Genomic DNA, 55604 nt, shown 5'->3' with positions numbered 1-55604 from the left:
GATGGTAGTGTGGGGTCTCCCCATGTGAGAGTAGGTCATCGCCAGACGCCACTTTGGTTTTCACTTTTTAGAAAAGTGAAGACAAGACAGTAACGATGGATCCCCAGCACTTTGTGTTGGGGATTTTTCGTTTTAATTGCATTTTGAAATGTCCACTCTCACATGGGGAAGATAAAGAGTCCGAACGCAGTGAGGCACAATCCCATGTGGAGTAGGGTGAGGTTGTCGCGTTTATCAAACTCAGTTTGATGCGACAGACGAACGCGGAGAGCTTGCTCGAAGCTGGCCATCGCCAGACGCCCCATTTTATTTTCACTTTTTAAAAAAGTGGAGACAAAACAGTAACAAAAGAGCCCTAGCTGAATGCTAGGGCTTTTTTGTTTGTCTCGCTTCCAGCGAGCACGACTTAACATGCAGCCCAAAGCTGCTGGCGCAGTGTGTGCCCCTCAGCTCGCAGCCAAGCTGCTTCGCGCTACAGCCATCTATCAAGCTGTGCTTGATGAGCAGATGTCTTTCGCCCCCATGTGAGATGGTGCTGTGGAGATATTGAGAATAGATTGACCCGCTTGTCTGGGCAGATTTATCCAGTCTCTGGAGCACAGAGATTTCACCCGACCAGTATCATCTATAAAGGTATTCGAGGCTTAAGTCGAGAAGGGTTTATCTCGCTTCCAGCGAGCATGACTTTCATGGCAGTCATATACTTCAGCTCGCCGTGGTGCAGTTTCATGTCACAAGCACTCATCAAAACCTGTTGTCATATGCTATCAATCCAAAGGCTTTAAGATGTTACTGGTGGCTTTATGATACAGCTAACTGTCATGGACAGGCTTTTCCTTTATAATTAACAATTTGATGCTTTCATATATTCTTGGTTAAGAATGAGGAGTCGAGCTTGCTGACCAAAATTCTGCTGACGGCCTTGGTATTGGTACTGGCGTGGACCATGCTCAAGCGAAGGGCAAGCCCTGAAGTGAGGCAGAAGGAGATTGCCGAGCCTTTGCCCCTGTTCAAACGCTTTCTGGTCCCTGGAGCCGTGGGCGTTACCTTGATACTGGCCTGCGGCTTTTTTGCCTGGCAATGGTTTGATGGTTATCAGGTGGTTTCCGTGACCTTGGTTTCACCCAAGGAGGAGCGGCGGGAAGTTTATCAGGTGCGCAAGAAAGATATCTCAACTAATGAATTGGTTACCGTGGATGGACTTAGGATCCGCCTTTCCAGTGAGGAGCGTTTGATGATAGCCGAGAAAAGTGTTCCCTGACGCCATTGAGCACTTTCCATTAATGGCTTATCAGGTAAACTAGGCACATTTTTTTGCCGGGCATTTCTTTCTACGGCACGGCTATCTTCAGGAGGACCCATGATTACTGCATACACCTATCAGGATCAGCAGCTTAAAATTATTGAGCTGACAATAGAAGAGGGTCTTCCGGAGCAAACCCTGTGGTTGGATCTCTACAAGCCGGATGATGATGAACGGGATTGGTTGAGTCGTTACTCGGTGGAAGAGGTACCCGACGAGGAAGATATCAATGAGATTGAAGCCTCGGCACGTTTCTATCAAAACAAAGACGGCTTGCATATCAACTCTCTGTTTCCGCAGCGGGTTGGCCAAGATGTTCGTGGTGTCAACGTCTCATTCAACCTGCGCAGCCGGTTTTTGGTCACCATACGTGAAGAGGATGTCGGTCTTATTCGTTTGCTGCGTAACTATTTGCGCCTCGGACGCATCATGGTGGCCACGCCTCAAGCGCTGTTTATCGAGCTCTTTAACCTCAAGGTAGAGTACCTATCTGACTTGATTGAAGATGTTTACACTGTGCTGGAAAACGTTGGTGAGCAGGTGTTTGAGAGTAATGAACTCGATGATGTGTTTAAGCTGATCACCTTGCAGGAAGACTCCAACGGCAAGATACGTTTGAGTCTACTCGATACCCAAAGGTCTCTGCGTTACATACAGAAGTATTACCGTAAAGAATTGGCCGAAGATGAGCTCAAGGAGATCCGCGAGATGTTGTCGGACATCGAATCTCTTATGCCTCACAGTCAGTTTATCTTCGACAAACTCAACTTCTTATTGGATGCTGCCATGGGTTTCAGTGGCTTGCAGCAAAACAAGATCATTAAAATCTTCTCGGTTGCGGCCGTGGTCTTTCTGCCGCCAACCCTGATTGCCAGTAGCTACGGGATGAACTTCAGAGAGATGCCTGAGCTTGAGTGGTACTTCGGTTACCCCATGGCGCTGGTGATGATGTTGGCCAGTGCGGCAGGCACTTACCTGTTCTTCCGCCGCAAAGGCTGGTTGTAACGTTGGCAACTCTGGTTAAGTGCTTTAGCACCTTGGTTACAGGGGCTTACGCCTTAGTGGTATCACCTGAGCCTTGTGATCTCTGTACTGGTCCGGTGCTTCCAACACGCTCGCCAACGCGGCGAACTTGTGGCGCATAATGCGGATGCTGACCAGGCATCTGTGATAGGGGTTATTGCAGCGTGCCAGACTCTGCTGCAGGTGGTGTTTAATGGTTCTGAGCTGGTCCTGGTTGGAGTCGGAACCATTGATCAACTCATCACTCAAACGCTCCTGTAGCTTGTCCAATTCTTCCGGCTGGTTTTGAGCCAGCCACATCAAGGTGTCAAAATCCGGTAGTTCTGTCATTGCCGGCCTCCGCCTGTGAGGGGTGAGCCTGGTTTCAGGCTACCCAAATCCAGGTTGCAACAACAAGATTAGTTCAGTCTAACTATGATGGCGATAATGACTTTGGTTATATAGGCCGAAGGGCTCAGCCTTTGCTTTCGCTGCCGAAGTAATAGCTGACCCGTTCTCTGGGATTGAGATACTTGAAGATTTTCTCCGGCAGGGCCGCCGGTGGCAGGCAGCGCACAATAGAAAGGCCTTCTGCTTCCAAGTCGATAATCGGTGCCTGATCTTTGGGCACCAGAGCGTCATATACCAGAATTCGTGGCAGCAGTAGCTTATCCAGGTTGACCGACATTACCAGCCCATATTGACCGGAAGAGAGTTCGACCACGCTGCCGGGAGGATAGACCCCGAGCATCTTGATCATCTTGCCGACATATTCCTGATTCAGCTTTCCCTTGGAGTATTTATACAGATAGCCCAGAGCAGCATAAGGCGTCTTGGCCTTGGATTGCACTCCAGGGTGACAAAGAGAGTCATATTGGTTCACCACGGCCACCAACTGGGCGGTCTGGCTCAGCTCATCGGCTTTCAGGCCTCTTGGGAAACCACTGCCATCGAGCAGCTCATGGTGATTGGTGATAACGTCCCTGGCATTTTCCGGAAAATCGGCTGCCAGCTTGATGAACTCTGCGCCCATCAACGGGTGCTGATTCAGCAGGTTTTGTTCGGGTTTGTTCAGTGGCTCCTGCTTACGCAGTATCTGGCTTGGCAGTTTGAGCTTGCCTACGTCATGGAACAGTGAACCCAGGCCCACGGCCTCGATATCTTCTCTGGGCCACTGCAACTCTTTGGCTACCAACATGGCGAGAATGGCTACGTTGAGAGAGTGAAAATAGATGCCTTCGTCTTTATCCGAATCGGCCATCAAATGGAGGATAAGGTTGTCGGAGGATAACAGTTGCTCGGCTATGTCACGCACCAAGTCCTGCGCCTCGGTAACGGCATTCAGAGGCCGGCTGCGTAGTTTGTTGACCAGATTGCGCATTCTTGCCAGTGAACGGTCAAAATGTTCCTCTGTCTTATGCAATTCGCGGCGCATTTTCTTGAGGATCTCGATTCGCCTTTGCTTGTCGCTTTCCATCTGTTGTTGCAGAGAGTCGACTTCCTGTGGATTTTCCACCGGGGCAGGCTGCTGATCGGCCGGTAGCGGCGGGGTATCACTGCGATCCGGCACCACGAACACGCTGTCTATGCCCAGCTTGCGGATAAGCTCAATTTGAGCCTGTTGTTTGATACGGAAGCTACTGAAAAGAAAAGGGTGATCTTTCCACGCCAGTGGAAGGCGGACGAAGTTGCCTACCTGCAGTTGTTGGACACTGACTCTACAGCTCTTGTTCATTCAAATCATCTTTTTTAAGCAATCGAATCATTTTAGCGCAAAGAGTACGCTTTACAATTAGTTAGCTCACATGTAAGCATGTTTGGATAAAAAAATAAGCAAATTGAGATTTTTATGGACTTTATCGAAGTATATCCCAATGCCATTCCTGATGAGTTATGCGATCGTCTTATTGCCGCCTTTGATGCTCATCCGGGTGTTACTGAGGGCCGCACAGGCCATGGTGTCGACAAGGAAAAGAAAATCAGCCGCGATCTGACATTGGATCAGTATCCCGAGTTGCAGCCTCTGCGCAATGAGTTGCTGGGCCACACACTAAAGCATGCCGGGCGATACTTTGATAAGTATGCCATGGCACTGATGGGAGCCGTTGCCGTGCAGGTGGCTGATGAGTCCGGCAATGCAGTAACCCTGACACCGGATAACTATGCTCGTCTGGGAGCCCCCAGAGCCGAGGCGCTGGTACAATACCTTTATCGTAGTGGTACCATCAATCTGCAAAGATATCAGCGCGATGTCGGTGGTTATCCTCATTGGCATTCTGAGCAGTTTCCCCAGGCCGGTCACAACGACGCCCTTCACAGAGTGGTGCTTTACATGTTCTATCTCAATGATGTGGCCGAAGGCGGGGAGACTGAATTCTTTTATCAGCAGCGCAAAATTGCGCCAAAGAAGGGCACTATGGTGATAGCCCCGGCGGGATTTACCCATAGCCACAGAGGGAATCGTCCCAAGAGTGATGACAAGTATATTGCCACCTCCTGGATCATGTTTAACCGCGCCGAGCAACTTTATGGGCCAACCCGGCGCTGAGACTCACTGCATGGGAATTTGAATACGGAAGCGGGCACCTTCCAGATCTGAATCCTCAATGCTGAGGGTGCCGCCGTAACTGCTGACGATTTCATTACATACCGCCAGACCAATTCCCTGTCCCGGTGACTGGGTATCGGCGCGCACGCCGCGCTGGATGATCTTCTGTTTAAGGCTCTCATCAACACCTGGGCCGTCATCTTCTACCAGTATCTGCAGTATGTTGCCTTGATAACCGGCACTGACGCGAACGGTTGAGATACACAGGCGGAACGCATTTTCCATCAGGTTGCCGAACAGCTCCATCAAGTCGCCCTGATTGCCGGGAAACTGCAGCTCTTCCTCTATTTCTGCGCTGAACTTCACCTGTTTGTCACGGTATACCTTAAACAGCATCTGTGCCAGTTGCTCCACCAGAGGGGCAATCGGAGTCTGTTCCTGCTTGAGGCCTTTGCGTCCCAGCATGGCGCGCTTGAGCTGATATTTCACCAGCTGATCCATCTGGCTCACCTGTTCCATGATTTTTTCGCTGCTGGCCTGTTTGTCCAGGCTGGCATCATCTGTGATGGCATGCACGGCGGCGAGACGGGTCTTGAGGCTGTGGGCCAGATCATTCATGGCATTTTGATAGCGCTGTTGTTGGGCGCTGGATTGCTGCAGCAGTTGGTTGAGCGCTTGGGTAACGCCTTCAAGCTCCACCGGATAACCGCCCGAGAGTGACTTGGACTTACCGTTGATGATGGATCTCAACTCATTTCGCATCTGTACCAGTGGCCGCATGCCCCAGTAAGCGGCGCTGATAAGCAGTACCAGTGCCAGTGCCAACACCAGCGCCAGGCGAATATAGGTGCGTTTGGCAAATTGGCTGTATTCCTGCTCCAGTTTGGCCGCATCCTTGAGCACCAACAGGTTGTAGTGAATACCGGCGATATCGACCGACAGCAGATAGGCAAAATAGGCGCGATTATCGGCCATGTTGAGGTAGTAGGGGGGCGCTTCGTTGCGGATTTCATTGAAACGTTCACAGGTATCGAACAGGCCTCTGTCCACCGCCAGCGACGAGGTCCATACCTGCTTGAACTTCTCATCACAGGAGGCGATGACATAGCGCTCCTGTTTGTTGTTCTCCTCAAGCCAGGAGCTGGTGTCCGGTATCAGGTCGTGCTCCCTGAGCTCGGCAGCCACCTGAGGGATTTCGGCTATCAGCTGCGCCGTCTCTTCGTTATAGCTGTTTTGCGCATGCAATATGTTGACCATCCAGGCCAAGCCAAAACCGACCACGGCAATGATCGACAGCGAAGTGAGAAACATCCGCGTCAGCAGGCGTTTCTTGGGTTTTATTCTCAATTGCATGGCAGGTTGAATTTGTACCCCTGGCCTCTGATGGTCACTATTGGATTTTCGATACCGTCACGGGTCAACTTCTTGCGCAGTCGGCTCACCATCACCTCAATGGTGTTGGGATCGCCTTCCTTGTCGCCGTAAATAACGTCCAGCAGGCGCTGTTTGGCGACCACTTCATGGTTGTGACGCATCAGGTACTCAAGAATTTGATATTCGAAGGCGGTAATTTCCATTGGTTCACCGTTCATGGTGACTTGCTTGGCGGCGAGGTCCAACGACAGGTCGCCGCTGTTGATCACCGGCTTGACGAAACCGGCACTGCGGCGGACCAAGGCATCAAGACGGGCCACCAGTTCCTCTTTTTGAAAAGGTTTGACCAGGTAGTCATCGGCGCCGGCGTTGAGTCCCTCAACTTTGTCTTGCCAGTTGACCCGGGCAGTAAGGATCAGGATAGGGGCTTTGACATCTTCATCCCGCAGGCGTTGGATAAGCGCAATGCCGTCCTGATCCGGCAATCCCAAATCCACAATGGCGACATCAATGGGGTAGTTGGTCGCCTGAAAAAATCCCTCTTTGGCTGTTCCCGCCACCTGGACCTGATTTCCCAATTCTCCCAGTTGTACCTTGAGGTGATGGGAGAGTAAGGGATCGTCTTCAACAACCAAAATTCTCATATTCTTTACGCCTTTAACTGAAATCCAAACAGTGTACGCAGTTCCCTGGAACAGCTCAAGCCGAGGGGCTAAATCAAGGGCTTAGGCCAAAGACCCGGCTGGCTTAAACAGGGCTATACACTGGCTCGAGTGTATAGCCCTTTTACTTAACCTGTGCTGACCTCTGATGCGGATTGTTGAGTAATTGGTCTAAGAATTGGAAAGGTTGTGGTGAGTTGCCGTTATGGCAGGCGGCTACGGTTTCTCGCCAGCCCATTACCACTCCAGGCGCACAGCAGAGTAAACAGGGTGACCCCGCCCATAATGAATGCCAGCCTGACCCAGGGGGCATCCATGGCCTGGCGCATGGCAACATATTCAAAGCCACTCTTGGCCCATACCAGCAAGGCGCCGGCCAATAGGCCGACTTGCAGGATGCGAACGACAACGGCGCTTTTCACAAACAGCACGGCCGGCGCCAACAGGCAGATAGCGGCGGCGATTGTGTGTGAGTATCTGAGAAAATGGGCACCCAGCAGCCAATAAGCAAGACAGAGTAAAACAACACGCCACCACATAGAAACCTCGAATCGATTGAGTTGGGGCTATTCTAGTCTGGATTTAAAATGCATTCTATTTACTGCTTCACAGTTTACCCCCGGAGCTCCAAGGGTTAAGTCCTTCAGGCTTTATACCAAGTTTGTGGCTCAATTGTTCTGCGTCAAGCCGTCAGCAACCTCAGCAGTATGGCAACCGAGACGACTAGGAAGATAGCGCCGCAAAGGTAATCTATGTAATGGCCAAAGCGCAGCAGGCGTTGCTGCACCCGGGCGTGAGACAGCAGCATGGCCAGCATGGCAAACCATATAACCGAGAGCAGCGGCAGTAATATGGCGGCCAATAGCTTGGTCTGGCTGTTGACCTCCGGGGTGATAAGGGTGGAAAACAGCGTTAAAAAGAACACCAACGCCTTGGGGTTGAACAGGTTGGTCGATAACCCAAGCAGCAACCCGGCGGCGGCAGACATGGTGTTATCGCTCGCACTTTTACCTGGCTCATTGTCTACCCTGTTGTTTAACTCCTCGGACTGCATGACTTGTGTATCATTGATTGCTGCCCGGCTGGTTGGCAAATCATTGGTTTGAGCTTCAGCGAGTGGCCTTGCCGCCAAGGCGCGTTTAAGCCAGGCCTGAACACCAAAGGCTCCCAGTCCCATCCAGCCCAGATAAAGGGCGCCAAAGAGCTGCACCAGCACAAACAGGGTATGCGAGCCTTGAATGGCCAGGCTGACACCTGTGAGGCTCAGGACAGTGTGCACCAATATCGCCAGAGAGATGCCAACGGCGGCCGCCAGTGCGGTGCTGCGCTGCTCTCGGCTGGCAATTTTCAGGATCAATGCAAAATCCGGCCCCGGGCTCGCCAATGCCAGCAGGTGAATGGTGCCCAGGGTCAGCAAAAGATGCAGATCTGTCATAGTCAACTCTATCCTGTAGTGCCTCATTAAGCCGAGGCTGAAAGTGTTTGGGTATAGGGGTAAAAATGCTCAGCCACCAGGGAGGGGGATGTGGATCACAGCATGCGCCGCTGAAACGCCTGTGGAGAAAGCAGGAAGGCACGCTTGAAGGCTTTGTTCAGATGGCTCTGATCGAAGAAGCCGACTTGCTGCGCCACCGAAATCACACTGTCTCCCCTGAGCAGGGCTTTCTTGGCATATTCCAGGCGGATCCGCTTTAAATAGGCATGTGGCGTCATGCCGGTTCTCTGGCGAAACTGCCTAAGCAGTTGGTATTGGCTGAGATCCAGCTCCTTGGCAAGCTGCGGCAACCTAAATGGCGCACCGGGATCGGCATGAAAGGCTTCTCTTAACCTATCGAGCTGACTCTGACTCAAGGCGTGGGGCAGTCTCTCTGTATTGAGCTTGCGGCCATGCAGGCGCATCAGCTTTTCCAAAAAGGCGATAACCGCGGCTTCGGGAACCAGGAGGTCATTGGCTGCTATGGGTTGGGTCAGCAAATGGTGCAGCTGGCAAAATTCCTGATACAGCGCTGGATGATGCAACATAGGCGCGGCAAAACTGAAATATCCCAGGCCGAGATCCCGCGCCAGTTGTTGCAGCCAGTCATGGGGCAGGGACATTACCAGGGCACAATAACCCTGTTGTTCGCTGCTCTGGCCATCATGGCTGCTGTCGGGATCCAGGGTCGACAGCCAATTGGGTCTCAGGTGCCAGGTTTGGCCACGGTAATGAAAGTCCTGGCCGCCGTGACTGACCACACCGATATGAAAGTCCAGATGAACATGGGGCTCGAAGTGAAAATGTTGAAAACTGGCCCGACTGATCTCCAGTTCGGGATGGGATGGGGCGCGCCAATAATGGATTTTCTCCTCGTGCATCTTGCTATCCTGGGTAAGAATTTATGTTATCTTAGCGGTCGGTGATCCAGGCCGCCTAGTAAATTATTGCACGGCCGGTATCAAAGTCAGACCTATAAATACCGATAACAGATTGGAGCCCACTGTGAAAGGACAGATCTTAAGAGAAATGAAAGTACTGAGTGCTATTGAACCTGAATATGAGGTGGAAAGGCGGGTAGCATTTCTCAAGGCCAAACTGCAGGAGGCTCACTGCAAGACTCTGGTACTGGGGATCAGTGGCGGGGTCGATTCTTCCCTGGCCGGGCGCTTATGTCAGTTGGCGGTAGATTCGTTAAATGAAGGCAAAGCCGAGGCTGAGTACCTTTTTGTGGCCATGCGTTTACCTTACCTTGAACAGCGCGATGAACATGAGGCGCAGCAGGCGCTGGCATTTATCCGCCCCAGCAAACTGGTGACTGTGAATATTCATGACGGGGTTAGCGGCATTCATCAGCATGTACTCAGTGGCTTTGACCGCGCTGAACTGGCGCTACCGGATGCCAACAAGGTTGATTTTGTGAAGGGTAATGTCAAGGCCAGAATGCGGATGGCGGCCCAATACGAGGTAGCTGGCTTACTCGGGGGCCTGGTGGTCGGTACAGATCACAGCGCCGAAAATGTCACAGGTTTCTATACCAAGTGGGGCGATGGTGCTTGCGACTTGGCGCCGCTTTTTGGCCTGAATAAGCGTCAGGTCAGGCAGTTGGCCGCCTTCCTCGGCGCCTCGGAAACCTTGGTACGCAAGGCGCCAACGGCGGATCTTGAGTGTGACAACCCTGGGCTTGAGGACGAAGTCGCCCTGGGGTTGAGTTACGATCAGATTGACGACTTCCTTGAGGGCAAGCCGGTTTCCGCCGAGGTGGAAAGCAGGATCATAGCCATCTACAAAGCCACGCAGCATAAGCGCAAGCCTATCCCGACCATTTACGATTAACCGCTCAAATTGAATCGTAAAACGCCGCGTTAATCGCGGCGTTTTCTTTATGGGTTGCAGTGCAGCGCTTGGCGCAGCAGCAAAATACTGGCGTTGGGAAACTGGCGGTAATCCAGGTAGGGGACTTTCCAGCGCCACTGATCCAGCCGCTGTATCCCGGGGGCACCGGTGAGCTTCTGTCCGGCATCGTCGGCGATATTGAGTTTGCCGGCGGCTTCATTGCCGGCAATAAGAGCTATGCCGCTATCGGTTGCCAACCGGGTCGCTGCTATCTCAAGTGCGACCTGGGAAAAGAGCCGCTGCTGCAGAAAGCTACGCCAGTCGTCATCCGGGGCAAATATCTTGGCGCAGATCACCAGGATTTTGCGCCAGTGGTTGGAGTTGGCGGCTATCAAGGCCGCAGCGGCATCGCTCTGCTGCCAATGCCAGTCAAGCGGCAGTGTTGGCGGGTTGGGCAGATAAACCCGCGCTTTGGCCAGGTCGTTACCAATACGCAAAGGAAATGAAGGCGTTGAGTGTGCGTGCACGTTTGCTCTCTGTTAGACTTTTATGCCAATGAATCTCAGTGTAATGCCATTCCAGCGTCGCCACTTTGGGGCAGTTCAAGGTAAAGGTCAATGAAAACTCTGCTTATCAGTTCGGGGAAACAGCTCTCTATCGCGCTTTTTTATGCTTGCTTCGGTATAGGGCTGGCGTTGACTGTAACCGGGATCTGGCTACTCAATGGCCGCGCCGATTTAAGTCCATGGCATACCCATTTTCTGAGCCATGAGTTTGATCGCCACAAGGGAGTCGAGGACTTCGGTGATTATCTCAAGTTGGAGCAGCAACTGTTTACCGAGCTTGATCAGGAACTTGGCAAGCTTTCCGGTGGCATCAGTTCCCCCATCAATCGTTATCACAGTGGCAGCATAGCGGATCCCAAGCGCTGGGCTTTGCCTTGGAATCAAAGTTTTGAGTGGGCCAATGCGGACGCGCAGTTCGGGCTCTTGTTGCTTCATGGTATGTCAGATTCACCCTACGCCATGCATCAGTTTGCCGAGCAGTTCAAGGGGCGCGCTCATGTGTTGGCGCTGAGGCTACCGGGACATGGCACTCTGCCATCAGGACTGGTGCGCCTGGAATGGCAGGATCTCGCCGCTGCCGTCAGGCTGGCCAGTCGCCATATGAGCCAGGTGCTAAACGGCAAACCTCTCTACGTGATAGGTTATTCCACCGGCGCCAGTTTGGCACTCAACCATGAGTTGGAAAACCTTCACAGCGGCCGGCCAGCGGACTATGAAAAGGTGGTGATGCTGTCACCGGCCATAGGTTTGGCCCCCATGGCCGTGGGAGCGCAGTGGCAGTCGCAGCTGGGCTATATTCTGGGGCTGGAGAAACTCAGCTGGAATACTATCTCACCCGAGTATGACCCCTTCAAATACAGCTCTTTTGCCGTTAATGCCGGTGATGTGGTTTATCGCCTGGCGCAGCACAACAGTCAGCGTTTGTTGGCTTTGCCTGAGGATAAAAAACGCCAGTTGCCGCCGATTTTGGCGTTTCAGTCGTTGGTGGATGATTCGGTATCGACGAAAGCTGTGCTGGAGAACCTGTTTCTGCAACTGCCCAAGGGAGCCAATGAACTGGTGATCTATGATATGAACCGCAGTCAAGTGAACCTCAGCATGACACCTGTGGATCCGCTGGCGGAAATCAGCGGCATACTGGCACGAACCAACCTGACTTTCCGGGGAACTTTGATTGAGAACCAGGTGGGCTTTAGCCATCTGGTGCAGGCCAGAGAGTTTGGTACTCATACCGGAGTGGAAAAACTCGACTTCAAATGGCCCGTGTCTGTCTATTCCCTGTCTCATGTGGCCTTGCCGTTTTCTGCCAACGACAGCCTGTATGGCAATCAGATGCCGAACAGTATGGAGCGCATTCAAATTGGCGCCGCAGCGTCCCGAGGGGAGCGCGGTGTCATCAGCATTCCGGCTGCGGATATGCTACGCCAACGTTGGAACCCTTTCTTCGATTATCAGATGCAGCGGATTGAAGCCTTTTTCAACCAAAATCCTGAGCCGACAGAGTACAGATGACCCGGTTGCGCCCCTCGCTTTTGGCCTGGTACAGGTTGGCATCGGCTTCTTTCAACCATACCTCGAGAGATGAGCTGTAGGAGGCGTTGGCAATCAGGGCGCCGATACTGACAGTGACACTTATTAGGCGTTGATCTTCGGGGTTGATGATCTCAAGCTCGGCAATGGCCTGACGAATTTCATTCAGAAACTGCTCTATCTTGAGTGGGTTGCACATGGGCAGCAGCAACAATAACTCTTCACCGCCATAACGGCTGATAAGATCCGAGTCGCGCTTGAATTTTGTCTTAAGTAAATCGGCAACCCGTTTCAAGGTCTCATCGCCGCCCAGATGACCATATTCATCATTGACCCGCTTGAAAAAGTCCAGATCCATCAGCACCACGGCTATGGCTTCGTGATTGCGCTGACACAGACCCTGCAAAGTGGCGAAACTCGCTTCGGCACGGCGTCTGTTGGCAAGTCCTGTGAGTGGATCTGTCTGGGCCAACTGTTTGAGTTTACGGTTGGCCTGCTCAAGCTCCAGAGTTCGTATGATGACTTTTTCCTCCAGATCCAACTGATGCGCCATCAGTTGGCGTTGGCTTTCCTTGAGCTCACTGTAGAGATGGCTTACTTCCACGGGCACATTGTGGCCATCGAGTAACTTATCCTCGGTAAGGCGTTTACCCTTGTTGAGCTGCTCTGAAATCAACTCCAGCGGCATGGTCAGGCGCTGCCCCACCACCCTGGCGACCAGCAGCGACAAGAGTAAAAACAGCAACAGTAGAGCAAAAGTGAACATAAACTGGCGCTCTACTTCGTGCAGCAATGGGGCGTAAGGGTCGAGCACAAAAATTTGCCAGTTGTTTGGCAGGCGATAGTGGCTGTAAACATATTCCGGGCTGTCATTATCCAGCGCTTTTAGATTGAGCATGGGCAATAAAGAGCTGTAGTGCTTGCCACTTTGGCGATAGTTGAGCCGCTCGAGTTTTGGCAAGGCCAACTCCCTGGAGGCATAGATAAGGCGCATGTTCTCATCGACAATAAACATCAACTGGTTGGTTTGTCCAAGAAAGTCATTATCCAGTTCACTGAAACGATTGAGGTTGAGTGAGCCTTCCAATATGCCGATAACTTGTGGGCCTGTGGCGAGATACAGCGGGCTGCTGATGGCGACTATGGCATCTGAGCCGAAGCCCCGGCCGAGAAATACCGGTGAGACATAGAGGCGCTCGTTGAAAAACGCCTGCTGGAAATAATCCCTGTCATCTATACGAACATGATTTCCTTCAAGGCCCTGAAGCCTGCTGACAGGGCTTGCCTGCACTATGCTGCCTTCGGGATCGGCAATCAGCATGGTTAAAAATCCCGGATTGAGTTTGTGCAGCCGCGACAGCATCCGCTGCAATTCATCGGGAGTGGGTGAACTGTGTTTGATAAGCTCGGCGGCGGTGGCTATAACCGACTTATGCCGCTCGAGATAATGCTCTACCGCCAGGCCGATATTTTTGGCGGTTTCATGTAAGTGTTTACCCAGGATCTGTTGCTGTTTATTGACCCAGTAATAATTGAATACCAGGGTAGAGATCATCAGGCTCAGGTTAAGCAGCAGTAAAAAGCTGTAAAAGAGTTGGTTGCCAAAGCCACTGCGCTTGGCGGGTAACTGACGAGCAATCAGGCGTGTCAATGCAGGGATTAACAATACAATCAAGCAGGCCAGGGTGATATAGACCATGGCATTGACCGATTGCTTGATCACCACAAATGGAATGTATTCAGAAGGTAAGTCGCTGAAAAAGTGGAGATAACCATAAATAAGTGGCATGCCCAGCAACAACCAGAAGCCGACACCCGCGTAAAATACTGGCCAGCGCCTGAGCCTGGCAACCCCCAGTGCCAGGGCCTCAAGGCAGAAAAGCAGATAAACGTGCGGGCTGTCCCATTGCTGCATCAGCGAGGTGACGCTGATGGTGGCGGCGAGCAGGGCATACCAAGGCCCCAGTAAGATGGCGACAATCACATAGAGGGTATTACCCAACACCAACTGCACATTAGCAAACAAGGGGATAGGGAAGCTGTTACAGGCAAAGCCTATCAGGCCGGCCATCAGACTCAGCAACAGTGGTTGTCGATACCAGGGCAAGTGGGTCAAGTCGGTTCCAACTCCCGTCTGGAGTTAACGAATAGTTAATGACAAATGCTAGAGCTAAATGGTTTATTTAACAATAATTTTTGAATATTTGTCTTGAGCGCTACCCAGTACCTGTTTCGAATCGGTACTCGCCAAGGTTAGCTGTGGTGGCGGTTTTGCATAAAAAGGGATGGTTGGGTGGTCAAACAGGGCAAGCCGATAAAGATGAATAGCTGAAGATAGCAGCCGGAAAAAGCATCAAGGCGCCCTTGAACAATGAAAGCGCCTTGATGTGTTTGACAGCCTTATTCGCCCTTGAGGCGCCGGTCCAGTTGATCTTTTAAGTTGGCGGGCACGCCTTTGATCAAAATGGTATCCGAGATAGGGTCGTAGATGACCCGTTCGCCCAGATGTGAGCTGTCAAAGCTCAGGGTCAGGCCGCCGCCGGTGCCGGAGAATTTCTTCAACTGCCTCAGGGTGGATTTATCGGCCGGAAACTCCTCTTCCAAACCGTAATCACCGCCCACGGCAAAGTCATAGAAGGAATCCATGCCGGATTCTGCCAGTTCATCGGCCAGATCCTTGAGCATGACTTCACTGCCGTTGTCGACCTGGGAGGTGCAGTATTCAAACACCCGGTCGCGGCAGGTTTGACGCTCTTCTTTGGTCAGCTCACCGCCACCGACAAAGTCTTCCACCGCCTGCATCAGGGTCTTGCTCTGCTGCTTGGGGTTAACCCCTTCGACGCAGCCCATAAAGTCGAGGAAGAAGTCGGCCACCTTGCGACCGGCTCTGCCGCGGATAAAGGAGATATATTTGCGTGACTCACTGTCGGCTTGCCACTCGGTGAGATCGATTCGGGCCGCCAACTGGATATTATTCAGATCCAGATGGTCGTTTTGCGACAGCTCCATATCATCCAGCACTGTCATTGACGACTTGGCATTCAGCAGTGCCACAAACAGGTAGTCGCTGGCCATAAAGGTATAGCAGGCCAGCAGCAAAAAGCCGCCCTGGCTGAAGTCATACTTGGAGAGTTCTTCCTGCAGCAGTTTGCCGGCAGTGGCTGAGAATTCTACAAAGCCTTGCTGCCCATCGCGATAAGACTTGAGTGCTTCCTTGAAGGCGGGGTTGGCTTCGCCATCATCACCGGGGACGCCAAAATAACCAAAGCCTTTTCCCGCTTTGCTGGAATAGCTTTGGTGCAGCTCATCAAGCATGGTCTCAACAGCCTGGCTGTTCAGCAGTGGTTGAGGGCGCAGACGGCAGCTGAGCTGGCCTTCGCCGTTTTGGGTGATTGCGTGAATAATCGCTTGTTCGACGTGAATACTCATAAGCCCCGATAGTGATACTCTGTTGTAAATCCGCTATTATATGCCGCTAATCCTAATCTGAGTGAATCATTTTTTATTTATGGCTATCCAATCAAAATATACCAATGCTCAAGTTGAATCCCTGATCGCCGAATTGCTGGCTGTGCTGGAAAAACACCAGGCTCCGACCGATCTTGGCCTGATGGCGCTGGGGAATGCGGCTTCGCATCTGTTATCGACCAAGGTGCCCAAGGAAGCCCGTCAGCAGGTGGCGGAACAATTTGCCAAGGCATTGACACAATCCCTGCGTTGACTTGTAACAACTGAAATGCGCTAAATAGTGGCGTTGTAAGTCAAAAAGCACATAATAGCAATCAATGTAAGATACACAGGCAACTTACAAAAAGCGGATCCATATGGTCGAGCGAACAAAGCAGTTGGGCAAGGATAGGGTTTCACGCCTAATCAATTGGGGGCACTGGTTTGCCTTCTTCAATGGCTTTTTGGCCATGATAGTCGGCAGTCGATATCTGGAAAGTGTCGGCTACCCGGAAACCTGGATTGGTTGGGGTTACCTTGGCGTCAGTACCATTGGCCATTTCAGCTTCCTGGCGTTTATTGTCTATCTGGTGTTGCTGTTTCCCGTTACTCTGCTGTTGCCTTACTCGCGTATCCTTCGGGGATACGCGGCAGTGGTGGCCACCCTTGGCCTGTGTATCATGCTTTATGACACCATAGTCTATGACGACTATGGTATGCATTTGAGTCCCTTCGCAGTCGATTTGGCCTGGGCTGACCTCAACAGTCTGCTGCATGGCACTTCCTATATCGTCACCCCCCTTGGGATCCTCGCTCTGGAGTTGACCGCCGCCAACTTTATCTGGAAGCGGATTGAGAAAATTCAAAAGCGCAACTATGGCAACAAGGTGGTGGCCTTTATCGGGGTTTGCTTTGTCAGCAGCCATCTTATTCATATCTGGGCCGATGCCGCCGATGTCACCGAAATTACTCGTTTCGATGATGCCTACCCGTTATCCTATCCGGCGACGGCGCGCACCTTCATGGAAAATCACGGTATCGATGGTTCCAGCAGCTTGAAGGTGGATACCGAAACCAGCTTTAAATACCCAAGAGCGCCGCTGACCTGCAGCGCCGAAGAACATCCCAATGTGCTGCTTATTGCCATCGATAGCCTCAGGGCCGATATGGCCGACGAGCAGACCATGCCGTTTTTCAGCCGCTACAGCAAACAAAACCATGAGTTTATGAATCACCTCAGCGGTGGCAACACCTACCGCAGCGGCATGTTTTCCCTGCTTTACGGGCTGCAGGGCAGTTATATGGACGCGGTGGAACTCAATTACACCAGCCCCTTGCTGGGGCAGAGCCTCAAGCAGCAGGGTTATAATCTGGGGCTGTTTACCAGCAGAAGCAATTATGCAGAGGCGCGGCCCCAGGCAATTTTCCGCGACTTCGACGCTCATATTGCCGAAGATGAGGGTGGCAGTGCCATGGCCGATATTCAAAATATCGACAGTTTCAAGCAGTGGCGGGCCCAGCAACAAGCTCCTTGGTTTGCACTGCTGAACCTCAAATCACCGGAAGACTATGATACCCCGGTAGGTTTCCTCGGTGTGCAGACGGTAAAACCTGACAGTGCCCTCAAGCCGGCGCAGAAGGTGTTGTTCAATCAATATCGGCAATCGCTGAACTTTATCGACAAACAGCTGGAGCAACTCTTGTCTGCTATGCCGGAAAATACCCTGGTGATTATCACAGGTGTCAATGGCAAGGTGTTCACCAGTAATGCCGATGAAGCCAGGCGCGACCTGTCACCGGCCAATGTCAATGTGCCTCTGGTGATCCATTGGCCCGTCGGCGGCCACGCCCAGGCTAAATACCGCACCAGCCACTATGGTTTGGTGCCAACCTTGATGAGCCAGGTGCTGGGGTGCAGCAATCCGGCCACAGATTACAGTGCCGGTCGTCATTTGCTGCAACCGGACAGTCTCACTTGGGTCTATGTCGGTGATGCCAGAATTTTTGCCATCTATCAGCAGTCGGAGATCACTGTGATTGACCGTCACGGTCAATATCGTATCTATGACAAGGCTTATCAGAATCGCCTGGACAAGAAGATGAGTGCCCCGGAACTTATCGAAGTGATGCGTGAAGGGCGGCGTTTGTACAACCATTAAGCGCTGTGGATTAAAGACTGTACGATAGAGAAAAAACAGACCACAAACTAGGCAGTTAAACTAAAAATCCTCAGATGGAGCTTGCACAGCCTCGCGACTGTTGATAAAGTTCTGCCTCGTTGAGACGGCACACTGCGCCAGCCGCTCAAGACAAATATCGGTATGTAGCGCAGCCTGGTAGCGCACTGTCATGGGGTGTCAGGGGTCGGAGGTTCGAATCCTCTCATACCGACCACATTCAAAACAAAAAAGCCCAATCTTATGATTGGGCTTTTTTGTGGCTGTTTTTTGTATCTGTCTTTGGGTTAACAGCGAAGTCAGCAGTCTTGCTGGTTTCTGCTGCTGTGCCTGTCAGTGGTCAAGGTTCCCAAGCCAGGAGAATGAACGGCGGATAAAGCGGTCGGCATCCCGGGACTGACATTCGCCGTGGGCTATGATGAGTTTCTCCGCTTGCCAGCCTAGTAGAGTCGCCAGAGCCTTTCGGGCCTGAGGCTTGCCAAAGCTGAAGCTCAGGCGCCAATCCAGCGGTGTCTTGCCGTTGGGGGCCAGTATGCCGCTGATGCGCGCCAGCGGTCTTTGCCAGGCTTTGAAGCACTCGGGCTGAAAGTTCTCAATCAAGTCGGTCAGGATCAGCGTGCGGCTGTGGCGATGAAAGAATACAGCCTCCTGCATCACAGGGCTGCCCTGAAACAGGCAGAAGTCCAGCTCGTCAAGCCAAGGGGCATTGTGTTGCGAGTCTGCCAATTCGCTGAGCAGCAGTTGGTCGAAATGCAGATCGCTGCGTTTTTTTGCCAGTTCTTCGGTCGCGTAGCTTAGGGCGTTGGGAAAGGCTTGCTGCCAGTCTTTGACAAACAAATGGTGCAATGAGTTGGGCGCCAGCAGATAGCCGACTTCACCGAGGGCCTTGACCTCCTCGAGCAGTTCGCGGCTGAGCTCTATGGGGGAGTGGAGCCAAAGCGTGCCATCATCAAGCCTGACCACTGTCATCCGGGTACTGTAAGGCAGGCCAAAGAAAGGCACTGTCTTGCCTGCAACTATCCAAATGTTATCACCGAAGGGTATGAGTCTGTGATTTGGCATTCCGGCTCCTTGGTATCACTTCTTCCATGGCATTGTCATCTAACACCGATGATCCCGCCCATTGTCAATGTTACTCCTGTGGGGCTTTTAATTCCCTCAGGTAGCGGTAAATGGTGTGCACAGAAATATCCAGGCGCTTGGCGGCCACTTGGGCACTGTCCTTGAGCTCAAAAATACCGGCATCGAAGAGGCGAGTCACTATTTCACGGCTCTTTTTCGATGGCGGGATCAGTTCACTGTGGCGTACTTCCTGGTTGACCTTGTCTATGGTGCTGTGCAGCGCCTCTTCGATATTACGGGCAAAGACTTCCGATGTGCCACTGCTCTCTGTGAGCGGACATTGCTGCGGCAGCATGGAGCGCAGTACAGACATCAAGGGCGCATCCATATCCGTATTGATACACAAAAGGCCTATGGCCATCTGCTTTTCGTTGCGAATAACCGTAGTGATGGATTTCAAGGTCTTGCCGTTGCTGCTCTGGCTGAGATAGGCCTCGGAAATATCGTGGCCGCTCTTGAGCTTTTCCAATGCCAGATTGGTAATTGGAGCGCCGACACTGCGGCCGGTGACATGGCCATTGGCTATTTTGATGATTGAAGGGTGGTCTCGGTCCAGACTGTGCAAAACCACTTCTGTGTGTTGCCCATACATGGTGGCTATACCATCGACCACATTTCCCATGGCGTTGAGTATGTCCATATCTTTGGGGGTCAACTTATGAAGTTTCACAGCTATCCTCTTGCGATGGCCCGGCAATTGCCGGGCGTCGGAGATTAGGCAGACATAATACTGATAATGGTACTGTCGGTCGACACCATTCCATCACAGATCATCTGTCCCAGATTCTTGATTGTTTGTTCGACATCGGCGGCGACTATGCCCTGAGTCGATACGGCATGCTGATTGAGTGCCATCAAAAACGCCCTGACTGCCGTGCTTGATGAGGTACTGACCTTCATGGCGCAGGAGGCTTTGGCGCCGTCACAAACCATGCCGGCACTGTCACTGATAACGTTCTGAATGGCGTAGCAACCTTGCTCAAAACTGCCTCCGGCGAGATAAACCATGGCCATGGCAGCGGCGGCACTGGTCACTGTATTGCCGCAAAAGGCTGACAGTGGCGGATAGTGGGACTTGATATAAATCGCGCCCAAGTGGCTCATGATGAGTGCCCGGGCCAGCTGCTCTTCACTGCAGTTGAACTTCTTGGCCGTTACAACCACAGGCACAGTGGCGGCTATCCCCTGGTTGCCACTGCCAAAATTGCTCATGGCCGGCAGGGTGGCGCCACCCATGCGGGCATCAGAAGCCGCGGCCGTATACATGACTATGGAGTTAAGCAGGTCATCACTCAGCAAGCCGGTATCTATGTTTTTCTTCAGCGTTCTGCCCACCTCCAGGCCATAGGCCGAATTCATGCCTTCGTCGGACAAACGGGAATTTAGATCCGATGCCGCCAGAATAAATCTGATCCGGTTAACATCTATCCCGGTGGCAAACTCATATATTGAGGCGATGCTGATATCGACCCCGTCGCATACCGAAGCGGTACTGCCCTTGGCAGAGGCTTCGGCCCGATACAATAGTTGGCCGTCGAGCCATTTCTCGGCAATTCGGGTATGGCTGCCACTGATAACGATTTTGGCCTGGTGCTTGTCGTTGGCAGCTGTCACAGCGCAGTAAATGAATTCGTCGGCCTGAATGCGGCATACCTTGACCTTACCTGCGTCAATAAGCGCCTGGGCCTTGGCCACTTGTGCCGGGTTGATATTCGCCAGCACTTCAAGGCCGGCATCGGCATCGCCCCCCAGGGCGCCTGCCGCTGCGGCAATGGCCAGGCCTATCTTGCCTGTGCCGGGAACAAATACTCCCATGGAGTTTTTGTAGAGGTTATCCGAAACCTGAACTTCCAGGCTCAAAGGCTTGGCGCCCAAGGTTTCGGCTGCAACGGCCGCGGCATAAGCCGCCGCGATAGGCTCGGTGCAGCCCAGCGCGGGACGCACAACTTGATTAAGGATATCTATATATTGTTGCCACTGTGGTTTCATCACTAGGTTCCACCGAGTCTGGTTTAAGGATTGATATGGGCAATGGCTTCGACTTCCACCAAGGCGCCCATGGGCAGATCTTTCACCGCAAAACAGCTGCGGGCAGGGCAGTCTTGCTTGAAGAAGGTCTTGTAGACTTCGTTGAAGGCGGCAAAGTCATTGATGTCGGATAGATAACAGGTGGTTTTGAGCACGTTTTGCAGGCCACTGTTGGCGGCTTCAAGCACATATTGCAGATTCAAAAGCGATTGGCGGGACTGTTCACTGATCCCACCTTCGACCAAAGCACCATGTTCACGGCAGACTGGCAGCTGGCCTGAGGTGAAAAGCAGCTCACCATAAGCGGCTGCATGAGAATAGGGGCCTATGGCTGCGGGGGCTTTGTCTGCATTGATAGTCTTTTTCATGATATTCCTTGCAAATATATTTGAGTAACAAGCGATTTTGTCTGCACAATTATTTGCAAATAGGCTTCTTCTTGCAAATTTATTTTATAAAAAGGTGGGCTGTAATTGCTTTTAGTGTGACGTTGATCTTATAAGTTGGCGGTTTTGTGGTTAAATTCTCGGCATCAGCAAAAGTTGCAAAAATCTGGTTGCTGCTGTCAGTTGGTTCAAATATATTTGCAAAAAATAACATGTTGGGTATCCAACAATAACTAAGGTTGTTATATGAAAACTGACACTTTGACATCAGAGTGGGGCGCAACAATTACTCGGGAAGACACGCAGGCCTGGAAGGAAGCGACCCGATTCGACAGTACTGACTGGGGCTGGATCATCATGTCCATCGGCATGGCCATAGGCGCGGGCATAGTATTTTTGCCTGTGCAGGTGGGGTTGATGGGATTATGGGTGTTTCTTTTGTCTGCCGTGGTGGGTTATCCGGCCATGTACATGTTTCAGAAGTTGTTTATCAATACCCTGGCCGAGTCCCGCGAATGTCAGGATTATCCCAGTGTGATCAGTGGCTATCTGGGGAAAAACTGGGGCATATTTCTCGGCGCACTCTACTTTGTCATGTTGGTCATCTGGGTGTTTGTCTACTCGACGGCGATCACCAATGACAGTGCCTCTTTCCTGCAGAGTTTTGGAGCCACCAAGAGCCTGCTGTCTGAAAACCCCTTTTATGGTCTGGGGCTTATTTGTCTTCTGGTCGCATTGGCCTCCCGCGGCGAAAACCTGTTATTTAAAATTTCTACCCTTATGGTGCTCACCAAATTGGGTGTGGTGGCGCTGCTCGGCTTAATGATGGTCGACAAGTGGGATATCAATAATGTCGGTGCAGTGCCCACTACGACTCATTGGATCCGTGATGCCGTGGTGATGTTGCCCTTTACCTTGACTTCCATTCTGTTTATCCAGAGTCTAAGCCCCATGGTGATCTCTTATCGTTCGCGGGAGAAGTCGATTGAAGTGGCGCGCTTCAAGGCGATGCGAGCCATGAATATTGCCTTTGGTGTGCTGTTTGTTACCGTGTTCTTCTACGCTGTTTCTTTCACTCTGGCGATGGGCCATGAGCAAGCTGTGAGGGCCGAGCAGGAAAATATCTCTGCCTTGGCCATGGTGGCTCAAGGTATGCCTGGCCAGACGCTGAAACTCCTGAGCCTGACGTTGAACATCTTTGCCGTGATGACGGCTTACTTCGGGGTGTATCTGGGTTTTCGGGAAGCGTGCCAGGGGATCACCATGAACCTACTGCAGCGGGTTATGCCCAAGGAGAAGATCAACGCCAAGCTGGTGGGGTATGGCATCATGGTATTCACCATACTGCTGTCCTGGGGTGCGATTGTGCTGAATGCCCCTGTGCTGAGTTTCACCTCCATCTGCAGCCCGGTATTCGGTTTGGTGGGCTGTCTGATCCCTGCCTATTTGGTTTACCGGGTACCTTCGCTGCACAAATATAAGGGCGTTGGCCTGTATGTGATTATCGCCACTGGTATCTTGCTGTGTATCTCGCCCTTCCTGGCGTTCAGTTGATAGATGCAATTGGCTTTAAGAACGCAGTCTTAAAATCAGTGCCAAAGAGCCCCGCAAATGCGGGGCTCTTTAAGCTTCCAGCGGCAGACTCAGGCTTGGTCCTGCTGCTGCAAAAACTCATGAAATTCCTCTTCATAGAGACGGAACAGCACCAAGGTAACGGCAAAGATGATCGGGCCGTAAATCAGACCAATGAGACCAAATAGCTGCAAGCCACCCAGCAAAGAGAAGAAAATTAACAGGGTGCTCATTCCGGCAGATCCCTGCATCAGAATCGGCCTCAGGAAGTTGTCAATGGAGCCAACCACCAATATGCCCCAGGCGCAAAGGAACAGCCCCCAGCCCCAGTCTCCGGTCAATGCCAGATAGAGCGCCGCCGGCACCCAGATAAGTGCGGTACCCACCACAGGAATAAAAGAGGCGAATGCCATCATGGAGCCGAGGAACAATCCCGGCAAGCCGACTATGGCCATGGCAATACCACCGGCAAAACCCTGTGCCAAGGCCGTCAGGAATGAGCCGAGTACTGCCGACTTGGCGACTTTTTCCACCTCATCGAGAATTTTGTCTTCCTGGCTGCGGGACAGGGGGATTACGTGTCTGAGACTGGCTATAATCTGTTCATTGTCCCTGAGGAAGAAAAACAGTACGAACAACATCAGGGAGAAATTGACAAAGAAACCTGTGATATTGCCGAGCAATGCCGTGCTCAAACCAACCAGACGGGTGCTGAGCTCCGTAAGCGCTGCGGTGGCTTTTTGCAATATCTCCTGCGGCTCTATGCTGTCAAACGGCAGCCATTTATTGGCCAGCGCCAGTGCTGACTGTACCCAAGGATGTTCCAGCAGCTCCTTGGCACCACCATGGGTCAGCCATTGATAGGCATGGGTGGCAGAGCTGACGCCCTGTTCAATCACGGAAATCAGCATGAATAGCAAGGGGATCAAGATGATCACCGTCAGCAAGATGCAGGAAAGCAATGCACTCAGGTTGGGATGTTTGGGGAGTTTCGCTTCTATGCGCTTGTGCACGGGCAAAAACAGCAAGGAGACGATAAATCCCAGCAGTATTGCCCCCAGATAAGGAGCGACCAATAGATAACAAGCGTAGGCAGCAATGGCCAACGCGGCGAGGATCAACCAATGGCGGGGTTCAACCCGAAAACGTACGGACACGGGAATTCCTTTTAATCAAGAGTGTGTTGAATTTGCCATCTGCAGGGAAGGGCATGGATTATAGACTCATCGGCCTGTTGCCAAGGGCTCCAGGCTTTTAAGCCAAGCATATCCGGGACTTGCTTGTACCTTCCCCTGCCTGTCCGGGCGACCCAGACTCGGTTACAGCGGAAGTTATTAAACCACGGAGCGACGGGGCAAGAGAAGCACAGCTTGGTTGATAAGGGGGATTGGCGCTGGTTTTGTGTGCTATGCGTTGCCGCCGGTGCCTTAGGGTGCGGATACTGGGGAAAAATGCTTGTCAAACTTAGGTTTTTTAGTCGCATTGCCGCATAACTGGCGGAATAGACTTTTAGAACCGTTTTTTATAGGCTAACTCATTGAAATTAGGAAACGAGCGTTAATCCCGTTAGCAATAAACCTATAGCAGATATGAGCAGATGCAAGGCTATGTTTAGATCATAAGCCGCTGTTAACTGGTATGCAGACTGAGAAAATAAATTAACCATGAATCTACTTTTTGTATGCAGTGAGAATCGCTTGCGAAGCCCTACCGGAGAAGAGGTTTTCTCTGCATTTGAGGGGATTTACGCGATTGGAGCCGGTACAAAGGAAGGTGTGAATAAGTCCTCGCGGCACTCTGGCTTACACAGCAATTGGCGTTCAAGGCATCTGACTGAAGGCATGCCGGGGCCTGTCGAAGTCGGATAACGCAGAGAGCCGGTTGCTGTGAAAGCCCCGAAGGGCGTGGCTTACAGACCTGCCTGCTGTGTTGTGCTTCTTACAAAGGACTAGGGCCATTTGCTGCGAACCACGCCTTGCATCCAGGCCCGTAAGCCGACGCAGAGCACGCATGGGACTTGTTCGCACCTTCCCTAATGCCGAAACTGTGGTAAGTGGCGATCTTATTCAATGGGCTGACTTTATCTTTGTCATGGAAAAGTCTCACAAGATTAAGGTCGCAAAGAAGTTTAAGGAGCTTCTGAAAGGCAAGAAGCTTGTGTGTCTGGATATTCCTGACAATTACCAGCGGATGGATCCTGCTCTTGTGACCTTACTTAAAAATAAGGTTGCCCAGCATGTTCGATTATCTTAGAAAATAATAAAAATCATGAACTTGCTATGTTAAGGCCTTAAATTCCGGAAAAGATAGCAACTGGCATAGCTTCAGTTTACCGAATTCATTATGCATTGACTTGAAATAAACAAGATATTGACCAGCATCACGCATACTTGTGTCTATGTAAAAAGGGCTCCTTTCGCGGAGCCCTTGGTTTATCAGCGATTAAGTGCGACTAAATGTGAGGCGTTGGCCCAGGGTATTGTCGATAAAGCGACTGCCGTCAAACAGTTGGTTACCATTGACCCAGGTACCACTGATAGAAGCGGCAAACTTGTGGCCGGTAAAGGGTGACCAACCGCAGTGATAGCGGGTGTTTTCCAACGTGGCCTCGAAGGGCTTGTTGAGATCCACCAGTACCAGATCCGCCAGATAACCTTCGCGCAGATAGCCCCTGTCTTTGAGTTCAAAGCGCTCGGCCACCGCATGGCTGGTCTTTTGGACGATTTTTTCCAAACTGAAGTGCCCCTTGGCATGCAGATCCAGCAGGCCGAGCAGTGCATGTTGCACCAGCGGCAAACCGGACGGCGCCTTGAAATAGCTGTCGGCTTGCTTCTCTTCCCAGGTGTGCGGCGCGTGATCTGTGGCGATAATGTCAATGATGTCGCGATTGACGGCATCTATCAGTGCCTGTTGATCGGCAAGGGTCTTGATGGCCGGGTTACACTTTATCTGGCTGCCGAGGCGGGCGTAGTCACTGTCGTTGAACGAAAGATGGTGTACACAGACTTCGGCGGTAATGTTGGCACCCTTGAGTTGTGCCAGTTGCTTGGCCGGCTCAAACAGATAGAGTTCGTCGGCGGTGGTTAAATGCAGTACATGCAGGCGTGCCTTGTGACGGATGGCCAGTTCGGTCGCCAGTTGAGATGACTTGAGGCAGGCTTCACGGGAGCGGATTTCGCCGTGCAGCTCCATAGGTATGGCATCGCCGTATTTTTCACGCATGGCGGCTTCATTGGCGGCTATGGTGGGGCTGTCTTCACAGTGAGTGGCAATGACCACAGGAGAGTTGGCGAAGATGCCGTCAAGAGTGGCACTGTTATCCACCAACATATTGCCGGTAGAGGCGCCCATAAAGATTTTTACACCACAGGCCTGGTTGGGATCGAGACGTTTAATCTCTTCCAGGTTATCGTTGGTGGCGCCGAGATAGAAAGCAAAGTTGGCCAATGAACTTTGAGACGCGCGGGTATACTTGTCTTCCAGCGCCTGCAGATTGGTGGTTTGCGGGTTAACATTGGGCATTTCCATAAAGCTTGTGATACCCCCGGCCACGGCGGCGCGGGATTCACTGGCGATGGTGCCCTTATTGGGGAAACCCGGCTCACGGAAATGCACCTGATCGTCGATCATCCCCGGCAGCAGGTGTTTACCCTGAGCATCTATGACCTGAGCCCCTGCCGGAGCCGTGATCTGGGGGGCAATCTGGCTGATGCGGCCGTTGTCGATCAGCAGATCCTGAGTACGGATTGTTCCTTCATTAACCAATTGGGCGTTGCAGATGAGGGTTTTCATAGGATACCTGATTAGCGTTATTAATATTGGCAGTGACTTGCGTATAATACCGGAAACTCAAGCAAAAAGCTGTGGAGCTTTTGGACAAGATCACAGACTTTTTGCGAAAGATACGTCAAGTGCCGATACCCTGGCCGGTATCGGTTCAATCGGTGCCAATATCGGCCGGCCGATAACACATGGGTGGACTGTTTATCTGCCTGGGAGCGAGAATGCAATTATTTGTCAAAGATTTAACTGTGGTTGATTTTTCTTACCTGTGCCCGTTTCGCGGCATGGTAGGCGAAAGTTGGATAGTCGATGTGCTGCTCGACGGTGGCCTGGATGAGCAAAACATGTTGCTCGACTTTTCCAAGGTCAAGCGCACCATAAAGCAAACCATAGATGAGGTGGCCGATCACCGTTTATTGGTGCCCACCGCCTGTAGCCAGGTACGCTGGCAACAGCAGGGCGACAAGGTGTGGATGGACTTCCATAGTCTGCGCGGCAGCATTCACCTGGCTTGCCCGGCGCAGGCTTTCGCCCTTATCCCCAGCGAGATTATCGACTTTGACAGTGTGAATCAGTTTTTGCACAAGGCGTTGACAGATGCCTTGCCGGACAATGTTCAGGGTATCAGCCTGACACTTCGCAACGAGGTGCTGGAAACGCCCTATTACCATTACAGTCACGGCTTGCGTAAGCACGACGGTAACTGCCAGCGTATCGCTCACGGTCACCGCAGTCCTGTCAATGTGTTTGCCGATGGTATCGCCGCGCCCAAATGGGATGAATACTGGGCCAAACGTTGGAAAGATATCTACCTTGGCAGTGAAGAAGATGTGGTTACCGTCAGCGAGCTTGAGCTGTCACCCCAAACCAAGATAGATGACAAGAGCCATATTGGCTTCAGATACCAGGCGCCGCAGGGTGATTTCCAGTTGGCGATGCCAAGAGACTGCTGTGATTTGATCCCCCATGACACCACGGTCGAACTGCTGGCTCATTTTATGGCCGACAGCATGGCGGGTTTTGAGCCGGGCAAACATTTTAAAGTGGTAGCCTTCGAGGGCATAGGCAAGGGCGCCATCGCATCGGCGCAGCATCAGGGCGACTGATATCACCTGGCCTGAGCCGGACCAAGAATAACGCCAACCTAAAAGCAATCTATAGGCATCCGCAAATAGGCCGCACCTTGGGGTCTATGGGGCGTAAAGATAAAGAGGAGCAAGAGTGAAGTTCAATAACAGCAAGATGCCAATCCCATTTTTTAAGGCGCTGCCACTGATGCTGCTGGGCACTTTGGTTGTGAGTCCTATGCTGCAGGCCGAATCCAAGTCTGAGCCTCAGCCCAACATCAAACCCGAGTCATCACGGGTGCAGTTTCAGGGCAAGTTTGAACAGGGGGCCCTGATCAGAGCAAGAACAGAGCCGGGTGCTGAGGTACAGCTCAATGGCGAGAGCATCACCTTGACACCGGATGGCAGGTTTGCCTTTGGTTTTGAGCGTGAGGCCGCGCTCGAGCAGACGCTGACACTCAGTTACCCGGATGGCAGCAGTGAGAGCCGTAGCCTCAAACTCGACAAGCGGGATTATCGCATTCAGTATGTTGAGGGGATCAGCAAGAAAATCATGAAGCCGGATCCCAAGGCCCAGGAGCGCGCCGCCAAAGACAGCGCCCAGGTCAAGGCGGCCCGCAGTCATTTCAGTACCCGGCAGGCGTTTGCCGACGACTTTATCTGGCCGCTGACCGGGCGAATTTCAGGGGTTTATGGCAGCCAAAGGGTCTACAACGGTAAGCCCGGCACACCGCATTATGGTGTGGATGTTGCCGCAAAAACCGGCACTGTGGTGGTGGCGCCGGCCGATGGCGTTATCAGCCTGTCGGTACCGGACATGTTCTATTCCGGCGGCACCATGATTATCGATCACGGCTATGGCGTCAGCTCCAGCTTTTTGCATTTAAGCAAGCTCTATGTCAAAGAGGGCGATGAGGTGAAACAGGGCCAGGCGGTGGCCGAAGTGGGGGCGACAGGACGAGCCACAGGGCCACATCTGGATTGGCGGGTCAACTGGTATCAGATGCGTCTGGATCCTACCACTTTAGTGCCGCCAATGAGTCAGGTATTACAGCAAGCCAAGAGTGACGCGAAAAAGTAGCGCTTTACTTTGACTGACTCATTGGACTGACTCACACTCGATGTCATACGCCGCCGGACTTAACCCCTAGCGGCGTTGTTTTTTTCTTTGTCAGCCACAGGCTTAGAAGGGGTTGGCTATACTCATTCTATGAATATAGCCGGAAGAATAAGTGACTGATTTGAGACGTTGGGGGCGCGACGAATGGCTACTGCTTTTGCTCGGAGGTTTGGTCTGTTATCTCAGCGGCCGACTGGGCATGGCCACTCTGGTATTGCAGCCGAGCAATATAACCCTTCTATGGTTACCTTCGGGGATAGGGCTTATTCTGTGCTTGCGTTTTGGCGCCGTCGCCATAGTCCCTTTGTTTCTCGCCTCCTTTCTGGCCAATCTTCCCGGGCTCAATAACGGTCATCTGAGCCAAACCTTGCTGCACACCTGGGTCTCCGCCGCAATTGATGCCCTGATGCCACTTTTGGCCGCCAGAATGCTGCGTTGGGCCCTGCCCATGGGGTTGCAAAGAGCCAGGGAGTTACTGGGTTTTGGGATCTACGCTTGCGTTATTCCTGTGGCGTTGTCCAGTATCCTGCTGGCGGCAAATCTTGTTTGGGGCGGTTATATCGACAAGAGTTACTGGCCAACCATGGTGGTGATGCTGTTTTTGGCTGACGCCCTGGGGATAGTCTTGGTTTATCAGGTGTATCTGGGGTGGTCTGAGCGGTTTTTTATCAGCCAACGGCAGATCCGGGCATCTTTGCTGTCGATCCTGGCTTTAGTACTCATTTTCTCTCTGGCATTTGGCAATCAACCCTGGGTCTTGTATCTGCTGTTGCCTGTGTTGGTGATGCAGGCATTTGAGGGCAGTTTCCTGCTGACTTGCAGCCTCAGCAGTAGTGCCTTCATTGTCGTTATCTGTGGCAGCGCCAAGGGGCTGGGGCCCTTCGATGCCGGATTGTATTCGGCAGAAACGGCGGAACTGGCCGCGTTTTGTTTTGCCAACGCGCTGGTCTTACTTGGGATTGCCCTGCAAAATCGCCAGTTGCGCCTATCCGAGCAGCACAGGGAAGCCTGGCAACAGGTGGCCTTTCGCGATCCGCTGACAGGGTTACTCAATCGCCGTGGATTCGAGCCGCAATTGGAGCTGGTGGATAAGCAGGCCAGGCTCAATCGTGAAGACTACAGCCTGGCGCTTTTGGATCTGGATCATTTCAAGTTAATCAACGACAGCTTTGGTCATGCCACCGGCGACAAAGTATTGAAGCAACTGGCCGGCTTGATGCAGGCCCAGTGTCGCCAATCGGATGCCATTGCCAGAATTGGTGGTGAGGAGTTTGCTATCTTGCTGCCAAACTGCGCGCCGGCTCAGGCTGTTAATCTGATGGAGCGGCTGCGGGCCAGAGTAGCCGATGAAGATTTCCATGATGAGAGCGGCCAACCTATCCGCCTCAGTATCAGCGTCGGCCTGGTGTCCGGCCCCGCTGGTTGCCGCTCGGGTAAAGATCTGCAGGATAAAGCCGATCATTTTCTTTATGTTGCCAAGGCTGAAGGGCGCAACCGGGTCGTTCAAGGGTAAAGCGGCATCAGAGCCGCTTAATGCTCGCTGGCGATGATGGCCTGAATGCTGTGAGGGTGAACCTTTACGCAGACACCGCCGGCCTTGAACGCCAACGTCGGGTTGGCCAGGCGTTCGGTTTCGCCTTTGGGGCTGCTGGCCTTGAGTTTAATATCCGTGTCGCCATCGAGTGTGGCTTGGGTCCGGGGGCAAAGAGTACGCAGTTGCTCAGCCAGTTCATCGCAGCTTTGGGCGCCACCAGGCAAAACCAGCTCCAGATGTTCCCATCCCTCTTCGGGATAGTGTTTATCGCCGGGGAAGGGCAGCTCGACACAGGGAATTTGCCATTGACCCAGTTGCAGGGATTGCTGCAGTCGTATGATCAGGATAGGGCGGCCGTTGATGATGTTTTCCGAGATAATTTTACCACATTGGGCAAACTCGGCCTTGAGCTTTTCTGCCGCGGCGACAGAGTTGACCCGCAGCGCGGCGTGATCGCACTCGCCTAAACGCTCGAGTCCCAAGCGTTCAATCAGGGGCATGATTTTGTCGGCAAAGGCTTGCCAGTCTGCCAGCAATTGCGACAGAGATTGGAGGTTTTGCATATCTGATTCCTGTTTCAGGGCCAAATTTCTATTGGCGTGCCCGGCTCAATCAACTGCCAGAGTTCATCCATTTCTTTATTGGTGAGGGCGATACAGCCGTTGGTCCAGTTAAACTGCTGCGCCTCTTCCGGAGTTAACCCAGAGCGGGGATTTTGGCCGTGGATCATGATTTGGCCGCCCGGGCTGACCCCAAGCGCCTTGGCTCTGAGTCTGTCTTCGTCATTGGGGTAGGAGATGTGAATCGCGCGGTAAAAGGCGCTGTCGGCCTTTTTGTAGTCCAGCAGATAGCGGCCCTCTGGGGTACGTTGATCGCCTTCCTGATATTTGTGGCCCTTGGGCATATCCCCCATGGCGATGCGATATTCCTTGATGACCTTACCGGCCTTAATCAGGCTCAGACGTGAATCTGACTTGTTGACCAGCACCAAATCCACCTGTGCCGAGGCAAAGGGGCTGTACAACTGGGCAAACGCCAGCAGAAATATTGCATAAACTATATGACGAAACGATGGGCCCATGACCACTTGGCTCTGATTATGGTTATTTTGACGGGATAATAACTGAAAAAGGGGGCCCTCTTGAAGCCCTTGAACAAGATTGTTGCCGAGAGTCGCGGAGCGTCAGCCAGAGAATATTTGGCACTCACGCCAATGCATGGCAGACTTACGCCCCTGCCTTTTAGGCGCGGCGCCACGAACTCGAATGCGTGAGACTCGAAAGGGTAAAGATTGAGGTGCCGTTTGGTTGGAAAGTAAGGAAAGCTTAGCGCATGAATCAACATAAGATGACAGATACGCCGCCGGAGCCGGAACTCAAGCGTAAGCTCAGGATCATCATCTTTGGTACAGAAACGCCCGCCGGCCGCTGGTTTGATATCAGCTTGATCATCTGCATTATTCTCAGTGTTGCCTTGGTTTTTCTCGATACAGTGGCCGATATCCATGCCCGTTTCGGACATATCATCCTGGCACTGGAATGGGCCTTTACCTTGGTGTTCACTCTGGAATATCTGCTGCGGCTCTATTGTTCCAGCAATCGCTTGAGTTATGCCCGCAGTTTTTACGGCGTAGTGGATCTGCTCAGTATCCTGCCCAGTTATCTGGCGCTGTTCTTCCCCGGGGCCAATTTTACCCTGGTGATCCGTATTCTGAGGTTGTTCAGAATTTTTCGGGTACTCAAGCTGCTCAGATACTTGAGTGAAGGGAACCTCCTGCTCAAGGCGATGCTGCAGTCGAGTCGCAAGGTGTTTATCTTCTTTTTCTCTGTGAGTCTTATCATTATGGTGCTCAGCGCCATCATGTATGTGGTCGAAGGCCCGGACAATGGCTTCAGCTCGATCCCCAAGTCTGTCTATTGGACCATAGTGACCATTACCACAGTAGGGTACGGTGATATCACTCCCAAGACAGAACTCGGCCAGGCCATAGCGGCGTTTACCATGCTCTTGGGTTATTCGATAATCGCCATTCCCACGGGGATCCTCACCGCTGAAATCTCCCAGGAGATGGGCCGTAGCCGCGATCTGCGCCGCTGCGCCAACTGCTTGAAAACCGGGCATGATCACCATGCTCTCTACTGTAACCGTTGTGGCAGTGAACTGGAGCCACCTCCGGAAGAAAACAAGGACTAGGGTGTCAAACAACCAATCATCTGCTAAGACAGCCACTCAAGCCGTCACTCAGGCTAAGTTTGTTGAAGGCAATATACTGCGCCACATTTTGGTGATGAGCTCTACTGCGGCCGTTGGGATCTCGGCACTGTTTGTGGTGGACCTGCTAGATATTTTCTTCCTCAGCATGCTGGGAGAGCTGGAGTTGGCGGCGGCCGTGGGCTATGCCGGTACCATCTCTTTCTTTACCACTTCAATAGGTATCGGCCTGTCGATTGCGCTGGGGGCACTGGTGTCCCGCGCCGTAGGTGCCAGAGACACAGAAGGGGCCAAGCGCTTGCTGCTGAATGCCGCCATGGTAACTCTGCTGGTATCCAGTATGATGGCGATAGTGGTGACGGCTCTGATCCCTGAACTGCTGGCGCTGGTGGGCGCCAGGGGACATACCGCCGAGCTGGCCGCCGATTATCTGTATATTCTGGTGCCTTCCTTGCCGGTCATCTGTTTGGCAATGGCGCTTGGCAGTGCCCTGCGCGCCGTGGGTGATGCCAGGCTCTCCATGCTATCGACCCTAGCGGGCGGTGCGGTCAATGCCGTATTTGACCCCATTTTTATTTTCCTGTTTGCCATGGGCATAGAAGGCGCGGCTACCGCCTCGGTATTGGCGCGCCTCAGTGTGCTGCTGATCGCGGCAAGAGGTGTGTTTATCAAACACGGCCTTTGGAGCCGTTTCGAACTTGCGAGCTTTCGCGGCGATCTGCGCGCCATTTTTGCCATCGCAGGGCCGGCCATGCTGACCAATGTGGCCACCCCCATAGGCAATGCGGTAGTGACCCGGGCGATTGCCGACTTTGGTGACAGCTTCGTCGCCGGCTGGGCAGTCGTTGGGCGTTTGACCCCTGTGGCCTTTGGAATGATCTTTGCGCTTTCCGGCGCCATAGGGCCCATCATAGGGCAGAATTATGGCGCCAGGGCCTATGACAGGCTCAGCGAATGCCTGACAAGGGCGCTGCAATTCTGTATCGCCTATGTGCTTGGGATGTCGCTGCTGCTGTGGTTGCTGCGCGAGCCTTTGGTATTGGCATTCGACATGCGCGGGGATTCTGCCGAGCTGGTACGTTTCTTCTGCCAGTATATGGCGCTGTTTTTCCTGTTCAACGGCGCACTGTTTGTGGCCAACGCCTCGTTCAACAATCTGGGTAAAGCCAAGTATTCAACCGCCTTCAATGTGGGCAAGGCCACTATCGGGACGCTGCCATTTGTTTATCTGGGAGCCGAGCTCGGTGGGGTATATGGAGTCTTAATTGGTCAGGCACTGGGGGCAGTGCTCTTTGGTGTATTGGCGGTGATCACCGCCTACCGCTTGGTTGCCAGAGTGGCCGCCAATGGCCGCCAGCAAAGTCTTGAGGCCGACGGGCTTGATGAGGAGGAACTCTCCATGGCCTCCAGCAGTCCATTGTCGTCTTCCTGTACCCAGATGGGGCAGATGACCGAAGAGCTGGAGCCGATAGCCAGTGCCCAGGCTACCTCGCCCCAGCGGGAGAGGTCTTAATGCCGGGAACGGCTCATGCGTTTAAAGAGGGGCCTGGAAATGTTTTATTGGGTGTCAGATTGGGAAGTTGCGGCCGCAGGGCTTTCAGTAGCGCCGTTATCTGGCTGCTCAACTGCATTGTTTTCTGCCTGCTCGGCGGCAGCGATTTTGGCGCGCTCGGCCTTGGAGATGTAACCCTGTTTGGCGGGGCCTGAGTTGGGGATCTCTTTCTTGTTTTCCCGGGCTTTGGCACGCTTGGCCAGTTTTTTGGTCAGTTTTTGTCGCTTGTTCATGCTAAATTTCCTGGTACTTCCCACTTGGATGGGCAAAGGGCAGGCATTTTAGCCTGCCGGCGGCCGGGCAACAAGCTCAACCTGTCTCAGTGCCGGTTTGGATACCGCGATGACTGGAGCCGACTTACAGGAACAGGGTCATGAAGACACCGATATAGCTCATGGAAACTGCGACCCCAATACTGAGCAGGGCCATATCCAACATCAGTGGCCTATCCGGCGTTTTGGCCGCCTTGATAAGTTCTACCACGCTGGTGGGGATCACTATCAGCCCCGAGACTATCAGCAACAAAAAACCGGGGCGGAACAGACTGAGTTGCAGTGCGCTTTCATCCTGCCACAGGTGCGCATATTGATCGCCAAACAGCAATAATGCCATGGCGACCACGGCCGACAGACTGGTGGCCAACAACAACTGACGATTAACCTTGCTGCGGTTAACCGGCTCTTCTATCTCCTGAATAATTCCTGTGGGTTCCATCTCAAATACACCTGAAGCGGGAAACTGCGGCAAAACTAGCAAATTTGAGGCTTATTTTCAAAAAAATTACTTGTTACCGAAGCGACTTCTGTCCATCTCACTGGCGCCATCCCGACATTCACCGCGGATCTCCCCTCTGTCGGATTGCAGCAGACGACTGAGTTCATAAAAACCTTCACGGCAATATTGATTCATTTTGAGGGTATTATCGAGTCCAAGCTGCAGTTGCTGTTCAAACACGGCTTGCCTGGCTTCTCTGATAGCCAGTTGTTGGCGCATCTCCTTTGCCGTACGCGGTGTCTGGACACTTATCCTGTAACTGCCGCCAGAATCGGGCGTTATCAGCCGCGCCGTATAGGTAAAGAGCTTCAAGCCATCGGCCTTGATATCCGTCTGGAAATTGTCTTTGATGGCACCGGCAAAATCGGCCGGATCTATGCTGGGTTTTGAGCTGCAACTACAAAGCAGCAGTGGCAGTAATAACAGAAAAAGCGCACGCATAAGCTGGGGTGATTATCCTTATTATTTTTTGGAGATACAAATTATCGTTAACTTACTGCAGAATAAGCACAATTGCATTAACGGCGTGATAAGTCAGCGCAGCATCGACCTCTACCGCCTTTGTTTGATAACCGGATGGTAGGTTATGTTTGAGTATCTTCAACATCTTTTCGATAAGGTGCAATGGCAACCTGGGCTGACGGATATCCTCTATTTGGTTCTGCTCGTTGGCTGGTTTGCCTGGATCTGGCCCAAACGGGACTGGCAACAACTGCTGGCGGACAAGAGCTTGCAGTGGCGGGCGCTGCTCAGTACCTTGGCCATTAATGGCCTTTGGCTGCTCAATGCCAGTGTTACCGAGGGGATCCACGCTCATTTTTTGGCCCTGGTAACCCTGATGTTGATGTTCGGCTGGCGCTTGGCGTCCGTATTGATGCTGCTACCTGTCAGCTTCTTTTGTCTGTTTGTCTATCACCAGCCCTGGATGCTGGGCCCCATGATGTTGTTTGCTGTCTGCCTGCCGCTTTTATTGGCATTGGCAGTACACAGCTTGAGTTATCATAAATTACCCAAACATTTGTTTGTGTTCATTTTTGTGGCAGGTTTTCTCAATGCCGGGCTATCTGTCGTCAGCCATATTCTCGCTTGGTCAACTTATCTCTGGGCCAGCACGGATTACAGTGTCGCTTACCTGGTGGATAACTATCTGCTGCTTATTCCGCTGCTTGGGTTCCCGGAGGCTTTACTCAACGGTATGGCAGTGACTCTATTGGTGGTTTACCGGCCCGAGTGGCTCTACGACTACTCGGACCGGGTCTATCTCTGGCGTCACTGACAGGTGCGACTTTAGTCTTTGGGGGCGCGGATCACCAGGGTGCCGGCGAGTTTGTCATGCCAGCTTTGTTTCCGGGGATCGAAGGCCACCCAGAGATAGCCAAGGCCGAATACCAGAGTAGAGGGGATATAGCCTAAATAGCGCACTATCAGGCTGGCGGTCGATGGCTTTTGCAAAGTGTCGGCATCAACAATGACAGCTCTTAGCACCATCTTGCCCGGAGTCGCCGACTTATAATGCCAGAACAAGATGATCAAGATGAAAGGCAACAGGTAGTTGATCACAACATCGAGCGGGCCCAAGATTAAGGCATCATTCTCCAATATGGCATCAATGCCAAAGACTAGCAGAGTCAGTGGCACTGTGATGCACATCAACATGAGTGAGTCCAGCAGGGTTGCCGCCAGTCGCTCCCAAAAACCGACATAGATGGGATAGCTGGATTCATTGCTTGCTGCTTCTGCAACGGGCGGTGGAGGCGTCATTCCCGAGGCCAGTTCCGTAGGGGTTGTCTGTTCTTGATGAGCCAAGACTGACTCTATGTTGCGTGGGTTTTGCTCTGCTGCCATTTACTCTGTCCCTGATTAATAATTACTGTTGGGACGATACACAGGAATAAAGCTTGGAACAAGCTGTGCCTGCCGTATTGGCACGGCAGGCAAGGGATTGATCAACCGAAACGCTGATTGAGATAGCTGATGATGTCGTTGGATTCATACATCCAGGTCACTTCACCGGCTTGTTCTATTTTCAAACAGGGAACTTTCATGGTGCCGCCCCCGTTTTGCAGGGCACTCTTGTGTGGCTCCTGCTTGGCATCCAGGGTGGTGATATTCAGGCTCTGGCGTTTCATGGCTCGTCTTACCTTGACGCAGAAAGGGCAGGCCGGATACTGATACAGGCTGAGGCTACGACATTGTTCATCAATATCCGCCTGCTGTTCGGGTTGCCGCTTAAGGCCCTTGGGTGAAAAAACAAAGTTGAGCAGCAAAATAATCCGCCCCAGGATCCAACGAATAACAAACATAAGCATCCTCTATATAAGCTTGAAACGGCAGGCAGTTTAACTCAGTGGTGGTGAAACTCAAGCCCGGACTTGGAGTTCAAGGGTAGCGATGATTTCATCTTCATCCTCCGGATCCGGCCCTTGCTCAACAAAGCCGAAACCGGCGTAAAACGCTCTTGCTGTTTGGTTTTCATCTGCATAGCAGATATGCACCCGCTGTGCATTTTCCTGGGCGCGGATCTCATCGAGTACCAGTGCCATCGCGCGGCTGCCTATGCCTTTTTGCTGATACCCTTCGGCTACCATGAAGCGGAATATGTTGTAATCGTTGGGTTTGCCTTCTTCAGCAAGCGATTCATACATCAAAAAGCCTACCGGAGTGTCGTCCAGGTAAATCGCCTTGGGCACATAGAAAGGAAAAAACTGGGCTTCGGCGATGGAAAGCATGTTATCGGCCAGCAGATCGCGTTGCTTCGGCTTGGGGGCCTACGATTTCAAAATTGTCTCGGGTTATCTGTTGCAGACTTATTGGCATTTGTGGTTATTGGTTTTGGCTGAATTGATTGCCGGCGATAATAACAGCCCAGCAACACTTTACCAGTTCAATAATCCGTCATGAATACGAAAAAGGCTCCCATAGGAGCCTTTCTTAGGTGATTTCAATAGGTTTTAATCGGCATTCAGTGACAGAATCGCCTGAGATGCATCCTGTTTCATCTCTGTCTTGCTGTCGAGCAGGAAGACTCTTTCCGCGGCGACGGCTGCTCTGTCCACCAGGAAGGCCTTGATGGCCTGGGCCCTGGCCTGAGCCAGATTAGCCAGCTCGTTATTGCTGATCTCCTGAGCGCTGAGCAGTTGGTTGTAAAGGCCCATATGCCAGACGGTGAGCAGGGTATCTTCATCGACTTTTTCACCGTCGGCCTTTTCGGCAAGTTTTTGCTTCACTTTGTCTTTTTCCGCATCGGCATCCAGTTTGAGCTGTTGCTCGAACAATTCCACCAGGACATCTGCCAGCTTACCCTGGGTAGGGAATCGACTGGCGCTCAGCTCGTCCGGCAGGGCTGCAAGCTTGCTGGCCTTGAGCAGTTGCAGCTGCAGTTTTTGCTCTGCCAGCGCCTCACTGTCTTCCCGCAGCGCCACGCTGCCTTCAATGCTCAATTGCAGCTTGGGCCTGTCATCCAGCGCCTTGGCCAGCTTGCTCAGCTTATCTTCGGCGTCAGCGTCCAGCGTGGCTATACCGGGTTGGAAAGCGACCAGGTTCAGCTCTTCATCACTGCCAACCAGACCGGCCAGCAAAGAGAAGGGGGCGGTGACCGCCTTGGTGATGACATTGGTGATGGCGGTCATCACGATGCTGCCGAAGCTGAAACTTGGGCTGTCGAGATCTCCTGAAACCTGTAAGCCAAGATCTATCACCCCATGTCTGTCCTGCAAAAGGGCGATAGCCAAGGTAATCGGCAAACTGGTGGCCAGATCGGAATCACTGGGTTTACCCAGCTTAAGCTGATCTATCACCAGATGATTGTCTCCCTTCAGCTGGTTGTCTTCCAGTTGATAGTTGAGCGCTAAAGACAGCTGGCCTTTGTCTATGTAGTAACCGGCATAGGTGCCCGAATAGGGATTCACCGAGGTCAACTCGACACTCTTGAATACCAAATCCAGATCCAGATAGGGTTTCTCCAGCAGCGGATTCACCTCTCCCCTTAGGGTGACTGGAGCATACTTGTCTATCTTGCCCTTGATATCGACACTGGCCTTGGTTCCCGGGGTAGAAGACAGGTGGCTTATCTTGCCTTCCAGCGCCTCGATACCTGAAGCAAAGTTAGGGGTGAGGGAGTTATCGGCAAAATAGGCCGAGCCGTTTTTGATGGCAATGCTGCCGATATCCAGTTTAAATGCCTTATCTGTCGAGGCCTTGGTGTTGATTTTTTCCTTGGCGGCCGTTTGCTGCGGCGCTTCGTTTTCCTGGCTTTGTTTTGTCTGCGACTGAGCCGCCGAGTTATCACCAGGTGGTTCGGCGCGGATCAGCTCGCCGATATTAGTGCGCTGATCTTCGGTGATCATCACCTTGGCGTATGGCTGTTCCAGCAATATATTGCTGATTTTCAGGCTGTTTGCTTCGGAATCAAAGCTCATCGCATCTATCGCCATATTCTGCCATTTCAGCAGAGGCTCAAATGCCAATCCATCCTTGATAAGCAGCTTGCCAATTCCGGCTTGTCCCTGAAAATGGGCCTTCCCCTCGGCGTTGGCAGTGAACTTGCCCTGAGTGCTCAACTTGCCGCTTTCAAGCTGCATATTGAGATAGGGCGTCAGATAGGGCTGGAACTGTTGCAGCTCCAGCTCAGTCAGCGTCAGCTCGCCATTGACAGTGAATGCCTTGGCATCTATCGCGCCGGTGGCGCTGAACTGGCCTTGGCTGGTTTCCGGCTGGGTTTGGGCATCAGAACTCAGTGCCAGCTGCAACTGGTAGTCTATGCTTCCTTCGAGATCGGAACGCACTGGACCTGTCGTGATATCCAATGGGTAGACACGCCAGTGGACACCATTGCTTTGCTGCTGCTCAAACAGGTTGAGATCGGCCTGTTTGAGACTGATTTTGCCAATAGTCAGCAGCCACTGTTTGTCTTGCTCCTGGGCTTTGTTTGGCTCTGCGGCTGTATGCGCTGTGGCTTTTTCTTTCGCTGTGGCCTTATTTAACGCCTCGGTTTCATCTGCCGCCTCTGGTTGGGCTAGTGCTGGTTCCACTTGTGCCTCGGCCGCGGTGTCATCGGGCTTGGCATTTGTGGCGGGCATAAAGAGCTGCTGTAGATCCAGGCCTTGCTTATCCAAGCGGGCATCGGCCCACAGGCCTTGCAGCGCCAGTTCGTCGATATCAACATTCTGGTTGTCGCCGTCCACCCGAATGTTATCCAGTGCCAACAGCGGCAACTTGACTCTGGCTTGCTGTTGGTCGGAGAAGAGCAGATTTTCCAGAATAAACCGGCCCTTGTGGGTACTGTAATGCAGTTGGTCTTGTTGCTGTTTCAACTGGTACTGGCTCTGGAAGCTGAGTTCACCGTCACTGAGCTTAGCGGCAATAAGCCCATCGGCAAACGGCCAGAAGGGTAGCAGGGAAACTTTGGCCAGTTGCAGCTCACCGGTGACTTCGAGAGGCTGCAGCTGAAACTGTCCCTGAGTCTGCAATTGTCCATTATCGCTGCCGGTCAACGACAGGGCATAGCGGTTGGCATCTTTCGCCAGTACCGGTTTGTTCTCGTCTTCCGGCAAGCTGAGGCTATAAGCCTTGGTATCCAAAGCTTGCAGGCTGAAATTAAGCTCGTCGTAACTGAGCTCTGTATTGGCGACCTTATCCATATAAGCGAACTTACCCTCTGTTACCCGGATATCCCGGGCAATGACTCTGGGCGGTTCAGAGGTGTCTTCTGTAGCCTCGGCTTGCGGTGTTTGATTGGCTTCAAGGTGGGCAAGCATATCGCTGAAGTTGAATTGAGCTTGGCCATTCTCTGACGCCAGCCTTTGCACATTCACTTGCGGATCAAAGAGGTAGATATGATCTATGGCGATGGCCCCTTGGGTCAGCGAGCGCCAAAATGCCAGCTCCAACTCAAGCTGGCTGAAAGATGCAAAGACTTGCTGTGGGTCGCTCTCCTGCAGGGCGAAGTTATCCAGGCGGACTCTGAGAAGGAAAGGGTTGATGCTGATATCGTTCAGGCTCGCCTGACGGCCGAGCAGTTGTTGCAGTTGCTTTGGGGTTTGCGACTTTATCACCCAGGGAGCGAGCCCACCAAGCAGCAGGGCGTAGAGGCCATACCCGATGAGCAGATAGATGCCTGTTTTGATGGCAAGCGGCACCCGGCGAAAGCGTGAAAAGAGCTGAGTCAGCACATTGGGCATAGCGGTGTGAGATCCCTTGAAGCAGGTTTGCGGCAAAAATTTGGCGTTATTCTAACGCGTATTCGGTATGCTTTGTAAGTCACTTCTGAACCTATGATTTTTGTTATCTTGCTCGATACATGCATGATACAAAAAGAAAACTTAGCTAAGGAAGGTGTGAATAAGTCCTCGCGGCACTCTGGCTTACACAGCAATTGGCATTCAAGGCATCTGACTGAAGGCATGCCGGGGCCTGTCGAAGTCGGATAACGCAGAGAGCCGGTTGCTGTGAAAGCCCCGAAGGGCGTGGCTTACAAGCCTGCCTGCTGTGTAGTGCTTCTTGCAAAGGACTAAGGCCATTTGCTGCGAACCACGCCTTGCATCCAGGCCTGTAAGCCGACGCAGAGCACGCATGGGACTTGTTCGCACCTTCCCTAACTCATGTTGCAATGATCAAGAGTGATTTTCGCTGAACATTGCATTCACAAGAGGGCAATAACCAAGGTTGTAAAGACCTTGAATGCTCAGTATCAGCTCAGCAAACCTGAATCCTGGCAAGACTATTGCCTTTGCCCGTCTTTATCCTTTGGTTGGGCTGCTGTAGGTGATGGCGGCGATAATGGCACCGCAGGGGTCTTTTATCCAACAAAAGCGGCCGACCTGGGGAATGTCCTCAGGGCCGTAGAGTACATCGCCCCCCAGTGCTTTGGCCTTAATGGCGACGGCGTCGACATCTTTAACGGTAATGTAACCAGTCCAGTTACTTGGCATGGCCGGCGCCGGGCTGTCCGTGATGCCACCTATGCTGATACCGTCATTTTCTATGATGTGATAGGGGCCTTGTGGCAACTGCATCGTCTTGAAGCTCCATCCAAAAATCTCACCATAAAACCGCATCGCCAACTCAGAGTCATTGGCGGTCAGTTCGTGCCAACTTAAGGCTCCATGGGTAGTAAAAGGGGAGTTCATAGATAGGTTCTCCTGAGACTGAGGGGCTGACAATTCGGCTGCGAAGATCGCCGGCCAGCGGATCTTGAGCCGCTTTGAGTTCAGCTTTGAGTGTAGTCGAGTCGGCTGTGCTTTGTGGCTTTCTTGGACTACGAAGAAGAGGGGCACAAGATGCCGGAGCCCGAATTATGGAAACCTTTTCGGCGCTGAAGAATGTGCTAACAGCAAAGTTGAAGGGGGAGGTTAGCTGATGAGCTTGATGTAATCTGCAATCTCAGTGCGGCCCCATTCATGGGCAAACTCAAGGGCTCCCATGTCCTTCATCGTCTGGCCGGTATAACGGATGCTGGTATCTATGCCCGCCTCAACCAACCGCTTCACAATATGGAAGTGGCCATAATGAATTGCGGTAAAAAGGGGATTACGGTCTGGCTCAGAAGTATCGAGCCTTGCGCCAAGGCCGATGAAGTAGTTCAAAATATCTTCGTTGCCATTCGAAGCAGCCCTATGGATTGGGCTGCTACCACTGAGATTGTCTCTACTATCTATATCGGCTCCCAGCTTGACTAGAGCCTGGCACAATTCCAAGTTGTCATTATCAGCCGCAATATGAAGAAAGCTGCCCAATGGCGTTTGTAACTGAACCAGCTCAGTGTTCATTGATAGAAAGTCGATTGCATCAGCGGTTCTCTTCTCCCTGATGCATGCCATGAGTGTCCTTAATTTCAGTATTACTGCTTCGTTCACTTATTTATCCGTCCTGACTTAATGATTCCCTGTGGATATCAAGCCTAGTGTTTTCGAGTGTATTCGATTAATCGACCGCCTCATGCTTGCCGAGTTTTACCGTAAAATACTGGCAAACATTCACAAGTGGCCAGTATACCTAAGGAAGGTGCGAACAAGTCCTCGTGGCACTCTGTTTGTAGAGATAGGCCTAAATTGCAGTTGGCGCTTTGGCAGAAGGTTGCGGCGACTCACTAGGTGCAGAAGTTCTTACTATTAGGATCATCAGGGTTCAGTACTTGTATCCTGAAGTCCGGTGCCAAATTAAACCGTTTTATAACGCTCGACATTCGGTCAGATGTTAATGCAGAACCGAAATCCGAGAAGAATGGGATTGGATCATTATTGATAGCCCACATTTCATTCATTTTCTTGGCTAATTCTCTGGCTTGCTCCCAATCTCCTGCAAATATCTTGGAGTAATCAAAATAGGGCCATGCTGCGATATCATCTTCCTCTGCCGAATCTTCGCTGAAGAGAAAGGATACGCTAATCTCCGAGTGCCAGGGAAACACGCCTACATCAATGATTCTTAGCTCTTTTTTACCAAAATTATCTACCGCTTCCTGCAGTTTTCCTTCTAGCAGTTGCTCAATATTTTCTCTGCTGTATTCCATATCCATTTCTTTTGATGTCTTAATTAAGTTGTATTGGCTTACATGAACAGTCGGGCTTCATGCCTGCTTCACCAAGGATGCAAGATGCAGCATGTAGTCCGGTTTGCTTATGTCCAGACCTTTATGGCGAAGAATATCGTAGGCCGTAACCATGTGGAAGTAAAAATTGGGGATGAGGAAGTCATTGATATATAAGGTAGCTGGAAGGTCTATGTACGAGCCTTGACCCAGATCAATGCGCGTTACTTCCGACATCTTTGAATCATCACACTGTGCAGCAAGCAACAGTTGTTTGGTGTTGTTGATATGTTCCAGCGCCTTATCTAACGACTCCACATAAGGATGAGATAAAGGACAAAAGATATGCCTGTCCTGTCTTTTGCGCTGTCTTTTGCATCTGACAAGCCCGCTTATGAGGCAGGTCCCGGAAAACATAGTCATGTGGTTAAACCTCACGCCGCTCTCTTCGAAAGAGTGCAAGGTCAACCGTCGACCTGGCTCGCCAAAGTCCGATGCTGCCTTTGCATTTTATGCTTTTGGCGGCCAACTATAATTGACCCATTCTTCATAAAAATCAAATTCATACTGTAGATTGGTTATTTTATGGGGCAATTTAGCAGCTCTTAAAAACTCTTAAAATTGTGAAACGACTTTTCTGGCCGGGATCGGGGATTTATGAGATATAAACATTGAAAATGTGTATACATCATTTTCTTGAGATTCAAACGTAAAACCTGCAATTTCAGATACTTTGTTTTGCTTTAGTATAAATGTGTTTGAGAGAGCCTCTACAAGCTCTAATTCTATAGGACACTTACTGAGATGCTTTTCCAAGCATTCCAGCCCCAGTACTGCCACTATCTCTATATCGAAATCCTGATCCATGATTCTTAATTCCATATAACGTCCGTCTGATCTTGATACGTTGCTATTAAATCCAAGAGAGCCATAATTCTTGCACTCACGTCTATAGCCGAATGGCCTAATAAAGAGGCGAAAGACTGATGTTCTCTCAGTGGAAAAATCAATCTTTTAGGAGGTCGGGCGCTAGAGTCTTTGCTCTGCTAATAGTGGGGGCATATTTGGGGACCAGTCCGAAATTTTCTAGAAATTACCAAAACAAACAGTAGTAACAACACCATATTCAGTTTGAACTTCAAACTCATGCTCTTGAAAGTAATAGCTTTCCATTGAGCCATAATCTTCAAATTCGTACTTGGTTCCAAATATTATTTTGAGTTTAGAAATTGCTTCGTCTACGTCTAGACCTATGATGTTAATCCCTTGAATAGATAACGCAGGGTTTGAACATTGAATCCAGTGAAGTCCATCCGCCTCGTCAATCCAAAAAGTACACATTAGCTTATTGTATTGAAGAAGAGGAAACCCATCATTATCAGTATCAATTTTACTAGGTTCCCCTAGCTGCTTTGTCAGGTAGATTTGGTCTAAGCCAAATCGAATATCACCCAATCCAATCCCTAGTTTTACTTCCATGCTTAATGATTCCCTGTGCAAGTGTTGGCCTCTGTAGTGGATTAGTTAAACCAGAGACACACTGTTTGTTGATCCGATAGGTAAACAATCACTGGAGGCCGACATGCCTAAAACTAGCACACTTTTTTATCGAGTTGGATGTACACAAGGGGACCACAGATGTGGCTTGGGTGCTAATAGTGTCCATATTGCTTCAAATGCATATAGCTTAGTACTGTTTTCCTTCAAAAAAATCTACAACTTTAATAAAACGAACACCGGATAATTTTCTCTGAACGATAAAATCAACTACCTTCTGATGGAAAAATAGATAACTTTTAGAACAATTAGCGATTTTGAATATCAATCGTTCGTTTTCTGCTATTTTTTCCAAAACACGGCCGTCTAGAGAAAACTTCTTAACTTCTAAGAGTTCATCATCGTCATCAAAATCGAAAGTTTCAATGAAAGAATTATCACGATCAAGACAGTCAAGCTCTTTATAAAAACCCAAATACCAATAGTTCTCATGCCACACGTTATTATCATCAATATATATTGAAGGATAAATTTGCATCCCATCAATATCATAATTATCCATTTTTAGCTTAACTTCCTTATTAATTAACAAACCAGCAGAATCAACAAACAAGTCCGTTAGCGGCCATCTATTTTTGTCTTCACCCTTAAAGCCGTTCAAAAAGAACAAAGGCTTTTCTCCATAAACCAGTTGCTTGAAATGATATTGTCTTTTTGCAGTATTTAAGTCTGGCTTAATATAAGTCTGGTTATCTCCACTAGGACGAAAAGCAATGTAATACTCATCATTATAATTTTTCACTGGTCTATCCTTAATGAAATATTAAGCCGCCCATTATAAAATAGCTTGTTATGTCAAATTTGGTAATTTAAATATCAAGCAAATATCAAGCCACCCATCATAAAATAATAACTTAATCTTCTTTCTGTCTACGTTCAAGCACCAGTAGGGGATTTGAGCACCCGGAGGTAGAAAGATATCCGTGAGTTGCAGAGGTTTGATGAAATCGAACATATTTCACGCAAAAATGCGAGATTTGAGCTGTGCTAGCCCTACCCATGGTTCAGGGGATTTCAATGACTGCGGTTGAGTTAAATAGCGTGGGGTTCAGGCCGTTTGAAAGTACTGACAGCTGGTTGCAAAATGTCGTCGTCGCTTCTCCAAGTGTTCGCAGTAACAGCTGAGCTCTTGCAAGGTGCCCACCGGGCCACGAAATAGTTTTCCAAATTCAGTGGTAAGCTTGAGCCAGTTCTCATGAGGGATATTCAACCGCGTCAGTAGCTTGGTACTCTTTTCACTTATCACGCCACGTTTATCATCGCGAATACAACGCCCGGTATCATCCACCAATTCAAGATAATCCTTGAGCCCAAACGCAATACCACTGGGCTGATTACTGCATTCATTGCCAATAAAGGGCAGTAGCTTGGCGGGTTGTTCGCATTTCAAGGCTGCCTGAATACGTAGCTGAATGCTGGTATGTTCCGACTGCTCAGGCGTATCGGCCATCTTTGCTCTGATGGGGTTGAGGTCAACGTAGGCCATGCAGGTTAACACGGCGGCTTCATCCAGTAAGGCTTGCGACTTAAATCTTCCCTCCCAGAATCGGCCTGTACAGTTATCCTCTTGATTGGCTTGACGCGCTATCGGTTCATTGAGACAACGCATAAACCAGCTGATGTCACATAACCTGCTGCGATAAATCGCGATAGTATTCTTCAGCCTGGGGACTTCATACGCTTCAATCAGTTCACCCTGGATGAATTTGCGGGTTAACTCGTCACCTTTGAATAACTTATGCCATTGCTCAAGCACTTCTCTATCTGTCCATCGGTTTGCTATCTATATCGATATGCAACACCTGATGCAGATGATTACTCATGATGGCGAATGCCGCCACATCAATGGCAAAAACAGCTTCCAGTTCAAACAATAACGATTCCACCCAACCACGGCGGTGGTCATAATTTTTACCCGAGTAGGCATCATCACCACACAAGAAAGCTCGCCGTACCACGCGGCTGCAACAGTGGTAGTAAGGTGTATCTTCAAGGCTGATTTGAGTTCGGCGAGGGCGCGGCATAATAACCTCCTTGTTAAATGCTTAAACAAAGCATAGTCGGTGGCTAACTACCGCGCCATTAACGCAGGGTGTCCATTTTTTTTAATGCTTAAACAAAGGATAGTCGGAGGCCAACTACCGCGCCATTAATACTGGGTGTCCATATTGTTCTGTCATATTGTTCCCTGCCGAACCTGCCTTTGCTTGTTAGTTGCTTAACGCACATACATAGCTTAGGCAGCCATCCACGAAACCGATTGCAAATGCTTTTGCAGAATTCAGTTTCTTTGAATTAGCCAGCCCTGATGTTAAATATGCCTTTGCCATTGCAAAGATATTTTCTTGGGCTTCCTCCCATGAGGAACCGAACAAATCATCAGAAACACTTTCCATTCTTGGCTCGGGAACCCAATCTTCATTGCAAGCCCAATCCTCGTTTTCTGGATCAAACTCACTTGACCCAACAAGCTCAATATTGAAGGGATATTCATAGATATTTATGCTAAACGCGATTACATCTTTCGGGACTTCAACATTCAATTGTTGGTCCAGCCATTCGATAAAATCCTTCTCATTCTGAATCATGTACATTTCTCTCTGGGCAACTAACGCCGCAAGCAGCGGACAAATTGAAGTTAGGGACGAACAGAAATTTGGTCCAGCTGCCGCCGCTTGTTAGGCACTACCTCTTCCTCGCCCGCTGCGAATATAGTCAAGGTATTCCTCCTGAATCATCAGTTGATTTAGAAGCTTCTCTGTCGCCTCCAGCTCATGTTCGTGGAGCCAAACATAAAGTGAGGGTAAATCGGGAAACTCCAACTGGAAATACGGATCTTCGAATTCTAACTCTTCGTCCAGAGGGCCAAATTCGTAGATATCACAGAACTCTTCACTACCAATATCTGCTGACTCATAAATATAGAGCTTCACCGCATCACCCGATGAAGAAATCGACAGCCAACGAACCCCTTCTTTGCCACTCCTGGCACAACGACCCAGAAAACACTCAACTGCCTTGCCTCTATTTAAAGCACCTGCTACCTCAGATTGTGAAAGATATCTTCTGGACATGCCTCTCCTGCCTAACGCTTTGCTAATGGGCTGCCGCAGCGCAGCGTAGGCAGTCCCGTGGAGGCCACGTTTTTGTGGCCGGAATAAAATTTAGCAACTTGTTAGGTGTTTTTCTTTAAGTACTCAGCAACTTCAACTTCTTTTGACTTTGAAAATATCCAGCCTTTAAGACTATTGTTCCAGCTCCCGCCCATTTTCTTAAGTTCATCTTTTAGTGATTTTGTATCACCCTTAACAATAAATGATTTCACTTGACCATTTTTCTCATAGTCTTCCATAAATACCTGCCCCTCCTTGAGAATTTTTTTCAAGGAAGCTGCCTTTTCTTTTGCTTCTTTTTCTGTTGGTGGTTTAACAGGATTACCTGCCATTAAGCTTTGTACATTGATAGATAACTGCCTTAAAAGTTGCTCTCTGAAATCTGTGATGCTTGAATATGATCCGGTAAGACCAATTTTTTGCATTTTCTTTTCAAAGTTTTTAAGCGCAGTATATTGGGGAATATCTAATTTTGCTGGGTTCAGATTTCTAGATGAAAAATAAAGCATTACAGGCTTATCGTTTTCAATAAACCATTCAATTTCCTCAGCAGTTCCACTTTCACTCGCACCTGTAGGTGAGCCGAGTCGAGTCCAAAAAACCCCAATGGCCATATCACAGCTTGTGACCAACTGATTGTTGATTACACCTTGCGCCCTCTGTCCCATTAAAGGTGCAGAGTGTGTTTCCCATTTCACAGGCAACAAAACAACTTTATTAATCTCAGCGTTGAGATTATTCCACTCTGAAATTATTTCAGGTATTGCTTGTCGCTCCTCTTCAACATCTCCTGGACTTGCTACAAGTATTTTGTATATTTTTGCATCAAATGACATTTTTCATTCCTTGAGGTTATTGCTTAATTACGCAGACCTAACAGCTGCATAGCACGCATGCGCGTTTTAGTCCTCGGAGGAGTGTAAACGCGCATCGCTATCTGTTTGTATTCGCTGGATATAATACCATTTAGTCCAAATATCCCTTGCAGCTAAACGCGCATGCGCGGTTTCCAAACCTATTATCTACCCGCTGTACTTTTTAACCATATGAATTTAATGCTATTTTTTTAAGTTACGGAAATAACGCGCAAACTTAGCTGCAAATTCCCGGCATTTTGTCCAGAACGTCAATAATACTGTATAAAAAATCAGTTCTGAGGCGCTTGTCATGAGCACTTCAAGCCGTACAACCAAGAACCCTAAAACCCAGTCCTTACAAAAAGCGTTTAGTAAATCCATGGCTACCGCACGGGCGCGACATGCTGTTCGTCCCTGAATACCGTTAAAAACGGAAAAGTATCGTTGTCGCAGAGCTTTCGCTTAAGAAAAAGCTAAAGCTAAGCGTTTGAATTAGTTATACAATACCCAGTACTTAATTTGAAAACAATTAGCCAAAGGTCAAGTTTTTAGCAAAGGTTATAAAACCCTGATTTTGTGGGGGTTGACAACATAATTCGCCATGAAAACAACTGTGCCCGGCAAATCATATGAGCAATATTCCAATTGATTGCCTTGCTTAAATTGGCCGGTTTCAGTGCTTGATGGCCAGGGGAACTATTTAGGAGCCTTGGTGTGGCCGGGTGACTTGCTTAATGGTGGGGGGCAGTTGTTATCGCCGGTCAATATGGCGAAATCCGCTTGGGTTTGTGTGCTCGTTGAAAACGGCTACCGGGATAGGCATGAACGGGAACTGGCATGGGGAGGGCGATTAAAGCTGCTGCCAGAGAAGCTTTTCTATGTTAACCTTGCGTTGTTTAAGGAGTTTATTGTCGTTTTGCCTCTGGCAAATAGTAAAATTTCAACTTGTATTCAGGGATGAAAAATGCAAATACGTTTGGCTACGGAAATGGATTTGGAACAACTGGTCCTGCTGTTTGACGAGTATCGGCAGGAACTGGGGCAGGGCTCGGATCTGAGTCGTTGCCGTGAATTTTTACGGGCCCGCTTACTGGAAAACGATTCGATGATCTTCATCGCCACCGAGGGTGATTATCCGGTGGCCTTCACTCAGGTTTTTCCCTCATTCTCCTCCTTGTTGCTAAAGCCTTTATGGTATCTGGATGATCTTTTCGTATTGCCAGATTACCGTGGTCAGGGCATTGCCAAAGAGCTGACTTGCCGAGCCCGAACTTTGGCTCAGGATGCCAAGGTGCTGGCGGTCAAGCGTGAATTTGGCGAACTGTCTCAACAAGTCGAGACAGATGGCACAGAGCAAGGTCTGTATCACGCACTACTTTAATCAGCTGCCCCCTGTTTGCTACCATTAGCGGGTTTTAATTTCAGGGGATTTCAGATTGAAAACAGCAGTACAACAGACACCTGTGCTCGACAAGAGCGCCGTTACCAACCTCTTGGCGCTGGCCATTATGCTTACCGGCTATGGCATGCACTCCGATGTGTTATTCAACATCGGCCTGTTTGCCGTATCCGGCGCCATTACCAACTGGCTGGCGGTGCATATGTTGTTTGAAAAAGTACCGGGTCTCTATGGTTCAGGGGTGATCCCGGCTCGTTTCGAACAGTTCAAGCAAGCTATCAGCGAGTTGATGATGGAGCAGTTCTTCTCTGAGGCCAACATAGACCGTTTCCTGTCGACCCGCTCCGACAAACAGAGCCTGGATCTGTCCGGCGTTATCGGCAAGGTGGACTTGGCTCCAGCCTTCGATGCTTTGGTGGCCACGGTTGCCCAATCTTCATTGGGTGGTATGTTATCCATGTTTGGCGGTGAAGAAGCGCTCACCCCGCTCAAGCAACCCTTTATCGAAAAGATGCAGCAATCTCTGGCAGATATTGCCAAGAGCGATGATTTTTACGAGCTGCTCAAGGGCGAACTGGAACAGCCCGGGGTGATGGCGGATATGCGTAGCCAAATTCAGGATATTGTCGAGCAGCGGCTGGCCGAGCTTACGCCGCAGTTGGTCAAGGAGATGGTGCAGCAGATGATCAAGACCCACCTTGGCTGGTTGGTTGTCTGGGGCGGTGTCTTTGGCGGTCTGATAGGGCTGGCCAGTGTAACGCTGCAGCGCTTGCTATAACTATGACAAGCCTGCTTGAGCGATAGCTCCGGCCCAAGTTTCAGCCGCCCAAAATAATAAGTACTTAAGTATCACAGCAATCAAGTCGCCCAAGCGGCGGGAGGAAAGCCATGGCGTTACATCATAGGATTAATTATCTTGAACTTCCCGCCCGGGAGCTGGAAGCCACCAAGGCGTTTTTTCAGGCGGTGTTTGGCTGGGGCTTTGTTGATTACGGCCCGGATTACAGCTGCTTTACCCAGGCCGGGATCGATGGCGGTTTTTTTCGCTCATCACTGAGCTTTGATACCCTCAACGGCAGCCCCTTGTTGGTGATTTACTCAAATGATCTGAACGCCAGTCTGGAGGCCGTCAAGACTCATGGCGGTGAGATCTGCAAAGATATTTTCAGTTTTCCCGGTGGCCGGCGCTTTCATTTCCGTTGCCCGAGCCAAAATGAGTATGCCGTCTGGTCTGAATAGACCCAGACGCTTCTGCCTTTAACAAGGAAAGATTATGCCTCACTGTATTATTGAATATTCGGCGCCCCTGGCGCAGCAATTGTCGGTTGCCAAACTGGTTCAGGCGGTGCACCAAGGTGCCATCGACTCAGGCTTGTTCACACCATCTGCCATCAAGAGTAGGGCACATGCCTGTGAACATTTCCTGGTAGGGGAGGACAGCGCTCAAAGCTTTATCCATGTGCGTTTGGCCATTATGCCGGGACGCACCGATGAGCAAAAGCACGCCCTGACCCAAAGCGTGTTTGCCGCACTGGAGCCAACTGCGGCCAAAGTCGACAGTGTCTCGCTGGAGGTTACTGAGCTGCATCAGCCAAGCTACCTTAAACGCGGCAGCTAGGAAGCCAATATGTCCGGGCAACCAAAGCGCAGTAACAGGGTGGACTCTCCCTGTATTCGCCACTGCTGCCTGGACCTGCAGGATGTTTGCCTGGGATGTTTCAGGACACTGGAAGAAATTCTTGCCTGGCATCAGGCAACTGACAGCGAGCGGCAGGCTATTCTTGAGCGCTGCCGGCAACGGCAAGTTGATCGCCATCAAGCCGCTGCCGGGCTCAGAGTGATGAGAAAAGAGCCCAAGTAAGGATGATCTAAGTTAAGAAGCTTAAGGTGAACAAGCTAAGCAAATAAAGCGGCACAGAAGCGAATTTAAGTTTTGATGCCCGCTAATGAATAAAGGCGCTATTCGGCGCCTTTGTTGTTTTTACTTAATCTCAATAAGATGCAGTGTGCACAGAGCGCACCGCTCGGCCGGAAGGATCTATGATGCCGGACAGGCTCTCATCCCAGGCCAGCGCTTCCGGGGTAGAGCAGGCAACCGATTTACCACCCGGTACAGTCAGTGCTGCCGACTCCAGCGGGAAGTGCTCTTCAAAGAAACAGCGATAGAAGTAGGCCTCCTTGGTTTCCGGCGTGTTGTGCGGGAAGCGGAAACGGGCGTTGGCCAGCTCTTTATCCTCCACCTGGGTGGCGGCATGTTCTTTCAGGCCGTCAATCCAGGAGTAACCCACACCGTCACTGAACTGCTCTTTCTGGCGCCAGGCGACTTCGGCTGGGAGCTTATGCTCGAAGGCTTCACGCAGGATATGCTTTTCAATCCGGCCATCTCGCGACATCTTGGCTTCTGGGTTCAGGCGCATGGCCACGTCCATAAACTCCTTGTCGAGGAAAGGTACCCGGGCTTCCAGGCCCCAGGCTGCCATGGCCTTGTTGGCCCGCAGGCAGTCGTACAGGTGCAGCTTGTCGAGTTTACGCACCAGTTCCTCGTGGAAGGCTCGGGCGTTTGGTGCCTTGTGGAAATAGAGGTAACCGCCGAACAGTTCATCGGCTCCTTCGCCCGAGAGCACCATCTTGATCCCCATAGCCTTGATCTTGCGCGCCATCAAGTACATGGGGGTTGCAGCGCGTATGGTGGTGACATCATAGGTTTCCAGGTGATAAATCACCTCCTTGATGGCATCCAGGCCTTCCTGGAAGGTGAAGTGCAGCTCATGGTGTATGGTGCCTATGGCATCGGCGACCTTTTGTGCCGCCGCCAGATCCGGCGCCCCTTTCAGGCCCACGGCAAAGGAGTGCAGCTGTGGCCACCAGGCATCGGAGGCATCGTTGTCTTCAATACGGCGTTTGGCAAAAGTTTGGGTTATGGCGGAAATCACCGAGGAGTCCAGCCCGCCAGACAGTAAAACGCCATAGGGCACATCTGACATCAACTGGCGCTTTACCGCGGCTTCCAACGCTTCGCGCAGCTCTTCGCTGGAGGCGCTGTTTTGGGCTACCGCTTCATAGTCGCGCCAGTCACGCTGATAGTATTGCACCGGCGCGTCATCTTCACTGAAGAGGTAATGCCCGGGGCTGAAAACTTCCACGGTTTTGCATACGGGTACCAGCGCTTTCATCTCAGAGGCGACATAAAGGTTGCCGCTGGTATCGCGGCCGGTGTAAAGCGGGATGATCCCCATGTGATCCCGGCCTATGAGGTAGCAGTCCTTGGCCTTGTCGTAGAGTACGAAGGCAAAAATACCGTTGAGCTTATCGAGAAAGTCGCAGCCATATTCCTGATACAACGCCAGGATCACTTCGCAATCCGAGTTGGTCTGGTAGCTGTACTTGTCGCCGAGCTCGGCCTTGAGTTCTTTGTGGTTGTAGATTTCACCGTTGACTGCCAATACCAACTGGCCATCTTCAGATAACAGCGGCTGGGCGCCGTGTTCGATATCGACAATGGCCAGCCGCTCATGGGCGAGAATCGCTCTTGGAGTGGTATGAATACCCGACCAGTCCGGTCCGCGGTGGCGCATCAGTTTGGACATCTCCAGCGCAGTGCTTCTCAGAGCAGAGGCGTCAGACTGGATATCGAGAATGGCAAAAATTGAACACATGGTAAGACTCCAAACTTGGTGTTTCTTCAGCAATGGCTTCACTTTGCCTGTAGAATTCTCAAAAGCCAAGCTTTATTTTTGAATATAAATCATAAAAATGGCTGAATTTGTAAATTGTGATGCGCTTTGTGACCTGTTTTTTTGAGGGTTAAACAATTTAATCGCTTAATTGGTGAAAGATCTGCATTTTAGCTCGCTGTAACAGCGTGCAAATTGGCACTTTCCCAAAGCCGCTGCTTTTATCGGCGATTGATTTATCTGCCCGGAAAACAACGCAAAAAGGCGCCGGAGGCGCCTTTGGGGATGGGGAAATGTGTCTGGTTAAATCGCCGGAGCAACGCCGGTTTCCGGCCGCAGGCTATAAAACTCTGTGCCCTTGAAATAACCCGGGCGGTCGGCAGAATCCGCCAAGCCTTTGGCGGCCTTGTAGTACACGGCGAGATCTTCCAGCGCGCCGGAGAGATCCCAGTTGGCATGATACTCATCACAGAGGTTGTGATAGCAGCCTTTCATCTGCTGCTTCATTGCTGCTTTGTAGTCAGCGGTGGCCTGATCCACAGGTTCGCTGCCGCCACCGGCAAATACCGCAGGTACGCCATACTGGGCAAAACTGAAGTGATCCGAGCGGAAGAAACCGCCGGACTCGGGGTGTTTCTCTGCTGTGGCATAGCGGCCCTGGGTCTTGAGCGCGGCTTCCAGATAACGCTCCAGCTCAGACTTGCCTTTGCCCACTATGGTGAAGTCTTTGGTGCGGCCATAGATATTGGTGCTGTCGAGATTAATCACCCCTATGGTGTTTTCCAAAGGGTACGCCGGTTGGGCGGCATAGAAACGTGATCCCAGCAGACCTTGCTCTTCGCCTGTGGTGGCGATAAAAGTCAGCGAACGCTTGAGGCGCTTGCCAGCCTTGGCGTCGGCGGCAAACTCACGGGCGATGGCCAGCATGCCGGCGATGCCGGAGGCGTTGTCCATGGCGCCATTGAATACCCTGTCGCCTTCGGCCGAACTGCTCATGCCCAAATGATCCCAGTGGCCGGTAAACAGAATATGCTCATTGGCACGGCTGCTGCCCGGCAGAGTGGCAACCACATTGTAGCTGTCGCCATACTCGGCCTTGTTATCGAAACCTATGCTGGCGGTTTGCCCCAGCGTCAGTTGCAGTGGGCCGTGGGCAGCGCGGCTGATGGCGCTGTCCAGTTCAAGCCCGGCTTTGGCAAACACCTTTTTGGCGGCATCCAGGGTTATCCAGCCTTCTACTGCCACTCGCTCGTTGCCGGAATCCGAGGCCAGATCCTGCTGTGGGCCGGTCCAGCTGTTTTCCACTACAGACCAGGGATAAGCGGCAGGAGCCGTGTCGTGAATGATAATGGCGCCCAATGCACCCTGACGGCTGGCTTCTTCATACTTGTAGGTCCAGCGGCCGTAAT

Annotated in this window: 58 protein-coding genes, 1 tRNA gene, 1 rRNA gene and 1 pseudogene (2 of these 61 only partly in view); 23 read left to right on the top strand and 38 right to left on the bottom strand. The window is 51.2% G+C overall.

The window, feature by feature from the left end; translation table 11 throughout:
- The 3 genes from rrf to corA form a co-directional block, all read left to right on the top strand.
- A 5S ribosomal RNA gene (gene rrf / locus ACWAU4_RS13230) occupies window positions 1-47 on the top strand; it begins 69 nt to the left of the window's first position.
- Window positions 48-895: 848 nt separating this feature from the next.
- Window positions 896-1261: a hypothetical protein gene (locus ACWAU4_RS13225; protein ID WP_025889694.1), complete on the top strand. Its 366-nt coding sequence runs from the start codon at window positions 896-898 to the stop codon at window positions 1259-1261.
- Window positions 1262-1360: 99 nt separating this feature from the next.
- Window positions 1361-2308 carry a magnesium/cobalt transporter CorA gene (corA, locus tag ACWAU4_RS13220; protein ID WP_044734693.1) on the top strand — a complete coding sequence of 316 codons (948 nt, stop codon included), beginning with the start codon at window positions 1361-1363 and terminating at the stop codon, window positions 2306-2308.
- 36 nt (window positions 2309-2344) lie between these two features.
- On the opposite strand, the gene ACWAU4_RS13215 is transcribed toward corA, so the two are convergent.
- A complete protein-coding gene (locus ACWAU4_RS13215; protein WP_025011469.1) occupies window positions 2345-2656 on the bottom strand; it encodes a DUF3135 domain-containing protein in 312 nt (103 codons plus the stop codon).
- A gap of 124 nt (window positions 2657-2780) precedes the next feature.
- The gene (locus ACWAU4_RS13210; RefSeq protein ID WP_025011468.1) at window positions 2781-4040 is read right to left on the bottom strand and encodes an HD-GYP domain-containing protein; all 1260 of its coding nucleotides are present in this window, start codon (window positions 4038-4040) and stop codon (window positions 2781-2783) included.
- A gap of 114 nt (window positions 4041-4154) precedes the next feature.
- On the opposite strand from ACWAU4_RS13210, the gene ACWAU4_RS13205 reads away from it, so the two are divergent.
- Window positions 4155-4853 carry a 2OG-Fe(II) oxygenase gene (locus tag ACWAU4_RS13205; RefSeq protein WP_025011467.1) on the top strand — a complete coding sequence of 233 codons (699 nt, stop codon included), beginning with the start codon at window positions 4155-4157 and terminating at the stop codon, window positions 4851-4853.
- Window positions 4854-4856: 3 nt separating this feature from the next.
- Here ACWAU4_RS13205 and ACWAU4_RS13200 read toward each other — a convergent pair whose 3' ends face one another.
- From ACWAU4_RS13200 to ACWAU4_RS13180, 5 genes are all read right to left on the bottom strand, one after another.
- The gene (locus ACWAU4_RS13200; protein ID WP_025889696.1) at window positions 4857-6206 is read right to left on the bottom strand and encodes an ATP-binding protein; all 1350 of its coding nucleotides are present in this window, start codon (window positions 6204-6206) and stop codon (window positions 4857-4859) included.
- Complete coding sequence (locus tag ACWAU4_RS13195) at window positions 6197-6871, bottom strand: response regulator (RefSeq protein WP_025011466.1); 675 nt, start codon at window positions 6869-6871, stop codon at window positions 6197-6199. Before ACWAU4_RS13195 ends, ACWAU4_RS13200 begins: the two co-directional genes overlap by 10 nt.
- Before the next feature lie 221 nt (window positions 6872-7092).
- Window positions 7093-7428 (bottom strand): hypothetical protein, encoded by a 336-nt coding sequence (locus tag ACWAU4_RS13190; RefSeq protein ID WP_144377835.1) that lies wholly within the window; start codon window positions 7426-7428, stop codon window positions 7093-7095.
- 143 nt (window positions 7429-7571) lie between these two features.
- Complete coding sequence (locus ACWAU4_RS13185) at window positions 7572-8324, bottom strand: LysE family translocator (protein WP_208124841.1); 753 nt, start codon at window positions 8322-8324, stop codon at window positions 7572-7574.
- Window positions 8325-8419: 95 nt separating this feature from the next.
- The gene (locus ACWAU4_RS13180; RefSeq protein ID WP_208124840.1) at window positions 8420-9244 is read right to left on the bottom strand and encodes an AraC family transcriptional regulator; all 825 of its coding nucleotides are present in this window, start codon (window positions 9242-9244) and stop codon (window positions 8420-8422) included.
- A 124-nt stretch (window positions 9245-9368) separates the two neighbouring features.
- Here ACWAU4_RS13180 and nadE point away from each other — a divergent pair, with 124 nt between their 5' ends.
- The gene (gene nadE / locus ACWAU4_RS13175; protein WP_025011462.1) at window positions 9369-10199 is read left to right on the top strand and encodes an ammonia-dependent NAD(+) synthetase; all 831 of its coding nucleotides are present in this window, start codon (window positions 9369-9371) and stop codon (window positions 10197-10199) included.
- Between the two features lie 47 nt (window positions 10200-10246).
- Here nadE and ACWAU4_RS13170 read toward each other — a convergent pair whose 3' ends face one another.
- Window positions 10247-10726, bottom strand: coding sequence for a DUF6942 family protein (locus ACWAU4_RS13170; protein WP_144162098.1), 480 nt, complete (start codon window positions 10724-10726; stop codon window positions 10247-10249).
- Between the two features lie 90 nt (window positions 10727-10816).
- On the opposite strand from ACWAU4_RS13170, the gene ACWAU4_RS13165 reads away from it, so the two are divergent.
- Window positions 10817-12277, top strand: a complete 1461-nt coding sequence (locus tag ACWAU4_RS13165; protein ID WP_144162095.1) for an alpha/beta hydrolase — start codon at window positions 10817-10819, stop codon at window positions 12275-12277.
- On the opposite strand, the gene ACWAU4_RS13160 is transcribed toward ACWAU4_RS13165, so the two are convergent.
- Both ACWAU4_RS13160 and yejK read right to left on the bottom strand, forming a co-directional pair.
- Window positions 12243-14411 (bottom strand): sensor domain-containing diguanylate cyclase, encoded by a 2169-nt coding sequence (locus ACWAU4_RS13160; RefSeq protein WP_454290294.1) that lies wholly within the window; start codon window positions 14409-14411, stop codon window positions 12243-12245. The two genes, ACWAU4_RS13165 and ACWAU4_RS13160, sit on opposite strands and share 35 nt — an antisense overlap.
- A 284-nt stretch (window positions 14412-14695) precedes the next feature.
- Window positions 14696-15724, bottom strand: a complete 1029-nt coding sequence (gene yejK / locus ACWAU4_RS13155) for a nucleoid-associated protein YejK (protein ID WP_025011458.1) — start codon at window positions 15722-15724, stop codon at window positions 14696-14698.
- A 79-nt stretch (window positions 15725-15803) separates the two neighbouring features.
- On the opposite strand from yejK, the gene ACWAU4_RS13150 reads away from it, so the two are divergent.
- The 3 genes from ACWAU4_RS13150 to ACWAU4_RS13140 all read left to right on the top strand — a co-directional run bounded on the left by ACWAU4_RS13150 (window position 15804) and on the right by ACWAU4_RS13140 (window position 18136).
- Complete coding sequence (locus ACWAU4_RS13150) at window positions 15804-16016, top strand: YejL family protein (protein WP_025011457.1); 213 nt, start codon at window positions 15804-15806, stop codon at window positions 16014-16016.
- 103 nt (window positions 16017-16119) lie between these two features.
- Window positions 16120-17901 (top strand): DUF3413 domain-containing protein, encoded by a 1782-nt coding sequence (locus tag ACWAU4_RS13145; RefSeq protein WP_025889703.1) that lies wholly within the window; start codon window positions 16120-16122, stop codon window positions 17899-17901.
- 158 nt (window positions 17902-18059) lie between these two features.
- Window positions 18060-18136 (top strand) — tRNA-Pro (locus ACWAU4_RS13140).
- 116 nt (window positions 18137-18252) lie between these two features.
- On the opposite strand, the gene ACWAU4_RS13135 is transcribed toward ACWAU4_RS13140, so the two are convergent.
- The 4 genes from ACWAU4_RS13135 to ACWAU4_RS13120 form a co-directional block, all read right to left on the bottom strand.
- Complete coding sequence (locus ACWAU4_RS13135) at window positions 18253-18981, bottom strand: DUF4336 domain-containing protein (protein WP_208124838.1); 729 nt, start codon at window positions 18979-18981, stop codon at window positions 18253-18255.
- A 70-nt stretch (window positions 18982-19051) separates the two neighbouring features.
- The gene (locus tag ACWAU4_RS13130) at window positions 19052-19711 is read right to left on the bottom strand and encodes a helix-turn-helix transcriptional regulator (RefSeq protein WP_025011455.1); all 660 of its coding nucleotides are present in this window, start codon (window positions 19709-19711) and stop codon (window positions 19052-19054) included.
- A gap of 44 nt (window positions 19712-19755) precedes the next feature.
- On the bottom strand, window positions 19756-21030 hold the full coding sequence (locus tag ACWAU4_RS13125) for an L-cysteine desulfidase family protein (RefSeq protein WP_025011454.1): 1275 nt from the start codon (window positions 21028-21030) through the stop codon (window positions 19756-19758).
- Between the two features lie 23 nt (window positions 21031-21053).
- Entirely contained in the window at window positions 21054-21437 is a 384-nt protein-coding gene (locus ACWAU4_RS13120) for a RidA family protein (RefSeq protein WP_208124837.1), read from the bottom strand.
- Between the two features lie 264 nt (window positions 21438-21701).
- Between ACWAU4_RS13120 and ACWAU4_RS13115 the strand changes: the two genes are divergently transcribed.
- The gene (locus ACWAU4_RS13115; protein WP_025889728.1) at window positions 21702-23009 is read left to right on the top strand and encodes an SLC5/6 family protein; all 1308 of its coding nucleotides are present in this window, start codon (window positions 21702-21704) and stop codon (window positions 23007-23009) included.
- 89 nt (window positions 23010-23098) lie between these two features.
- Here the strand turns inward: ACWAU4_RS13115 and ACWAU4_RS13110 are convergent, their stop codons facing one another.
- Window positions 23099-24184, bottom strand: coding sequence for an AI-2E family transporter (locus ACWAU4_RS13110; RefSeq protein WP_028781669.1), 1086 nt, complete (start codon window positions 24182-24184; stop codon window positions 23099-23101).
- 853 nt (window positions 24185-25037) lie between these two features.
- On the opposite strand from ACWAU4_RS13110, the gene ACWAU4_RS13105 reads away from it, so the two are divergent.
- Window positions 25038-25280 carry a hypothetical protein gene (locus ACWAU4_RS13105; protein WP_223828836.1) on the top strand — a complete coding sequence of 81 codons (243 nt, stop codon included), beginning with the start codon at window positions 25038-25040 and terminating at the stop codon, window positions 25278-25280.
- A gap of 189 nt (window positions 25281-25469) precedes the next feature.
- Here the strand turns inward: ACWAU4_RS13105 and ACWAU4_RS13100 are convergent, their stop codons facing one another.
- Window positions 25470-26819, bottom strand: a complete 1350-nt coding sequence (locus ACWAU4_RS13100) for a dihydroorotase (protein WP_028781667.1) — start codon at window positions 26817-26819, stop codon at window positions 25470-25472.
- Window positions 26820-27031: 212 nt separating this feature from the next.
- Here ACWAU4_RS13100 and ACWAU4_RS13095 point away from each other — a divergent pair, with 212 nt between their 5' ends.
- From ACWAU4_RS13095 to ACWAU4_RS13085, 3 genes are all read left to right on the top strand, one after another.
- Window positions 27032-27916, top strand: coding sequence for a 6-carboxytetrahydropterin synthase (locus ACWAU4_RS13095; protein ID WP_025011451.1), 885 nt, complete (start codon window positions 27032-27034; stop codon window positions 27914-27916).
- A gap of 199 nt (window positions 27917-28115) precedes the next feature.
- Entirely contained in the window at window positions 28116-28958 is an 843-nt protein-coding gene (locus tag ACWAU4_RS13090) for a M23 family metallopeptidase (protein WP_099049558.1), read from the top strand.
- A gap of 151 nt (window positions 28959-29109) precedes the next feature.
- On the top strand, window positions 29110-30510 hold the full coding sequence (locus tag ACWAU4_RS13085; RefSeq protein ID WP_107353547.1) for a GGDEF domain-containing protein: 1401 nt from the start codon (window positions 29110-29112) through the stop codon (window positions 30508-30510).
- A gap of 17 nt (window positions 30511-30527) precedes the next feature.
- On the opposite strand, the gene ACWAU4_RS13080 is transcribed toward ACWAU4_RS13085, so the two are convergent.
- Both ACWAU4_RS13080 and ACWAU4_RS13075 read right to left on the bottom strand, forming a co-directional pair.
- Window positions 30528-31094: a VOC family protein gene (locus ACWAU4_RS13080; protein ID WP_045284036.1), complete on the bottom strand. Its 567-nt coding sequence runs from the start codon at window positions 31092-31094 to the stop codon at window positions 30528-30530.
- 14 nt (window positions 31095-31108) lie between these two features.
- Window positions 31109-31612 carry a L,D-transpeptidase family protein gene (locus tag ACWAU4_RS13075; RefSeq protein WP_025011447.1) on the bottom strand — a complete coding sequence of 168 codons (504 nt, stop codon included), beginning with the start codon at window positions 31610-31612 and terminating at the stop codon, window positions 31109-31111.
- Window positions 31613-31863: 251 nt separating this feature from the next.
- On the opposite strand from ACWAU4_RS13075, the gene ACWAU4_RS13070 reads away from it, so the two are divergent.
- Window positions 31864-32724: an ion transporter gene (locus ACWAU4_RS13070; protein WP_025011446.1), complete on the top strand. Its 861-nt coding sequence runs from the start codon at window positions 31864-31866 to the stop codon at window positions 32722-32724.
- A gap of 94 nt (window positions 32725-32818) precedes the next feature.
- Complete coding sequence (locus ACWAU4_RS13065; RefSeq protein WP_243756878.1) at window positions 32819-34255, top strand: MATE family efflux transporter; 1437 nt, start codon at window positions 32819-32821, stop codon at window positions 34253-34255.
- Window positions 34256-34299: 44 nt separating this feature from the next.
- On the opposite strand, the gene ACWAU4_RS13060 is transcribed toward ACWAU4_RS13065, so the two are convergent.
- The 3 genes from ACWAU4_RS13060 to ACWAU4_RS13050 all read right to left on the bottom strand — a co-directional run bounded on the left by ACWAU4_RS13060 (window position 34300) and on the right by ACWAU4_RS13050 (window position 35509).
- Window positions 34300-34527 carry a DUF2986 domain-containing protein gene (locus ACWAU4_RS13060; RefSeq protein ID WP_054745701.1) on the bottom strand — a complete coding sequence of 76 codons (228 nt, stop codon included), beginning with the start codon at window positions 34525-34527 and terminating at the stop codon, window positions 34300-34302.
- Window positions 34528-34651: 124 nt separating this feature from the next.
- Window positions 34652-35008 carry a hypothetical protein gene (locus ACWAU4_RS13055; RefSeq protein ID WP_025011443.1) on the bottom strand — a complete coding sequence of 119 codons (357 nt, stop codon included), beginning with the start codon at window positions 35006-35008 and terminating at the stop codon, window positions 34652-34654.
- A 66-nt stretch (window positions 35009-35074) separates the two neighbouring features.
- Window positions 35075-35509, bottom strand: a complete 435-nt coding sequence (locus ACWAU4_RS13050) for a hypothetical protein (protein WP_208124836.1) — start codon at window positions 35507-35509, stop codon at window positions 35075-35077.
- A gap of 145 nt (window positions 35510-35654) precedes the next feature.
- Here ACWAU4_RS13050 and ACWAU4_RS13045 point away from each other — a divergent pair, with 145 nt between their 5' ends.
- Window positions 35655-36344 carry an energy-coupling factor ABC transporter permease gene (locus tag ACWAU4_RS13045; protein ID WP_208124835.1) on the top strand — a complete coding sequence of 230 codons (690 nt, stop codon included), beginning with the start codon at window positions 35655-35657 and terminating at the stop codon, window positions 36342-36344.
- 11 nt (window positions 36345-36355) lie between these two features.
- Here ACWAU4_RS13045 and ACWAU4_RS13040 read toward each other — a convergent pair whose 3' ends face one another.
- The 15 genes and pseudogenes from ACWAU4_RS13040 to ACWAU4_RS12970 all read right to left on the bottom strand — a co-directional run bounded on the left by ACWAU4_RS13040 (window position 36356) and on the right by ACWAU4_RS12970 (window position 49101).
- Window positions 36356-36913, bottom strand: a complete 558-nt coding sequence (locus tag ACWAU4_RS13040; protein WP_243756782.1) for an RDD family protein — start codon at window positions 36911-36913, stop codon at window positions 36356-36358.
- A gap of 101 nt (window positions 36914-37014) precedes the next feature.
- Window positions 37015-37371 (bottom strand): glutaredoxin family protein, encoded by a 357-nt coding sequence (locus ACWAU4_RS13035; RefSeq protein WP_025889405.1) that lies wholly within the window; start codon window positions 37369-37371, stop codon window positions 37015-37017.
- 57 nt (window positions 37372-37428) lie between these two features.
- On the bottom strand, window positions 37429-37797 hold the full coding sequence (locus ACWAU4_RS13030; protein ID WP_208124834.1) for a GNAT family N-acetyltransferase: 369 nt from the start codon (window positions 37795-37797) through the stop codon (window positions 37429-37431).
- Window positions 37798-38019: 222 nt separating this feature from the next.
- Entirely contained in the window at window positions 38020-41247 is a 3228-nt protein-coding gene (locus tag ACWAU4_RS13025) for a DUF748 domain-containing protein (RefSeq protein WP_208194291.1), read from the bottom strand.
- Window positions 41248-41805: 558 nt separating this feature from the next.
- A complete protein-coding gene (locus tag ACWAU4_RS13020) occupies window positions 41806-42195 on the bottom strand; it encodes a VOC family protein (protein WP_025889404.1) in 390 nt (129 codons plus the stop codon).
- 222 nt (window positions 42196-42417) lie between these two features.
- The gene (locus ACWAU4_RS13015) at window positions 42418-42921 is read right to left on the bottom strand and encodes an ankyrin repeat domain-containing protein (RefSeq protein WP_208124832.1); all 504 of its coding nucleotides are present in this window, start codon (window positions 42919-42921) and stop codon (window positions 42418-42420) included.
- 233 nt (window positions 42922-43154) lie between these two features.
- A complete protein-coding gene (locus ACWAU4_RS13010; protein WP_208124831.1) occupies window positions 43155-43577 on the bottom strand; it encodes a hypothetical protein in 423 nt (140 codons plus the stop codon).
- Window positions 43578-43634: 57 nt separating this feature from the next.
- Window positions 43635-44018, bottom strand: coding sequence for a DUF1993 family protein (locus ACWAU4_RS13005; protein WP_208124830.1), 384 nt, complete (start codon window positions 44016-44018; stop codon window positions 43635-43637).
- A gap of 192 nt (window positions 44019-44210) precedes the next feature.
- Window positions 44211-44477, bottom strand: coding sequence for a hypothetical protein (locus ACWAU4_RS13000; protein ID WP_454290293.1), 267 nt, complete (start codon window positions 44475-44477; stop codon window positions 44211-44213).
- A gap of 204 nt (window positions 44478-44681) precedes the next feature.
- Window positions 44682-45074, bottom strand: coding sequence for a hypothetical protein (locus tag ACWAU4_RS12995; protein WP_025011431.1), 393 nt, complete (start codon window positions 45072-45074; stop codon window positions 44682-44684).
- Between the two features lie 208 nt (window positions 45075-45282).
- Window positions 45283-45894 carry an imm11 family protein gene (locus ACWAU4_RS12990; protein WP_208124828.1) on the bottom strand — a complete coding sequence of 204 codons (612 nt, stop codon included), beginning with the start codon at window positions 45892-45894 and terminating at the stop codon, window positions 45283-45285.
- A gap of 306 nt (window positions 45895-46200) precedes the next feature.
- Window positions 46201-47176, bottom strand: a pseudogene (locus tag ACWAU4_RS12985) (transposase).
- A gap of 186 nt (window positions 47177-47362) precedes the next feature.
- Entirely contained in the window at window positions 47363-47740 is a 378-nt protein-coding gene (locus ACWAU4_RS12980) for a hypothetical protein (RefSeq protein ID WP_208124827.1), read from the bottom strand.
- 90 nt (window positions 47741-47830) lie between these two features.
- Complete coding sequence (locus tag ACWAU4_RS12975; protein ID WP_208124826.1) at window positions 47831-48226, bottom strand: hypothetical protein; 396 nt, start codon at window positions 48224-48226, stop codon at window positions 47831-47833.
- Between the two features lie 101 nt (window positions 48227-48327).
- Complete coding sequence (locus tag ACWAU4_RS12970; protein WP_208124825.1) at window positions 48328-49101, bottom strand: hypothetical protein; 774 nt, start codon at window positions 49099-49101, stop codon at window positions 48328-48330.
- A gap of 733 nt (window positions 49102-49834) precedes the next feature.
- Here ACWAU4_RS12970 and ACWAU4_RS12965 point away from each other — a divergent pair.
- From ACWAU4_RS12965 to ACWAU4_RS12940, 6 genes are all read left to right on the top strand, one after another.
- Window positions 49835-50083 (top strand): hypothetical protein, encoded by a 249-nt coding sequence (locus tag ACWAU4_RS12965; protein ID WP_208124824.1) that lies wholly within the window; start codon window positions 49835-49837, stop codon window positions 50081-50083.
- Window positions 50084-50086: 3 nt separating this feature from the next.
- Window positions 50087-50503: a GNAT family N-acetyltransferase gene (locus ACWAU4_RS12960; RefSeq protein WP_025011941.1), complete on the top strand. Its 417-nt coding sequence runs from the start codon at window positions 50087-50089 to the stop codon at window positions 50501-50503.
- A 127-nt stretch (window positions 50504-50630) separates the two neighbouring features.
- Entirely contained in the window at window positions 50631-51299 is a 669-nt protein-coding gene (locus ACWAU4_RS12955) for a hypothetical protein (RefSeq protein ID WP_044735846.1), read from the top strand.
- A 110-nt stretch (window positions 51300-51409) separates the two neighbouring features.
- Entirely contained in the window at window positions 51410-51760 is a 351-nt protein-coding gene (locus tag ACWAU4_RS12950; protein WP_025011943.1) for a VOC family protein, read from the top strand.
- Between the two features lie 34 nt (window positions 51761-51794).
- Window positions 51795-52139, top strand: coding sequence for a 5-carboxymethyl-2-hydroxymuconate Delta-isomerase (locus tag ACWAU4_RS12945; protein ID WP_208124823.1), 345 nt, complete (start codon window positions 51795-51797; stop codon window positions 52137-52139).
- 9 nt (window positions 52140-52148) lie between these two features.
- A complete protein-coding gene (locus tag ACWAU4_RS12940; protein ID WP_208124822.1) occupies window positions 52149-52382 on the top strand; it encodes a DUF1289 domain-containing protein in 234 nt (77 codons plus the stop codon).
- A 130-nt stretch (window positions 52383-52512) separates the two neighbouring features.
- On the opposite strand, the gene asnB is transcribed toward ACWAU4_RS12940, so the two are convergent.
- Window positions 52513-54177: an asparagine synthase B gene (gene asnB, locus ACWAU4_RS12935; RefSeq protein WP_208124821.1), complete on the bottom strand. Its 1665-nt coding sequence runs from the start codon at window positions 54175-54177 to the stop codon at window positions 52513-52515.
- Window positions 54178-54498: 321 nt separating this feature from the next.
- Window positions 54499-55604: the 3' portion of a M28 family metallopeptidase gene (locus ACWAU4_RS12930; RefSeq protein ID WP_208124820.1), read on the bottom strand. The gene runs 541 nt beyond the window's last position; 1106 of the gene's 1647 nt are visible here — the last part of the coding sequence; its start codon lies off the right edge, out of view; its stop codon occupies window positions 54499-54501.

This window comes from Shewanella sp. FeAMO (assembly GCF_053653955.1).
Note: the sequence above shows the minus strand (reverse complement) of the source record. Positions and strands in the feature narration are given on the sequence as shown.

What these genes read in the sequence shown, in the direction of transcription:
- corA (WP_044734693.1), top strand. Translation starts at nt 1,361, where the DNA reads ATGATTACTGCATACACCTATCAGGATCAGCAGCTTAAAATTATTGAG.
- ACWAU4_RS13215 (WP_025011469.1), bottom strand. Translation starts at nt 2,656, where the DNA reads ATGACAGAACTACCGGATTTTGACACCTTGATGTGGCTGGCTCAAAAC.
- ACWAU4_RS13210 (WP_025011468.1), bottom strand. Translation starts at nt 4,040, where the DNA reads ATGAACAAGAGCTGTAGAGTCAGTGTCCAACAACTGCAGGTAGGCAAC.
- ACWAU4_RS13205 (WP_025011467.1), top strand. Translation starts at nt 4,155, where the DNA reads ATGGACTTTATCGAAGTATATCCCAATGCCATTCCTGATGAGTTATGC.
- ACWAU4_RS13200 (WP_025889696.1), bottom strand. Translation starts at nt 6,206, where the DNA reads ATGCAATTGAGAATAAAACCCAAGAAACGCCTGCTGACGCGGATGTTT.
- ACWAU4_RS13195 (WP_025011466.1), bottom strand. Translation starts at nt 6,871, where the DNA reads ATGAGAATTTTGGTTGTTGAAGACGATCCCTTACTCTCCCATCACCTC.
- ACWAU4_RS13190 (WP_144377835.1), bottom strand. Translation starts at nt 7,428, where the DNA reads ATGTGGTGGCGTGTTGTTTTACTCTGTCTTGCTTATTGGCTGCTGGGT.
- ACWAU4_RS13185 (WP_208124841.1), bottom strand. Translation starts at nt 8,324, where the DNA reads ATGACAGATCTGCATCTTTTGCTGACCCTGGGCACCATTCACCTGCTG.
- ACWAU4_RS13180 (WP_208124840.1), bottom strand. Translation starts at nt 9,244, where the DNA reads ATGCACGAGGAGAAAATCCATTATTGGCGCGCCCCATCCCATCCCGAA.
- ACWAU4_RS13165 (WP_144162095.1), top strand. Translation starts at nt 10,817, where the DNA reads ATGAAAACTCTGCTTATCAGTTCGGGGAAACAGCTCTCTATCGCGCTT.
- yejK (WP_025011458.1), bottom strand. Translation starts at nt 15,724, where the DNA reads ATGAGTATTCACGTCGAACAAGCGATTATTCACGCAATCACCCAAAAC.
- ACWAU4_RS13150 (WP_025011457.1), top strand. Translation starts at nt 15,804, where the DNA reads ATGGCTATCCAATCAAAATATACCAATGCTCAAGTTGAATCCCTGATC.
- ACWAU4_RS13145 (WP_025889703.1), top strand. Translation starts at nt 16,120, where the DNA reads ATGGTCGAGCGAACAAAGCAGTTGGGCAAGGATAGGGTTTCACGCCTA.
- ACWAU4_RS13135 (WP_208124838.1), bottom strand. Translation starts at nt 18,981, where the DNA reads ATGCCAAATCACAGACTCATACCCTTCGGTGATAACATTTGGATAGTT.
- ACWAU4_RS13125 (WP_025011454.1), bottom strand. Translation starts at nt 21,030, where the DNA reads ATGAAACCACAGTGGCAACAATATATAGATATCCTTAATCAAGTTGTG.
- ACWAU4_RS13120 (WP_208124837.1), bottom strand. Translation starts at nt 21,437, where the DNA reads ATGAAAAAGACTATCAATGCAGACAAAGCCCCCGCAGCCATAGGCCCC.
- ACWAU4_RS13115 (WP_025889728.1), top strand. Translation starts at nt 21,702, where the DNA reads ATGAAAACTGACACTTTGACATCAGAGTGGGGCGCAACAATTACTCGG.
- ACWAU4_RS13105 (WP_223828836.1), top strand. Translation starts at nt 25,038, where the DNA reads ATGGGACTTGTTCGCACCTTCCCTAATGCCGAAACTGTGGTAAGTGGC.
- ACWAU4_RS13100 (WP_028781667.1), bottom strand. Translation starts at nt 26,819, where the DNA reads ATGAAAACCCTCATCTGCAACGCCCAATTGGTTAATGAAGGAACAATC.
- ACWAU4_RS13095 (WP_025011451.1), top strand. Translation starts at nt 27,032, where the DNA reads ATGCAATTATTTGTCAAAGATTTAACTGTGGTTGATTTTTCTTACCTG.
- ACWAU4_RS13090 (WP_099049558.1), top strand. Translation starts at nt 28,116, where the DNA reads ATGCTGCAGGCCGAATCCAAGTCTGAGCCTCAGCCCAACATCAAACCC.
- ACWAU4_RS13080 (WP_045284036.1), bottom strand. Translation starts at nt 31,094, where the DNA reads ATGCAAAACCTCCAATCTCTGTCGCAATTGCTGGCAGACTGGCAAGCC.
- ACWAU4_RS13075 (WP_025011447.1), bottom strand. Translation starts at nt 31,612, where the DNA reads ATGGGCCCATCGTTTCGTCATATAGTTTATGCAATATTTCTGCTGGCG.
- ACWAU4_RS13070 (WP_025011446.1), top strand. Translation starts at nt 31,864, where the DNA reads ATGAATCAACATAAGATGACAGATACGCCGCCGGAGCCGGAACTCAAG.
- ACWAU4_RS13065 (WP_243756878.1), top strand. Translation starts at nt 32,819, where the DNA reads ATGAGCTCTACTGCGGCCGTTGGGATCTCGGCACTGTTTGTGGTGGAC.
- ACWAU4_RS13060 (WP_054745701.1), bottom strand. Translation starts at nt 34,527, where the DNA reads ATGAACAAGCGACAAAAACTGACCAAAAAACTGGCCAAGCGTGCCAAA.
- ACWAU4_RS13055 (WP_025011443.1), bottom strand. Translation starts at nt 35,008, where the DNA reads ATGGAACCCACAGGAATTATTCAGGAGATAGAAGAGCCGGTTAACCGC.
- ACWAU4_RS13050 (WP_208124836.1), bottom strand. Translation starts at nt 35,509, where the DNA reads ATGCGTGCGCTTTTTCTGTTATTACTGCCACTGCTGCTTTGTAGTTGC.
- ACWAU4_RS13045 (WP_208124835.1), top strand. Translation starts at nt 35,655, where the DNA reads ATGTTTGAGTATCTTCAACATCTTTTCGATAAGGTGCAATGGCAACCT.
- ACWAU4_RS13040 (WP_243756782.1), bottom strand. Translation starts at nt 36,913, where the DNA reads ATGGCAGCAGAGCAAAACCCACGCAACATAGAGTCAGTCTTGGCTCAT.
- ACWAU4_RS13035 (WP_025889405.1), bottom strand. Translation starts at nt 37,371, where the DNA reads ATGTTTGTTATTCGTTGGATCCTGGGGCGGATTATTTTGCTGCTCAAC.
- ACWAU4_RS13030 (WP_208124834.1), bottom strand. Translation starts at nt 37,797, where the DNA reads ATGCTTTCCATCGCCGAAGCCCAGTTTTTTCCTTTCTATGTGCCCAAG.
- ACWAU4_RS13025 (WP_208194291.1), bottom strand. Translation starts at nt 41,247, where the DNA reads ATGCCCAATGTGCTGACTCAGCTCTTTTCACGCTTTCGCCGGGTGCCG.
- ACWAU4_RS13020 (WP_025889404.1), bottom strand. Translation starts at nt 42,195, where the DNA reads ATGAACTCCCCTTTTACTACCCATGGAGCCTTAAGTTGGCACGAACTG.
- ACWAU4_RS13010 (WP_208124831.1), bottom strand. Translation starts at nt 43,577, where the DNA reads ATGGAATACAGCAGAGAAAATATTGAGCAACTGCTAGAAGGAAAACTG.
- ACWAU4_RS13005 (WP_208124830.1), bottom strand. Translation starts at nt 44,018, where the DNA reads ATGACTATGTTTTCCGGGACCTGCCTCATAAGCGGGCTTGTCAGATGC.
- ACWAU4_RS13000 (WP_454290293.1), bottom strand. Translation starts at nt 44,477, where the DNA reads ATGGAATTAAGAATCATGGATCAGGATTTCGATATAGAGATAGTGGCA.
- ACWAU4_RS12995 (WP_025011431.1), bottom strand. Translation starts at nt 45,074, where the DNA reads ATGGAAGTAAAACTAGGGATTGGATTGGGTGATATTCGATTTGGCTTA.
- ACWAU4_RS12980 (WP_208124827.1), bottom strand. Translation starts at nt 47,740, where the DNA reads ATGATTCAGAATGAGAAGGATTTTATCGAATGGCTGGACCAACAATTG.
- ACWAU4_RS12975 (WP_208124826.1), bottom strand. Translation starts at nt 48,226, where the DNA reads ATGTCCAGAAGATATCTTTCACAATCTGAGGTAGCAGGTGCTTTAAAT.
- ACWAU4_RS12970 (WP_208124825.1), bottom strand. Translation starts at nt 49,101, where the DNA reads ATGTCATTTGATGCAAAAATATACAAAATACTTGTAGCAAGTCCAGGA.
- ACWAU4_RS12960 (WP_025011941.1), top strand. Translation starts at nt 50,087, where the DNA reads ATGCAAATACGTTTGGCTACGGAAATGGATTTGGAACAACTGGTCCTG.
- ACWAU4_RS12955 (WP_044735846.1), top strand. Translation starts at nt 50,631, where the DNA reads ATGCTTACCGGCTATGGCATGCACTCCGATGTGTTATTCAACATCGGC.
- ACWAU4_RS12950 (WP_025011943.1), top strand. Translation starts at nt 51,410, where the DNA reads ATGGCGTTACATCATAGGATTAATTATCTTGAACTTCCCGCCCGGGAG.
- ACWAU4_RS12945 (WP_208124823.1), top strand. Translation starts at nt 51,795, where the DNA reads ATGCCTCACTGTATTATTGAATATTCGGCGCCCCTGGCGCAGCAATTG.
- ACWAU4_RS12940 (WP_208124822.1), top strand. Translation starts at nt 52,149, where the DNA reads ATGTCCGGGCAACCAAAGCGCAGTAACAGGGTGGACTCTCCCTGTATT.
- asnB (WP_208124821.1), bottom strand. Translation starts at nt 54,177, where the DNA reads ATGTGTTCAATTTTTGCCATTCTCGATATCCAGTCTGACGCCTCTGCT.